This window comes from Staphylococcus sp. SA22 (assembly GCF_054165785.1).
Genome location: NZ_JBSZQY010000005.1, coordinates 57,672 through 115,342, shown reverse-complemented (window position 1 = coordinate 115,342; position 57,671 = coordinate 57,672). Strand labels below are relative to the sequence as shown.

Annotated in this window: 60 protein-coding genes and 1 pseudogene (2 of these 61 cut by a window edge); 45 read left to right on the top strand and 16 right to left on the bottom strand. The window is 32.2% G+C overall.

Going from position 1 to position 57,671, the window contains the following annotated elements:
• The 5 genes from auxA to ptsP form a co-directional block, all read left to right on the top strand.
• Nucleotides 1-17: the 3' end of a lipoteichoic acid stability factor AuxA gene (gene auxA / locus ACXQH5_RS06450; protein WP_458066887.1), read on the top strand. It extends 1,279 nt beyond the left edge of the window; only the last 17 of its 1,296 coding nucleotides appear in the window; its start codon lies beyond the left edge, outside the window; its stop codon occupies nucleotides 15-17.
• A gap of 424 nt (nucleotides 18-441) precedes the next feature.
• Complete coding sequence (locus ACXQH5_RS06445) at nucleotides 442-1,614, top strand: class I SAM-dependent rRNA methyltransferase (RefSeq protein WP_000685063.1); 1,173 nt, start codon at nucleotides 442-444, stop codon at nucleotides 1,612-1,614.
• A 53-nt stretch (nucleotides 1,615-1,667) separates the two neighbouring features.
• Complete coding sequence (locus ACXQH5_RS06440) at nucleotides 1,668-2,210, top strand: hypothetical protein (RefSeq protein ID WP_000505962.1); 543 nt, start codon at nucleotides 1,668-1,670, stop codon at nucleotides 2,208-2,210.
• Nucleotides 2,211-2,363: 153 nt separating this feature from the next.
• Nucleotides 2,364-2,630, top strand: a complete 267-nt coding sequence (locus ACXQH5_RS06435; protein WP_000437472.1) for a phosphocarrier protein HPr — start codon at nucleotides 2,364-2,366, stop codon at nucleotides 2,628-2,630.
• A 2-nt stretch (nucleotides 2,631-2,632) separates the two neighbouring features.
• Entirely contained in the window at nucleotides 2,633-4,351 is a 1,719-nt protein-coding gene (ptsP, locus tag ACXQH5_RS06430) for a phosphoenolpyruvate--protein phosphotransferase (RefSeq protein WP_000040057.1), read from the top strand.
• Between the two features lie 236 nt (nucleotides 4,352-4,587).
• Here ptsP and nrdH read toward each other — a convergent pair whose 3' ends face one another.
• Complete coding sequence (gene nrdH / locus ACXQH5_RS06425; protein ID WP_001289624.1) at nucleotides 4,588-4,821, bottom strand: glutaredoxin-like protein NrdH; 234 nt, start codon at nucleotides 4,819-4,821, stop codon at nucleotides 4,588-4,590.
• A 197-nt stretch (nucleotides 4,822-5,018) separates the two neighbouring features.
• On the opposite strand from nrdH, the gene ACXQH5_RS06420 reads away from it, so the two are divergent.
• The 3 genes from ACXQH5_RS06420 to ACXQH5_RS06410 all read left to right on the top strand — a co-directional run bounded on the left by ACXQH5_RS06420 (nucleotide 5,019) and on the right by ACXQH5_RS06410 (nucleotide 8,191).
• Nucleotides 5,019-6,380: a cytochrome ubiquinol oxidase subunit I gene (locus tag ACXQH5_RS06420; RefSeq protein WP_000381849.1), complete on the top strand. Its 1,362-nt coding sequence runs from the start codon at nucleotides 5,019-5,021 to the stop codon at nucleotides 6,378-6,380.
• Nucleotides 6,377-7,396: a cytochrome d ubiquinol oxidase subunit II gene (locus ACXQH5_RS06415; RefSeq protein ID WP_000638454.1), complete on the top strand. Its 1,020-nt coding sequence runs from the start codon at nucleotides 6,377-6,379 to the stop codon at nucleotides 7,394-7,396. The genes ACXQH5_RS06420 and ACXQH5_RS06415 overlap by 4 nt, the downstream gene beginning before the upstream one ends.
• Before the next feature lie 132 nt (nucleotides 7,397-7,528).
• Nucleotides 7,529-8,191, top strand: coding sequence for a potassium channel family protein (locus ACXQH5_RS06410; RefSeq protein WP_000514290.1), 663 nt, complete (start codon nucleotides 7,529-7,531; stop codon nucleotides 8,189-8,191).
• Nucleotides 8,192-8,304: 113 nt separating this feature from the next.
• Here the strand turns inward: ACXQH5_RS06410 and rnjA are convergent, their stop codons facing one another.
• The 4 genes from rnjA to def form a co-directional block, all read right to left on the bottom strand.
• Nucleotides 8,305-10,002, bottom strand: coding sequence for a ribonuclease J1 (gene rnjA, locus ACXQH5_RS06405; protein ID WP_000811375.1), 1,698 nt, complete (start codon nucleotides 10,000-10,002; stop codon nucleotides 8,305-8,307).
• The gene (locus ACXQH5_RS06400; RefSeq protein ID WP_000257888.1) at nucleotides 10,002-10,220 is read right to left on the bottom strand and encodes a DNA-dependent RNA polymerase subunit epsilon; all 219 of its coding nucleotides are present in this window, start codon (nucleotides 10,218-10,220) and stop codon (nucleotides 10,002-10,004) included. Before ACXQH5_RS06400 ends, rnjA begins: the two co-directional genes overlap by 1 nt.
• A gap of 28 nt (nucleotides 10,221-10,248) precedes the next feature.
• Complete coding sequence (locus ACXQH5_RS06395) at nucleotides 10,249-10,371, bottom strand: hypothetical protein (RefSeq protein ID WP_021758069.1); 123 nt, start codon at nucleotides 10,369-10,371, stop codon at nucleotides 10,249-10,251.
• Between the two features lie 331 nt (nucleotides 10,372-10,702).
• On the bottom strand, nucleotides 10,703-11,254 hold the full coding sequence (gene def / locus ACXQH5_RS06390) for a peptide deformylase (protein ID WP_000957036.1): 552 nt from the start codon (nucleotides 11,252-11,254) through the stop codon (nucleotides 10,703-10,705).
• 364 nt (nucleotides 11,255-11,618) lie between these two features.
• On the opposite strand from def, the gene ACXQH5_RS06385 reads away from it, so the two are divergent.
• From ACXQH5_RS06385 to ACXQH5_RS06325, 13 genes are all read left to right on the top strand, one after another.
• On the top strand, nucleotides 11,619-12,245 hold the full coding sequence (locus ACXQH5_RS06385) for a YkyA family protein (protein WP_000668338.1): 627 nt from the start codon (nucleotides 11,619-11,621) through the stop codon (nucleotides 12,243-12,245).
• Between the two features lie 170 nt (nucleotides 12,246-12,415).
• Nucleotides 12,416-13,528 carry a pyruvate dehydrogenase (acetyl-transferring) E1 component subunit alpha gene (gene pdhA / locus ACXQH5_RS06380; protein ID WP_000035320.1) on the top strand — a complete coding sequence of 371 codons (1,113 nt, stop codon included), beginning with the start codon at nucleotides 12,416-12,418 and terminating at the stop codon, nucleotides 13,526-13,528.
• A gap of 3 nt (nucleotides 13,529-13,531) precedes the next feature.
• Nucleotides 13,532-14,509 (top strand): alpha-ketoacid dehydrogenase subunit beta, encoded by a 978-nt coding sequence (locus ACXQH5_RS06375; protein WP_000068176.1) that lies wholly within the window; start codon nucleotides 13,532-13,534, stop codon nucleotides 14,507-14,509.
• 90 nt (nucleotides 14,510-14,599) lie between these two features.
• On the top strand, nucleotides 14,600-15,892 hold the full coding sequence (locus tag ACXQH5_RS06370; protein ID WP_000863437.1) for a dihydrolipoamide acetyltransferase family protein: 1,293 nt from the start codon (nucleotides 14,600-14,602) through the stop codon (nucleotides 15,890-15,892).
• 3 nt (nucleotides 15,893-15,895) lie between these two features.
• Nucleotides 15,896-17,302, top strand: a complete 1,407-nt coding sequence (gene lpdA / locus ACXQH5_RS06365) for a dihydrolipoyl dehydrogenase (protein ID WP_000260117.1) — start codon at nucleotides 15,896-15,898, stop codon at nucleotides 17,300-17,302.
• Between the two features lie 168 nt (nucleotides 17,303-17,470).
• The gene (locus ACXQH5_RS06360) at nucleotides 17,471-17,746 is read left to right on the top strand and encodes a UPF0223 family protein (RefSeq protein ID WP_000455590.1); all 276 of its coding nucleotides are present in this window, start codon (nucleotides 17,471-17,473) and stop codon (nucleotides 17,744-17,746) included.
• A gap of 143 nt (nucleotides 17,747-17,889) precedes the next feature.
• Entirely contained in the window at nucleotides 17,890-18,429 is a 540-nt protein-coding gene (locus ACXQH5_RS06355; protein WP_001020622.1) for a helix-turn-helix domain-containing protein, read from the top strand.
• A 12-nt stretch (nucleotides 18,430-18,441) separates the two neighbouring features.
• A complete protein-coding gene (locus ACXQH5_RS06350) occupies nucleotides 18,442-19,536 on the top strand; it encodes an ABC transporter ATP-binding protein (RefSeq protein ID WP_000433555.1) in 1,095 nt (364 codons plus the stop codon).
• Nucleotides 19,529-20,326 carry an ABC transporter permease gene (locus ACXQH5_RS06345; protein WP_001246555.1) on the top strand — a complete coding sequence of 266 codons (798 nt, stop codon included), beginning with the start codon at nucleotides 19,529-19,531 and terminating at the stop codon, nucleotides 20,324-20,326. The genes ACXQH5_RS06350 and ACXQH5_RS06345 overlap by 8 nt, the downstream gene beginning before the upstream one ends.
• A gap of 5 nt (nucleotides 20,327-20,331) precedes the next feature.
• Nucleotides 20,332-21,141 carry an ABC transporter permease gene (locus tag ACXQH5_RS06340; RefSeq protein WP_000872390.1) on the top strand — a complete coding sequence of 270 codons (810 nt, stop codon included), beginning with the start codon at nucleotides 20,332-20,334 and terminating at the stop codon, nucleotides 21,139-21,141.
• Nucleotides 21,141-22,214: an ABC transporter substrate-binding protein gene (locus ACXQH5_RS06335; RefSeq protein ID WP_000819679.1), complete on the top strand. Its 1,074-nt coding sequence runs from the start codon at nucleotides 21,141-21,143 to the stop codon at nucleotides 22,212-22,214. Before ACXQH5_RS06340 ends, ACXQH5_RS06335 begins: the two co-directional genes overlap by 1 nt.
• 73 nt (nucleotides 22,215-22,287) lie before the next feature.
• Nucleotides 22,288-23,307 carry a lipoteichoic acid stability factor AuxB gene (auxB, locus tag ACXQH5_RS06330; protein ID WP_000145499.1) on the top strand — a complete coding sequence of 340 codons (1,020 nt, stop codon included), beginning with the start codon at nucleotides 22,288-22,290 and terminating at the stop codon, nucleotides 23,305-23,307.
• A 282-nt stretch (nucleotides 23,308-23,589) separates the two neighbouring features.
• Nucleotides 23,590-24,009 carry a DUF4064 domain-containing protein gene (locus ACXQH5_RS06325; protein ID WP_001080458.1) on the top strand — a complete coding sequence of 140 codons (420 nt, stop codon included), beginning with the start codon at nucleotides 23,590-23,592 and terminating at the stop codon, nucleotides 24,007-24,009.
• A gap of 81 nt (nucleotides 24,010-24,090) precedes the next feature.
• Here ACXQH5_RS06325 and ACXQH5_RS06320 read toward each other — a convergent pair whose 3' ends face one another.
• Together ACXQH5_RS06320 and ACXQH5_RS06315 are read right to left on the bottom strand one after the other, a co-directional pair.
• The gene (locus tag ACXQH5_RS06320) at nucleotides 24,091-25,443 is read right to left on the bottom strand and encodes an Nramp family divalent metal transporter (protein WP_001060841.1); all 1,353 of its coding nucleotides are present in this window, start codon (nucleotides 25,441-25,443) and stop codon (nucleotides 24,091-24,093) included.
• A 183-nt stretch (nucleotides 25,444-25,626) separates the two neighbouring features.
• Entirely contained in the window at nucleotides 25,627-26,241 is a 615-nt protein-coding gene (locus ACXQH5_RS06315; RefSeq protein ID WP_000170598.1) for a YktB family protein, read from the bottom strand.
• 156 nt (nucleotides 26,242-26,397) lie between these two features.
• On the opposite strand from ACXQH5_RS06315, the gene ACXQH5_RS06310 reads away from it, so the two are divergent.
• On the top strand, nucleotides 26,398-27,225 hold the full coding sequence (locus ACXQH5_RS06310; RefSeq protein ID WP_001240322.1) for an inositol monophosphatase family protein: 828 nt from the start codon (nucleotides 26,398-26,400) through the stop codon (nucleotides 27,223-27,225).
• 153 nt (nucleotides 27,226-27,378) lie between these two features.
• On the opposite strand, the gene ACXQH5_RS06305 is transcribed toward ACXQH5_RS06310, so the two are convergent.
• A complete protein-coding gene (locus ACXQH5_RS06305) occupies nucleotides 27,379-27,570 on the bottom strand; it encodes a DUF5325 family protein (protein WP_000810617.1) in 192 nt (63 codons plus the stop codon).
• Between the two features lie 101 nt (nucleotides 27,571-27,671).
• Between ACXQH5_RS06305 and typA the strand changes: the two genes are divergently transcribed.
• A complete protein-coding gene (gene typA / locus ACXQH5_RS06300; RefSeq protein ID WP_057504513.1) occupies nucleotides 27,672-29,519 on the top strand; it encodes a translational GTPase TypA in 1,848 nt (615 codons plus the stop codon).
• Nucleotides 29,520-29,658: 139 nt separating this feature from the next.
• On the opposite strand, the gene ACXQH5_RS06295 is transcribed toward typA, so the two are convergent.
• Both ACXQH5_RS06295 and ACXQH5_RS06290 read right to left on the bottom strand, forming a co-directional pair.
• Nucleotides 29,659-29,826, bottom strand: a complete 168-nt coding sequence (locus ACXQH5_RS06295; RefSeq protein ID WP_001250275.1) for a YlaI family protein — start codon at nucleotides 29,824-29,826, stop codon at nucleotides 29,659-29,661.
• A 1-nt stretch (nucleotide 29,827) separates the two neighbouring features.
• Nucleotides 29,828-30,310: a hypothetical protein gene (locus ACXQH5_RS06290; RefSeq protein ID WP_000614711.1), complete on the bottom strand. Its 483-nt coding sequence runs from the start codon at nucleotides 30,308-30,310 to the stop codon at nucleotides 29,828-29,830.
• 140 nt (nucleotides 30,311-30,450) lie between these two features.
• Between ACXQH5_RS06290 and ACXQH5_RS06285 the strand changes: the two genes are divergently transcribed.
• The 3 genes from ACXQH5_RS06285 to ACXQH5_RS06275 all read left to right on the top strand — a co-directional run bounded on the left by ACXQH5_RS06285 (nucleotide 30,451) and on the right by ACXQH5_RS06275 (nucleotide 36,272).
• The gene (locus tag ACXQH5_RS06285; RefSeq protein ID WP_001118970.1) at nucleotides 30,451-30,726 is read left to right on the top strand and encodes a YlaN family protein; all 276 of its coding nucleotides are present in this window, start codon (nucleotides 30,451-30,453) and stop codon (nucleotides 30,724-30,726) included.
• Nucleotides 30,727-31,039: 313 nt separating this feature from the next.
• Nucleotides 31,040-32,266, top strand: a complete 1,227-nt coding sequence (ftsW, locus tag ACXQH5_RS06280; RefSeq protein WP_000787940.1) for a cell division peptidoglycan polymerase FtsW — start codon at nucleotides 31,040-31,042, stop codon at nucleotides 32,264-32,266.
• Nucleotides 32,267-32,819: 553 nt separating this feature from the next.
• A complete protein-coding gene (locus ACXQH5_RS06275; RefSeq protein WP_000809507.1) occupies nucleotides 32,820-36,272 on the top strand; it encodes a pyruvate carboxylase in 3,453 nt (1,150 codons plus the stop codon).
• Nucleotides 36,273-36,355: 83 nt separating this feature from the next.
• Here the strand turns inward: ACXQH5_RS06275 and ACXQH5_RS06270 are convergent, their stop codons facing one another.
• Nucleotides 36,356-37,267 (bottom strand): COX15/CtaA family protein, encoded by a 912-nt coding sequence (locus ACXQH5_RS06270; RefSeq protein ID WP_000467197.1) that lies wholly within the window; start codon nucleotides 37,265-37,267, stop codon nucleotides 36,356-36,358.
• A 439-nt stretch (nucleotides 37,268-37,706) separates the two neighbouring features.
• Between ACXQH5_RS06270 and cyoE the strand changes: the two genes are divergently transcribed.
• The 4 genes from cyoE to ACXQH5_RS06250 all read left to right on the top strand — a co-directional run bounded on the left by cyoE (nucleotide 37,707) and on the right by ACXQH5_RS06250 (nucleotide 40,913).
• The gene (cyoE, locus tag ACXQH5_RS06265; RefSeq protein WP_000031404.1) at nucleotides 37,707-38,618 is read left to right on the top strand and encodes a heme o synthase; all 912 of its coding nucleotides are present in this window, start codon (nucleotides 37,707-37,709) and stop codon (nucleotides 38,616-38,618) included.
• Between the two features lie 24 nt (nucleotides 38,619-38,642).
• Complete coding sequence (locus tag ACXQH5_RS06260) at nucleotides 38,643-39,104, top strand: DUF420 domain-containing protein (RefSeq protein WP_000538764.1); 462 nt, start codon at nucleotides 38,643-38,645, stop codon at nucleotides 39,102-39,104.
• A 321-nt stretch (nucleotides 39,105-39,425) separates the two neighbouring features.
• Nucleotides 39,426-40,463: a CAP-associated domain-containing protein gene (locus tag ACXQH5_RS06255; protein WP_000733412.1), complete on the top strand. Its 1,038-nt coding sequence runs from the start codon at nucleotides 39,426-39,428 to the stop codon at nucleotides 40,461-40,463.
• A gap of 15 nt (nucleotides 40,464-40,478) precedes the next feature.
• Nucleotides 40,479-40,913 (top strand): YlbF family regulator, encoded by a 435-nt coding sequence (locus ACXQH5_RS06250; protein ID WP_000606480.1) that lies wholly within the window; start codon nucleotides 40,479-40,481, stop codon nucleotides 40,911-40,913.
• A gap of 80 nt (nucleotides 40,914-40,993) precedes the next feature.
• On the opposite strand, the gene ACXQH5_RS06245 is transcribed toward ACXQH5_RS06250, so the two are convergent.
• Complete coding sequence (locus tag ACXQH5_RS06245; RefSeq protein ID WP_000757578.1) at nucleotides 40,994-41,923, bottom strand: glycerophosphodiester phosphodiesterase; 930 nt, start codon at nucleotides 41,921-41,923, stop codon at nucleotides 40,994-40,996.
• Between the two features lie 238 nt (nucleotides 41,924-42,161).
• Here ACXQH5_RS06245 and ACXQH5_RS06240 point away from each other — a divergent pair, with 238 nt between their 5' ends.
• Nucleotides 42,162-42,416, top strand: coding sequence for a YlbG family protein (locus tag ACXQH5_RS06240; RefSeq protein ID WP_001049150.1), 255 nt, complete (start codon nucleotides 42,162-42,164; stop codon nucleotides 42,414-42,416).
• A 2-nt stretch (nucleotides 42,417-42,418) separates the two neighbouring features.
• On the opposite strand, the gene ACXQH5_RS06235 is transcribed toward ACXQH5_RS06240, so the two are convergent.
• Nucleotides 42,419-42,808 (bottom strand): DUF7147 family protein, encoded by a 390-nt coding sequence (locus tag ACXQH5_RS06235; protein ID WP_000814565.1) that lies wholly within the window; start codon nucleotides 42,806-42,808, stop codon nucleotides 42,419-42,421.
• A gap of 69 nt (nucleotides 42,809-42,877) precedes the next feature.
• Between ACXQH5_RS06235 and rsmD the strand changes: the two genes are divergently transcribed.
• Complete coding sequence (gene rsmD, locus ACXQH5_RS06230; RefSeq protein ID WP_001263802.1) at nucleotides 42,878-43,420, top strand: 16S rRNA (guanine(966)-N(2))-methyltransferase RsmD; 543 nt, start codon at nucleotides 42,878-42,880, stop codon at nucleotides 43,418-43,420.
• A gap of 1 nt (nucleotide 43,421) precedes the next feature.
• Nucleotides 43,422-43,904 (top strand): pantetheine-phosphate adenylyltransferase, encoded by a 483-nt coding sequence (coaD, locus tag ACXQH5_RS06225; protein ID WP_000401377.1) that lies wholly within the window; start codon nucleotides 43,422-43,424, stop codon nucleotides 43,902-43,904.
• A 61-nt stretch (nucleotides 43,905-43,965) separates the two neighbouring features.
• Here coaD and ACXQH5_RS06220 read toward each other — a convergent pair whose 3' ends face one another.
• Nucleotides 43,966-45,105 carry a nucleotidyltransferase gene (locus ACXQH5_RS06220; protein WP_000843597.1) on the bottom strand — a complete coding sequence of 380 codons (1,140 nt, stop codon included), beginning with the start codon at nucleotides 45,103-45,105 and terminating at the stop codon, nucleotides 43,966-43,968.
• A 126-nt stretch (nucleotides 45,106-45,231) separates the two neighbouring features.
• On the opposite strand from ACXQH5_RS06220, the gene ACXQH5_RS06215 reads away from it, so the two are divergent.
• Both ACXQH5_RS06215 and rpmF read left to right on the top strand, forming a co-directional pair.
• Nucleotides 45,232-45,789: a YceD family protein gene (locus tag ACXQH5_RS06215; RefSeq protein WP_000872155.1), complete on the top strand. Its 558-nt coding sequence runs from the start codon at nucleotides 45,232-45,234 to the stop codon at nucleotides 45,787-45,789.
• Between the two features lie 79 nt (nucleotides 45,790-45,868).
• Nucleotides 45,869-46,042, top strand: a complete 174-nt coding sequence (rpmF, locus tag ACXQH5_RS06210) for a 50S ribosomal protein L32 (protein ID WP_000290472.1) — start codon at nucleotides 45,869-45,871, stop codon at nucleotides 46,040-46,042.
• 153 nt (nucleotides 46,043-46,195) lie between these two features.
• Here rpmF and isdB read toward each other — a convergent pair whose 3' ends face one another.
• Both isdB and isdA read right to left on the bottom strand, forming a co-directional pair.
• Nucleotides 46,196-48,121, bottom strand: a complete 1,926-nt coding sequence (isdB, locus tag ACXQH5_RS06205; RefSeq protein ID WP_001041562.1) for a heme uptake protein IsdB — start codon at nucleotides 48,119-48,121, stop codon at nucleotides 46,196-46,198.
• A 200-nt stretch (nucleotides 48,122-48,321) separates the two neighbouring features.
• Nucleotides 48,322-49,386, bottom strand: a complete 1,065-nt coding sequence (isdA, locus tag ACXQH5_RS06200) for an LPXTG-anchored heme-scavenging protein IsdA (RefSeq protein WP_000160840.1) — start codon at nucleotides 49,384-49,386, stop codon at nucleotides 48,322-48,324.
• 208 nt (nucleotides 49,387-49,594) lie between these two features.
• Between isdA and isdC the strand changes: the two genes are divergently transcribed.
• The 10 genes and pseudogenes from isdC to pheT all read left to right on the top strand — a co-directional run.
• Nucleotides 49,595-50,278, top strand: a complete 684-nt coding sequence (isdC, locus tag ACXQH5_RS06195; protein WP_000789815.1) for a heme uptake protein IsdC — start codon at nucleotides 49,595-49,597, stop codon at nucleotides 50,276-50,278.
• Nucleotides 50,278-51,354, top strand: coding sequence for an iron-regulated surface determinant protein IsdD (gene isdD, locus ACXQH5_RS06190; RefSeq protein ID WP_001823678.1), 1,077 nt, complete (start codon nucleotides 50,278-50,280; stop codon nucleotides 51,352-51,354). The genes isdC and isdD overlap by 1 nt, the downstream gene beginning before the upstream one ends.
• Complete coding sequence (gene isdE, locus ACXQH5_RS06185; protein WP_001220199.1) at nucleotides 51,351-52,229, top strand: heme ABC transporter substrate-binding protein IsdE; 879 nt, start codon at nucleotides 51,351-51,353, stop codon at nucleotides 52,227-52,229. The genes isdD and isdE overlap by 4 nt, the downstream gene beginning before the upstream one ends.
• A gap of 12 nt (nucleotides 52,230-52,241) precedes the next feature.
• Complete coding sequence (gene isdF, locus ACXQH5_RS06180) at nucleotides 52,242-53,207, top strand: hemin ABC transporter permease protein IsdF (RefSeq protein ID WP_000594547.1); 966 nt, start codon at nucleotides 52,242-52,244, stop codon at nucleotides 53,205-53,207.
• A gap of 61 nt (nucleotides 53,208-53,268) precedes the next feature.
• The gene (srtB, locus tag ACXQH5_RS06175) at nucleotides 53,269-54,003 is read left to right on the top strand and encodes a class B sortase (protein ID WP_001242406.1); all 735 of its coding nucleotides are present in this window, start codon (nucleotides 53,269-53,271) and stop codon (nucleotides 54,001-54,003) included.
• An 18-nt stretch (nucleotides 54,004-54,021) separates the two neighbouring features.
• Nucleotides 54,022-54,254: pseudogene (locus ACXQH5_RS06170) on the top strand (staphylobilin-forming heme oxygenase IsdG).
• 36 nt (nucleotides 54,255-54,290) lie between these two features.
• Entirely contained in the window at nucleotides 54,291-54,398 is a 108-nt protein-coding gene (locus ACXQH5_RS06165; RefSeq protein ID WP_001803551.1) for a hypothetical protein, read from the top strand.
• Between the two features lie 239 nt (nucleotides 54,399-54,637).
• Nucleotides 54,638-55,378 (top strand): TrmH family RNA methyltransferase, encoded by a 741-nt coding sequence (locus ACXQH5_RS06160; protein WP_000435378.1) that lies wholly within the window; start codon nucleotides 54,638-54,640, stop codon nucleotides 55,376-55,378.
• A 380-nt stretch (nucleotides 55,379-55,758) separates the two neighbouring features.
• Nucleotides 55,759-56,817 (top strand): phenylalanine--tRNA ligase subunit alpha, encoded by a 1,059-nt coding sequence (gene pheS / locus ACXQH5_RS06155; RefSeq protein WP_000003566.1) that lies wholly within the window; start codon nucleotides 55,759-55,761, stop codon nucleotides 56,815-56,817.
• Nucleotides 56,817-57,671: the beginning of a phenylalanine--tRNA ligase subunit beta gene (gene pheT, locus ACXQH5_RS06150; protein WP_000909008.1), read on the top strand. 1,548 nt of this gene lie beyond the right edge of the window; 855 of the gene's 2,403 nt are visible here — the first part of the coding sequence; its start codon is at nucleotides 56,817-56,819; the stop codon falls past the right edge of the window. Before pheS ends, pheT begins: the two co-directional genes overlap by 1 nt.

The following is a 57,671-nucleotide window of genomic DNA, read 5'->3' as shown; positions in this document are numbered from 1 at the left end:
TACGAGAGCGACCATAATTAAAAGCATTATAAAAGTACTATCTATTAAACATTTTGATGTGTACGCTATAAGTTAGATATATCTCTAACTTATTTAGATACAGGTCAATGAAGTTTATGGATAGTACTTTTTTTGTAACTAGATTTGATTGATTCAGGTGATGCGAATTAAGTATTGAAAATTGTATACAAAGTTTTAGTGCAAATAAAATAGTTGAAAAGTTATCCATTTGTAAAATCAAGAAAACTAGTAAATAGTTGAAGCGACATATGGAATTGGCGAAACGATATATAGTATTTCCTGTGTAGAAATTTAACATATATCATTCGAATTACTAATTTGTTAAAATCAACAGTAAGATTAGAAGTAGATGATATTGAAATTTGGCAAAAAATTTAATCTATATAAAACTACAACGAAACACAGAAAGGAAGTTGTCAGATGAAAATAGCAACTCTGAACAAAGGCAAAGAAACAAAATATTTTAATGGATATCCTTTAATTGAAGAAGAGGATATCTATTCACAAGATCATTTAAAAGAAGGAGATATTTTTCAAATTGTGACTGATAAATCACAATATGTTGCAACGGCTTATGTTGGTCGCCAACATAAAGGATTAGGTTGGGTTCTAACATACGATAAAGCTCAAGAAATCAACACAGCTTTCTTTGTGAAATTGTTTAATACTGCATTAGCAGAACGTGATTATTATTTTAATATAGATGGAACAAATGCTTTTAGATTATTTAATGCTGAAGGTGATGGTGTTGGGGGATTAACGATCGACAATTACGATGGCCATTTGTTGATTCAATGGTACTCAAAAGGTATTTATAAATTTAAATATGCCATTCTTGAAGCGGTTAGAAAAGTATTTGATTATAAATCTATTTACGAAAAAGTAAGATTTAAAGACAGCGAATATAGTGGTGGTTTTGTTGAAGGCGATGCACCTGAGTTTCCAATTGTTATCGAAGAAAACTTCACATTTTATAACGTAGACCTTGAAGATGGTTTGATGACAGGTATCTTTTTAGATCAAAAAGAAGTGCGCAAGAAATTAAGGGATCAATATGCCAAAGAACGCCATGTTTTAAACTTATTTAGTTATACAGGTGCTTTTTCTGTAATAGCAGCAAGTGAGGCATCTTCAACAACAAGTGTAGATTTGGCTAATCGTTCTCGTAGTTTAACTGAAGAAAATTTTGGATTAAATGCTATTGATCCTAAATCTCAATATATTTATGTCATGGACACTTTTGATTTCTATAAATATGCTGCACGTCATGGACATAGTTATGACACGATCGTGATTGATCCACCTAGCTTTGCACGCAACAAAAAACGTACATTTTCAGTGCAAAAAGATTATGACAAATTAATTAATGGCGCCTTAAATATCTTATCATCTGAAGGAACATTATTATTATGTACAAACGCAAGTGTATATCCATTAAAGCAATTTAAAAATACTATTAAAAAGACACTTGAAGAGAGTGGTGTTGATTATGAATTAACTGAAGTTATGGGATTACCAAAAGATTTTAAAACGCATCCACATTATAAGCCATCTAAATATTTAAAAGCTGTTTTTGTAAATATTAGACATTAATTTGATAAAAAGGGGTATAGTAACTTATTGAGAAAAAGAAGGGTGATAATATTATGGGATTCAAAAATAATTTAACGTCAAATTTAACTAATAAAATTGGTAATTCAGTTTTTAAAATAGAAAACATTAATGAAAAGGGTGCAATGCCTACGACAATTAAAGAATTAAATGAAAGACGACAACGCGCTGAAGCAATTGTAAAGAGAAAGTCTTTAATGTCATCAACAATGAGCGTTGTTCCAATTCCTGGATTAGATTTTGGTGTTGATTTAAAATTAATGAAAGATATTATCGAAGATGTTAATAAAATTTATGGTTTAGATCATAAGCAAGTTAATAGCCTTGGAGATGATGTGAAAGAAAGAGTTATGTCTGCAGCAGCAATTCAAGGTAGTCAATTTATTGGTAAAAGAATTTCAAGTGCATTTTTAAAAATAGTTATTAGAGATGTAGCTAAACGTACTGCTGCAAAACAAACGAAATGGTTCCCGGTAGTAGGACAAGCTGTATCTGCATCAATTAGTTATTATTTTATGAATAAAATTGGAAAAGATCACATTCAAAAATGCGAAAATGTTATTAAAAATGTCATGTAGGTGCTATAATAGTTTTGCAATTTGCAAATTTTACTGAAACCGGTTTTAAACGAATTGAATTTAAAGCATGGTTTTGGTAAAGTTAATGTATAAAACTAAGTTAGTATTGTAATAATATTGAAGATTCTAACTATACGAAGGAGAAATGTAATTATGGAACAAAATTCATATGTAATCATCGACGAGACTGGTATTCACGCTAGACCAGCAACAATGTTAGTACAAACAGCTTCAAAATTCGATTCTGATATTCAATTAGAATATAACGGTAAGAAAGTTAACTTAAAATCAATCATGGGTGTTATGAGCCTTGGTGTTGGTAAAGATGCTGAAATTACAATTTATGCAGACGGTAGTGATGAATCTGACGCCATTCAAGCAATCAGTGACGTCTTATCAAAAGAAGGATTGACTAAATAATCATGTCTAAATTAATTAAAGGTATTGCCGCATCTGATGGTGTCGCAATTGCTAAAGCTTATTTATTAGTTGAGCCAGACTTAACATTCGACAAAAATGAAAAAGTCACTGATGTTGAAGGAGAAGTTGCAAAGTTCAATAGCGCTATCGAAGCTTCTAAAGTTGAGTTAACTAAAATTAGAAATAATGCAGAGGTTCAACTAGGTGCTGATAAAGCTGCTATCTTTGATGCACATTTATTAGTTTTAGATGACCCTGAATTAATTCAACCAATCCAAGATAAGATTAAAAATGAAAACGCTAATGCTGCTACAGCATTAACGGATGTAACAACACAATTTGTTACAATTTTTGAATCTATGGATAACGAATACATGAAAGAACGTGCGGCTGATATTCGCGACGTTTCTAAACGTGTGTTATCACATATTTTAGGTGTAGAATTACCGAATCCGAGTATGATTGATGAAAGCGTTGTTATTGTAGGGAATGACTTAACGCCATCTGATACTGCTCAATTAAATAAAGAATTTGTACAAGGTTTTGCTACAAACATTGGCGGAAGAACAAGTCACTCTGCGATTATGAGTCGTTCTTTAGAAATTCCAGCAATTGTTGGTACAAAATCAATTACTCAAGAAGTTAAACAAGGCGACATGATTATCGTAGATGGATTAAATGGTGATGTAATCGTTAATCCAACTGAAGATGAGTTAATCGCTTATCAAGATAAACGTGAGCGTTATTTTGCTGACAAGAAAGAATTACAAAAACTACGTGATGCTGATACTGTTACAGTTGATGGTGTTCACGCAGAGCTTGCTGCAAATATTGGTACACCTAATGATTTGCCAGGTGTTATTGAAAATGGTGCACAAGGTATCGGTTTATATAGAACTGAGTTTTTATATATGGGTCGTGACCAAATGCCTACAGAAGAAGAGCAATTTGAAGCTTATAAAGAAGTATTAGAAGCAATGAACGGTAAACGTGTTGTTGTACGTACTTTAGATATAGGTGGAGATAAAGAATTATCATACTTAAACTTGCCTGAAGAAATGAATCCATTCTTAGGTTATCGTGCGATTCGCTTATGCCTTGCTCAACAAGATATTTTCAGACCACAACTACGTGCATTATTACGTGCATCGGTTTATGGTAAGTTAAATATCATGTTCCCAATGGTTGCAACAATTAACGAATTTAGAGAAGCTAAAGCTATATTATTAGAAGAAAAAGAAAACCTTAAAAATGAAGGTCATGACATTTCAGATGATATAGAATTAGGAATCATGGTAGAGATACCTGCAACAGCAGCATTAGCTGATGTCTTTGCCAAAGAAGTAGATTTCTTCAGTATCGGTACAAATGATTTAATTCAATACACATTAGCTGCTGATCGTATGTCAGAGCGTGTATCATATCTATACCAACCATATAACCCTTCAATCTTACGTTTAGTTAAACAAGTTATTGAAGCGTCACATAAAGAAGGTAAATGGACAGGTATGTGTGGTGAAATGGCTGGAGATGAAACAGCTATTCCATTATTACTTGGTTTAGGTTTAGATGAGTTCTCTATGAGTGCAACGTCTATTCTGAAAGCAAGAAGACAAATTAATGGTTTAAGTAAAAATGAAATGACTGAACTTGCTAACCGTGCAGTCGACTGTGCAACGCAAGAAGAAGTTATTGAATTAGTTAACAACTACGTAAAATAATTAATTCTTTCGAAAGACAGAATTATAAATAAACCCGAAGTATTCATTGTGAGTAATTATGAATACTTCGGGTTCTTTTTTATGATTTATGTTAATTTCAATGGAATGTTGTTGCTAACTAATTAAAAAACTATGTGTCATTAACAAAATGTTGTTCTTTAATTAATGTTAGTTAATTTAAAAATCGATATTTAATTTATGATAGCTAAAAATGATGAAGTTGATTTAGATGAAAATTAATCTTGGATATTTAATACTTTGTTGATTTCATCAAGATCAACATGGTACATTGGATTGCCATTCAACAAAATAAACGGAGTTGAAAAAGCATCAAAATCTATCATTTCGTTTCGATATTGTTGATTGTTGATATTTCTTTCTTCAAAAACAATTTGATGCTCAGTTAGATAATTTTTTACAAATGTACAAGGTGGACAATCATTCTGCGTATAAACGATTATTTCTGACATGTATCATGCTCCTTCGTGCTTTATTCTAATGTAATATACACAATTATACATTGAAATTCAAATTTGTGAACACATTGTGAACTGACATAAATTATACACAATTTCATAGCGCATAATGTTTTAAAAATACACATTATAGCAATTATAATTAAGTTCATTGTGTTGTCATCAAAAAAAGAAAAAGGTGATGTTTTTAAATGGATACAGTTGAAATCAGTCGGTTTTTGACAGCTATGACTTTAGCAGTTCATATCATTTTTGCAACGATTGGTGTTGGTATGCCTTTAATGTTCGCAATTGCAGAATTTTTAGGTATTCGCAAAAATGATCTTCAATATATAGCTATGGCCAAAAGATGGGCTAAAGCTTATACAATTACTGTAGCAGTGGGAGTTGTTACAGGTACAATTATAGGGCTTCAATTATCATTGATTTGGCCTACATTTATGGAAATGGGTGGACACGTTATTGCACTTCCATTATTTATGGAAACATTTGCATTCTTCTTTGAAGCTATTTTCTTAAGTATATATTTATATACTTGGGATCGTTTTAAAAATAAATGGACACATTTCTTAATTAGTATACCAGTAATTATTGGTGGCTCTTTCTCAGCATTCTTCATTACTTCAGTGAATTCATTTATGAATACGCCTGCAGGTTTTGAGTTGAAGAATGGAAAGATGGTCAATGTTCAACCTATAGAAGCGATGTTTAACCCATCGTTTATAGTTCGATCATTTCACGTAATTACTACAGCCGGTATGACGATGGCATTTGTTATTGCATCAATAGCAGCTTTTAAATTATTGCGTAATCGTCAACCTAAAGATACTGTCTACCATAAGAAAGCTTTGAAAATGTCTATGATTGTTGGATTCTTTTCAACTTTACTTTCTATGTTAGCAGGGGATTTATCTGCAAAATTTTTGCATAAATTCCAACCTGAAAAATTAGCAGCTTATGAATGGCATTTCGATACATCTTCCCATGCCAAATTATTATTATTTGGTGTGTTAGATGAAAAGACTCAGCAAGTTAAAGGTGCGATTGAATTACCTGGACTATTGAGTTTCTTAGCAGATAATAGTGTCAAAACTAAAGTGCAAGGGTTAAATGATTTTCCAAAAAGTTTACATCCGCCAATGATCGTCCATTATTTCTTTGATTTAATGGTAACGATGGGAATTTTATGTTTTGTCATTTCAGGTGTTTATGTCTTAACTTTAATGTTTAAAAAGCTTAGAAAGTTTTCTACTCATAAATGGATGCTTTACGGAATATTATTAACAGGACCAGCTTCAATGCTAGCTATAGAATTTGGATGGTTCTTAACAGAGATGGGTAGACAGCCTTGGATTGTTCGTGGTTATATGCGCGTGGCAGAAGCAGCAACACAAGCAGGCGGAATAACCTTCGTTACAATTTTATTTGGCATATTGTACATCATTTTAATGTATACATGTGCATACGTATTAATTCGTATGTTTAAAAATAAACCGGCGTATGAAGATGTAAATCGTTTAGCCAAGAAGCAAGGAGGAGAAATAGAAAAATGATTTATGCATTTATAGGTATAACAGTGTTATGGTTGTTTTTATTTTGCTATATCATTATTGCTTCTATAGATTTTGGGGCAGGTTTCTTCGCATTGCATTCAAAGTTAACTGGTGATGAAAAGAAAATTAATCACTTAATTTCACGTTATTTGAACCCAGTTTGGGAAGTTACGAATGTATTCTTTGTTTTCTTCTTCGTAGGATTCGTAGGTTTCTTTCCAGAGTCAATCAAATATTTAGGCACGGTATTGTTAATACCAGGTTCAATAGCACTGATTATGATATCGTTGAGAAACAGTTTTTATGCATTTGAAAATTATGGTCAAGATACAAAATTAGCATGGATGATCATGTATGGGGTAAGTGGATTATTAATTCCAGCTTCATTATCAACTGCTTTAACTATTACAGAAGGTGGTTATATTAATGTTCGAAACAATGTTATCGATCTAGATTGGGTGCAGTTACTATTAAGCCCATTTGCTTGGTCTGTAGTATTCTTGGCAATTATTTCAGTTTTATATATTTCATCAGGATTTTTGACATATTATGCTAAAAAAGCAAATGACGAACCTGCATATAATTTAACAAGACAATGGCACATATTTTTAGGGCCACCGATGATTATCATTTGTTTATTCGTATTTCTATCATTACGCATTCAAAATTCTGAACATTTTTATTCAGCTGTTTTTGACTACTGGTGGATGTTTGCTATAAGTTTCTTATTCTTTACATTAGCTTCATTGTTAACATTCTTTAAGAAAAAACATGGTTTGGCTTTTGTATTTGTTATTTTACAAATGATGTTCGCGTTCTTTGGCTATGGAATTAGTAAATTGCCATACCTTTTATATCCGTTTGTAAAAATTACAGATGCATATGTTAATCCAGAAATGGGCTGGACATTAGTGATTGTCTTTATTTTAGGTTTACTTTTATTACTTCCATCGTTAATATTATTATTAAGATTATTTGTTTTCGACAAAGAATATGTTGAAGGAAAGAAATCATAAGTTGAGACGATACCCCAACTTTCATTTACTTGCATTACTGCATTTAGATAATTTAGTTGGGGTACTCATTTATAATAATTTCAAATTTATATTTTCAATGAATTGATGAAAATCATTTAATGGAGGGCGAGTATGGGTAAAGAATATGTAGTCATCGGTCTAGGTCGTTTTGGAGGTAGTATCGTTCGTGAGTTGAATGCATTAGACATGGATGTAATGGCCATCGACCATGATGAAAATAGAGTGAATGAATATAGTGATATCGCTACTCATGCGGTTGTTGCAGACACTACAGATGAAGCAGTTATGAAAAGTTTAGGTATCCGTAACTTTGATCATGTCATTGTGGCAATTGGTGAAAATATTCAATCAAGTACGTTGACAACTTTGATTTTAAAAGAGTTAGGTGTAAAAAAAGTAACTGCTAAAGCACAAAATGATTATCATGCAAAGATTTTAAATAAAATTGGAGCAGATACGGTTGTGCACCCTGAGCGTGATATGGGTAGACGTATTGCGCATAATGTTGCGAGTGCAAGTGTACTTGATTATCTTGAGTTGGCAGACGAGCATTCTATTGTAGAATTGAAAGCAACTGAAAAGATGGCGGGGCAGTCTATCATTGATTTAGATATAAGAGCACAATATGGAATTAACATTATTGCAATTAAACGAGGCAAAGAGTTCATCATCTCACCAAATCCAAATATTAATTTAGAAATAGGTGATATTTTAATTATGATTGGACATGATAATGATTTAAATCGCTTTGAAAAAAATATTGCGACGAGATAATCGATAATCATTTGTTTGATATATTCAAATAAATATCATATATAAAGAAAAAGCTACTAACAATGTGTGGTGAGTTTAATTACAACTTCACTTCAAAGTTAGTAGCTTTTTGATTATTTATTGTTTGATTCTTTTTGTTCGTTTACCTTCATAATGACTGGTAAAATCATTGGTTTTCTAGCTGTTTTTTCAAATAAATAAGGTTGTAATGTTTCAATGATAGAAGATTTAATCTGATGCCATTGAATATCTTTATTTTGATTTAACTTACTAATAACATCAGTTTTGATTTTGCGTTGTGCATCATAAATTAATTGTCCTGATTCTCTCATATATACAAATCCTCGAGAAATAATGTCTGGACCAGAAAGTAATTTATTTGTATTAAAATCAATACTAACAACAACGATAACTAAACCTTCTTCAGATAATAGCTTACGGTCTCTTATTACAACATTACCGATATCACCGATACCGCTACCATCAACAAGTACATTACCAGATGGAATGCGACCAGCTTTACGTGCTGAATCGTGTGTTAAAGCTAAGACATCTCCGATATCAAAGATGAAGACATTATCTTCTTCAACGCCGCATTCAACACCAGTCTCACCGTGTGCTTTTAACATACGGTATTCACCATGAATAGGTAAGAAATATTTCGGCTTGATTAATCGAAGCATTAATTGTTGATCACCTTGAGAACCATGCCCTGAAGTATGGATATTAGAAATCTTGCTATGGATAACATCTGCACCAGCTTTATACAAGGAATTAATAGTTCTGTTAATACTTTTTGTATTACCTGGGATAGGTGATGAACTAAATACAACGGTATCTTCAGGTATAATTTTAATTTGCTTATGAGTACCATTAGCAATTCTAGATAATGCTGCCATTGGTTCACCTTGAGAACCAGTACATAGTATCAATAACTCATGCTTCGGTACGGTATTAATTTTATTAGGTTCAATAAATGTTTCAGGTGGTGCTTTAATATAACCAAGTTCCATACCGATTTTAATATTGTTTTCCATCGAACGACCGAACGTAACAATTTTACGGTTATTTTTGATAGCAGCTTCAACTGCTTGTTGAACTCGGTAAATATTAGAAGCGAAGGTAGCAAATATAATACGACCTTTACAATTACGGAAGATTTTATCTACGTTTTGACCAACTTCACGTTCGCTTAAAGTAAAATCAGGCACAAGTGAATTTGTTGAGTCTGAAAGTAAACATAGAACGCCTTCTTCGCCTAATTGAGCCATTTTAGCAATGTTTGCTGGTTTGCCTACAGGTGTAAAATCAAATTTAAAGTCACCGGTATGAACTACTTTTCCTTCAGGTGTATCTACGATGACGCCATAAGTTTCAGGAATACTATGCGTAGTTAAGTAGAAAGAAATCGTAAAGTGCTTAGATTTTATCACACTGTCCTCATTGATTTCATTTAGTTTAGCAGTACGTAATAAATGATGTTCTTCAAGTTTATTACGGATTAAACCTAATGCTAAAGGACCACCATAAATAGGTATATTAAGTTGTTTTAATAGGAAGGGCACACCGCCTATATGGTCTTCGTGACCATGTGTTATAAATAGGCCAACAATTTTATCTTGGTTTTGAACTAGATATGTGTAGTCAGGTATAACATAATCAATCCCTAATAAGTTATCATCAGGGAATTTGATACCTGCATCGATAATGACAATTTCGTCTTTATACTCAACTGCATAAGTATTTTTACCGATTTCACCTAGACCTCCAAGTGCATATACACCTACTTCATTTGGATGTAATTGTTTCATTATTTAGCAATCTCCACATTAAAGTGTTCTGAGTTTTCTTTTTCGTAATCTAAATGTGCGCCCTCTAATTTAGTGATAAATTCGATATTAAAATTACGATCTTTCAAGTAACGACGTACTTGTTCTTCTGTTTGAGCTTCAACATAAAGTGATTGTGTATTTTCACGCACAATTACCTCGTCTCTGTTATGTTGATAAAAAACTTTAAATACTGCCATGTTAAAAATTCCTCCTAAGAATGTTTGTTTAATTTATTGTTAACCCTAGTAAAATCGTATTGGAGTATATATCGATAAATTCAATCCAATCATCTCTATAATTTAACTTAATAACGATTTGGTTAATAACTAGGTTCATCATGTCGTTCATTTTAAAAAATTAGTGAAATAACACTAAAATTTCAGTTAAATCTTATTTTACATGATGAATGATAATAAATAAAGCAGTTTATCTCACTAGAAATCTAAGTATTTCGAATAAATGTGCAGTTCTATTTATTAAAAATAAATGTAGAGATTATAAATTAATGTTAAGAAAGAATTAAAGGATTTTATATGAAACGGTAAAATTTAAATGAGGGGATAAAAAGTTTGGTAGAAAGGTGAATATATTTTACTGTTATTTATTAGGAAAAGTTGTAAAAGAAAAAGCTTAGGACATCATATTTATCCTAAGCTTTGATAATTAGTAAAAATGTGTTTTAAACTTCTACAGCATCTGTATGTGGTTGTAATGGGTGATCTTTGTCAATGTGATCATAGAACATTACACCATTTAAATGGTCAATTTCATGTTGGAAAACAATTGCTGGATATCCTTTTAGTCGTAACTGTATATCATTACCTTCGATGTCTTTGGCTTTAATTGTAATTCTATTATGACGGTGAACTAGACCAGCAACATTATCATCGACGCTAAGGCAACCTTCACCAGTTGGTAAATAGGCTTCTTGAACGCTATGACTTACAATTTTGGGGTTCACAAGCATATAGTCATAAGATTTGCCACTGCCATCATCTGGTATTAAAACAGCAATCATACGTTTAGAAATATTAATTTGAGGTGCAGCCAAACCAACGCCTGAACGTAAACCGTATCGTTTCGCGATTTCCTCATCTTGACTATTTACTAAAAACTCTCTCATGGCGATTAATGTTTCTTTTTCTTCTTTAGTTAATGGTAATTCTAACTCAGCTGCTTTTTGACGCAAAGTTGGATGACCATCTCTAATGATGTCTTTCATTGTTAACATATATTGCACCTTCCTTATTTTAATTTGTTTTAGTTGAATGACAGTAAAAAGGTTGTTAAGATAATCATACATTTTTATGTGTAAATATGTACAAAGTTAACCAACTACTGCCAATGTTTATTTTAGATAGTATATGTAAATTTTCAGATATGCTAATTGCTTAAAAAATGATTAAAGTGTTGATTTTAAGCAATGATACTTTAGAAATTTATTTATCATCTTGACTTTAAAAATTATATTATAAATGACGTAACTGTCAACAGATATACTTAGCAATGAAGATGTGTAATGTAATTGTTTAAAATTGATTTCCAAGCAGATTTTATTTATCATTTAATTTAAATAGCAAGTGGAGGTACAAGTAATGAAATTTGGAAAAACAATCGCAGTAGTATTAGCATCTAGTGTCTTGCTTGCAGGATGTACTACGGATAAAAAAGAAATTAAGGCATATTTAAAGCAAGTGGATAAAATTAAAGACGATGAAGAACCAATTAAAACTGTTGGTAAGAAAATTGCTGAATTAGATGAGAAAAAGAAAAAATTAACTGAAGATGTTAATAGTAAAGATACAGCAGTTCGCGGTAAAGCAGTAAAAGATTTAATTAAAAATGCCGATGATCGTCTAAAGGAATTTGAAAAAGAAGAAGACGCAATTAAGAAGTCTGAACAAGACTTTAAGAAAGCAAAAAGTCACGTTGATAACATTGATAATGATGTTAAACGTAAAGAAGTAAAACAATTAGATGATGTATTAAAAGAAAAATACAAATTGCATGGTGAATACTCTAAAGCTTATAAAAATGCTGTCAATTCAGAAAAAACATTGTTTAAATATTTAAATCAAAATGATGCGACACAACAAGGTGTTAATGAAAAATCAAAAGCAATAGAACAGAACTATAAAAAGTTAAAAGAAGTATCTGAAAAATATACAAAAGTACTAAATAAGGTTGGTAAAGAAAAGCAAGACGTTGATCAATTTAAATAATTAATATGATACAGATGGTAGGGAACAACTAATACAGTTCCTATTATCTGTATCTTTTTTTATTAAAACAGAACTTTTTCAAATGGTTTAACAGGCCCATTTATTTGTGGTACAATTAGTAAGGATAAAATGAATTTCTATACAATTATGGGAAAGGTATGGTGAATTGAATGGCTCCTAAGTTACAAGCCCAATTCGATGCAGTAAAAGTTTTAAATGATACTCAATCGAAATTTGAAATGGTTCAAATTTTGGATGAGAATGGTAACGTCGTAAATGAAGACTTAGTACCTGATCTTACGGATGAACAATTAGTAGAATTAATGGAAAGAATGGTATGGACTCGTATCCTTGATCAACGTTCTATCTCATTAAACAGACAAGGACGTTTAGGTTTCTATGCACCAACTGCTGGTCAAGAAGCATCACAATTAGCGTCACAATACGCTTTAGAAAAAGAAGATTACATTTTACCGGGATACAGAGATGTTCCTCAAATTATTTGGCATGGTTTACCATTAACTGAAGCTTTCTTATTCTCAAGAGGTCACTTCAAAGGAAATCAATTCCCTGAAGGCGTTAATGCATTAAGCCCACAAATTATTATCGGTGCACAATACATTCAAGCTGCTGGTGTTGCATTTGCACTTAAAAAACGTGGTAAAAATGCAGTTGCAATCACTTACACTGGTGACGGTGGTTCTTCACAAGGTGATTTCTACGAAGGTATTAACTTTGCAGCAGCTTATAAAGCACCTGCAATTTTCGTTATTCAAAACAATAACTATGCAATTTCAACACCAAGAAGCAAGCAAACTGCTGCTGAAACATTAGCTCAAAAAGCAATTGCTGTAGGTATTCCTGGTATCCAAGTTGATGGTATGGATGCGTTAGCTGTATATCAAGCAACTAAAGAAGCACGTGACCGCGCAGTTGCAGGTGAAGGTCCAACATTAATTGAAACTATGACATATCGTTATGGTCCTCATACAATGGCTGGTGACGATCCAACTCGTTACAGAACTTCAGACGAAGATGCTGAATGGGAGAAAAAAGACCCATTAGTACGTTTCCGTAAATTCCTTGAAAACAAAGGTTTATGGAATGAAGACAAAGAAAATGAAGTTATTGAACGTGCAAAAGCTGATATTAAAGCAGCAATTAAAGAGGCTGATAACACTGAAAAACAAACTGTTACTTCTCTAATGGAAATTATGTATGAAGATATGCCTCAAAACTTAGCAGAACAATATGAAATTTACAAAGAGAAGGAGTCGAAGTAAGCCATGGCACAAATGACAATGGTTCAAGCGATTAATGATGCGCTTAAAACTGAACTTAAAAATGACCAAGATGTTTTAATTTTTGGTGAAGACGTTGGTGTTAACGGCGGTGTTTTCCGTGTTACTGAAGGACTACAAAAAGAATTTGGTGAAGATAGAGTATTCGATACACCTTTAGCTGAATCAGGTATTGGTGGTTTAGCAATGGGTCTTGCAGTTGAAGGATTCCGTCCGGTTATGGAAGTACAATTCTTAGGTTTCGTATTCGAAGTATTTGATGCGATTGCTGGACAAATTGCACGTACTCGTTTCCGTTCAGGCGGTACTAAAACTGCACCTGTAACAATTCGTAGCCCATTTGGTGGTGGCGTACACACACCTGAATTGCACGCAGATAACTTAGAAGGTATTTTAGCTCAATCTCCAGGTCTAAAGGTTGTTATTCCTTCAGGCCCATACGATGCGAAAGGTTTATTAATTTCTTCTATTAGAAGTAATGACCCAGTCGTATACTTAGAGCATATGAAATTGTATCGTTCATTCCGTGAAGAAGTACCTGAAGAAGAATATACAATTGACATTGGTAAGGCTAATGTAAAAAAAGAAGGTAATGACATTTCAATCATCACATACGGTGCAATGGTTCAAGAATCAATGAAAGCTGCAGAAGAACTTGAAAAAGATGGTTATTCTGTTGAAGTAATTGACTTACGTACTGTTCAACCAATCGATGTTGACACAATTGTAGCTTCAGTTGAAAAAACTGGTCGTGCAGTTGTAGTTCAAGAAGCACAACGTCAAGCAGGTGTTGGTGCAGCAGTTGTAGCTGAATTAAGTGAACGTGCAATCCTTTCATTAGAAGCACCTATTGGAAGAGTTGCAGCAGCAGATACAATTTATCCATTCACTCAAGCTGAAAATGTTTGGTTACCAAACAAAAATGACATCATCGAAAAAGCAAAAGAAACTTTAGAATTTTAATTCATTTTAAAAGTTAACGAAGTTAGCGTATTTTAGTCTCATTGATTAAAATGAAATGTTTAATTTACGAAATCTTAGGAGGGCAAAAACGTGGCATTTGAATTTAGATTACCCGATATCGGGGAAGGTATCCACGAAGGTGAAATTGTAAAATGGTTTGTTAAAGCTGGAGATACTATTGAAGAAGACGATGTTTTAGCTGAGGTACAAAACGATAAATCAGTAGTAGAAATCCCATCACCAGTATCTGGTACTGTAGAAGAAGTTATGGTAGAAGAAGGTACAGTAGCTGTAGTTGGTGACGTTATTGTTAAAATCGATGCACCTGATGCAGAAGATATGCAATTTAAAGGTCATGATGATGATTCATCATCTAAAGAAGAACCTGCGAAAGAGGAAGCGCCAGCAGAGCAAGCACCTGTAGCTACTCAAACTGAAGAAGTAGATGAAAACAGAACTGTTAAAGCAATGCCTTCAGTACGTAAATACGCACGTGAAAAAGGTGTTAACATTAAAGCAGTTTCTGGATCTGGTAAAAATGGTCGTATTACAAAAGAAGATGTAGATGCATACTTAAATGGTGGTGCACCAACAGCTTCAAATGAATCAGCTGCTTCAGCTACAAATGAAGAAGTTGCTGAAACTCCTGCAGCACCTGCAGCAGTATCATTAGAAGGCGACTTCCCAGAAACAACTGAAAAAATCCCTGCTATGCGAAGAGCAATTGCGAAAGCAATGGTTAACTCTAAGCATACTGCACCTCATGTAACATTAATGGATGAAATTGATGTTCAAGCATTATGGGATCACCGTAAGAAATTTAAAGAAATCGCAGCTGAACAAGGTACTAAGTTAACATTCTTACCATATGTTGTTAAAGCACTTGTTTCTGCATTGAAAAAATACCCAGCACTTAATACTTCATTCAATGAAGAAGCTGGTGAAATTGTGCATAAACATTACTGGAATATCGGTATTGCGGCGGACACTGATAGAGGTTTATTAGTACCTGTAGTGAAACATGCTGACCGTAAATCTATTTTCCAAATTTCTGATGAAATTAACGAATTAGCTGTTAAAGCACGTGATGGTAAATTAACAGCCGATGAAATGAAAGGTGCAACATGCACAATCAGTAATATCGGTTCAGCTGGTGGACAATGGTTCACTCCAGTTATCAATCACCCAGAAGTAGCAATCTTAGGAATTGGCCGTATTGCTCAAAAACCTATCGTTAAAGATGGAGAAATTGTTGCAGCACCAGTATTAGCATTATCATTAAGCTTTGACCACAGACAAATTGATGGTGCAACTGGCCAAAATGCAATGAATCACATTAAACGTTTATTAAATAATCCAGAATTATTATTAATGGAGGGGTAAAACATGGTAGTTGGAGATTTCCCAATTGAAACAGATACTATAGTAATCGGAGCAGGTCCTGGTGGATACGTTGCAGCAATTCGTGCAGCTCAATTAGGACAAAAAGTAACAATCGTTGAGAAAGGTAATCTTGGTGGTGTTTGCTTAAACGTAGGATGTATTCCTTCAAAAGCATTACTACATGCTTCTCACCGTTTTGTAGAAGCACAACATTCTGAAAACTTAGGTGTTATTGCTGAAAGTGTTTCTTTAAACTTCCAAAAAGTTCAAGAATTCAAATCATCAGTTGTTAATAAATTAACTGGTGGTGTTGAAGGCTTACTTAAAGGTAACAAAGTTAACATCGTTAAAGGTGAAGCATATTTCGTAGATAACAATAGCTTACGTGTTATGGACGAAAAGAGCGCACAAACATACAACTTTAAAAATGCAATCATTGCAACAGGTTCAAGACCAATTGAAATTCCTAATTTCAAATTCGGTAAACGTGTTATCGACTCAACAGGTGCTTTAAACTTACAAGAAGTACCAGGTAAATTAGTTGTAGTTGGTGGAGGATACATTGGATCAGAATTAGGTACAGCATTTGCTAACTTTGGTTCAGAAGTAACAATCCTTGAAGGTGCTAAAGATATCTTAGGTGGCTTCGAAAAACAAATGACACAACCTGTTAAAAAAGGTATGAAAGAAAAAGGTGTTGAAATCGTTACTGAAGCTATGGCTAAATCAGCTGAAGAAACAGATAACGGAGTTAAAGTTACTTATGAAGCTAAAGGCGAAGAGAAAACAATCGAAGCTGATTATGTATTAGTAACTGTAGGTCGTCGTCCAAACACAGACGAATTAGGCCTAGAAGAATTAGGTGTTAAATTCGCTGACCGTGGATTATTAGAAGTTGATAAACAAAGCCGTACGTCTATCAGCAATATCTATGCAATTGGTGATATCGTTCCAGGTTTACCACTTGCGCACAAAGCTAGCTATGAAGCTAAAGTTGCTGCTGAAGCAATTGATGGTCAAGCTGCTGAAGTTGATTACATTGGTATGCCAGCAGTATGCTTTACTGAACCAGAATTAGCTACAGTTGGTTATTCAGAAGCGCAAGCTAAAGAAGAAGGTTTAGCAATTAAAGCTTCTAAATTCCCATATGCAGCAAATGGTCGTGCATTATCATTAGATGATACTAACGGATTTGTTAAACTTATTACACTTAAAGAAGATGATACTTTAATCGGTGCCCAAGTAGTTGGTACTGGTGCATCAGATATTATCTCTGAATTAGGTTTAGCAATTGAAGCTGGTATGAATGCTGAAGATATCGCATTAACAATCCATGCACATCCAACATTAGGTGAGATGACTATGGAAGCAGCGGAAAAAGCTATCGGATACCCAATCCATACAATGTAATAACTGATTATCTATAAAGATTCAGTCTTTAAAAGCTGTAGCATATGCTACGGCTTTTTTTGTTTTAGGTAAAGTAGTGTAAGGAAATTGATTTGAGATATCGTTAACATGTGACATGCATGTTATACTAGCGATGCTAACAAAAGAATTGAAATGGAGGGTTCAACAATGGAATATGAGTATCCAATTGACTTAGACTGGAGTAATGAAGAGATGATTTCAGTGATAAATTTCTTTAATCATGTAGAGAAGTATTATGAATCCGGCGTGACGGCAGGCGACTTTATGGATGCATATAAAAGATTTAAAGAAATTGTGCCTGCTAAAGCAGAGGAAAAACAAATTTTTAATACTTTCGAAAAAAGTAGTGGCTATAATAGTTACAAAGCAGTTCAAGATGTAAAAACTCACTCTGAAGAACAAAGAGTAACAGGTAAAAAATAATTCGTTCGAAATTAACACAATTTAATAGGATTTTTTCTTTAAAACTATTGCTAATAAAGCTATATTTTGATACCTTTATCAAGTGTTAAACAAAATGTTTGATAAAAGTAAACTTAATATAGCTTTTTTAGGTGGAAAAATAAATGAACATAGGTAATAAAATTAAAAATCTTAGAAGAATTAAAAATTTAACGCAAGAAGAACTTGCTGAACGTACAGACTTATCAAAAGGCTACATTTCACAAATAGAAAGTGAACATGCCTCACCAAGTATGGAAACTTTCTTAAATATTATAGAGGTGTTAGGAACGACGCCAAGTGAATTTTTTAAAGACAGTGAAAATGAAAAAGTATTATACAAGAAGGAAGAACAAGTTATTTATGATGAGTATGATGAAGGTTATATATTAAATTGGTTAGTTTCAAAGTCAAATGAATATGATATGGAGCCATTAATATTAACTTTAAAGCCTGGCGCATCATATAAAAATTTTAATCCATCAGAGTCTGATACGTTTATTTATTGTATGTCAGGTCAGATAACACTTAATTTAGGCAAAGAGATATATCAAGCACATGAAGAAGACGTTTTGTATTTTAAAGCACGAGATAATCATCGTTTGTCAAATGAATCAAACAATGAAACACGAATACTTATTGTAGCGACAGCTTCATATTTATAGGGGGGATCTTATTTGGAACCATTATTATCATTAAAATCAGTTAGTAAAAGCTATGATGATCTTAATATCTTAGATGACATAGATATTGATATTGAATCAGGATACTTTTATACATTATTAGGTCCTTCAGGTTGTGGTAAAACAACAATTTTAAAATTAATTGCAGGGTTTGAATATCCTGACAGTGGTGAAGTGATTTATCAAAACAAACCAATTGGTAATTTACCACCAAATAAACGTAAAGTGAATACAGTCTTTCAAGATTATGCATTATTTCCACACTTAAACGTATATGATAATATCGCTTTCGGTTTGAAATTAAAAAAATTATCAAAAACCGAAATTGAGCAAAAAGTAACTGAGGCATTAAAATTAGTTAAGCTTTCAGGTTATGAAAAAAGGAATATTAATGAAATGAGTGGTGGACAAAAGCAACGTGTTGCAATTGCACGTGCTATCGTAAATGAACCAGAAATATTATTGTTAGATGAATCTTTATCCGCATTAGATTTGAAATTGCGTACTGAAATGCAATATGAATTACGAGAATTGCAATCTAGATTAGGTATTACATTTATATTTGTAACACATGATCAAGAAGAAGCGTTAGCACTAAGTGACTTTCTTTTTGTATTAAAAGATGGGAAAATTCAACAATTTGGTACACCAACAGATATATATGACGAACCAGTGAATCGATTTGTAGCTGATTTTATTGGAGAATCTAATATTGTTGAAGGGCGCATGGTTAGAGATTATGTCGTGAATATTTATGGGCAAGATTTCGAATGTGTCGATATGGGTATTCCTGAAAATAAAAAAGTAGAGGTCGTTATTCGACCAGAAGATATATCATTAATCAAAGCTGAAGAAGGATTATTTAAAGCAACTGTTGATTCTATGTTATTTAGAGGAGTCCACTATGAAATATGTTGTATAGACAATAAAGGTTATGAATGGGTAATACAAACAACTAAAAAAGCTGAAGTAGGCAGTGAAGTTGGTCTTTATTTTGATCCTGAAGCCATTCATATTATGGTTCCTGGAGAAACAGAAGAAGAGTTTGATAAACGTATTGAAAGCTATGAGGAAGTAGACAATGCGTAATACTAATAAATTTCTCTTAATCCCGTATTTATTATGGATGGTTATATTTATTATTGTACCAGTTGTATTACTCATTTATTTTTCATTTTTAGATATCAATGGACATTTTAGTTTCACGAATTATCAACAAATTTTTACTACAAAATATTTAAAAATGTTTGCATATTCAATTTTATATGCCGCTTTAATAACAATTATTACGTTGGCTATCAGTTATCCGGCTGCCTATTATATTACTCGCTCGAAATTTCAAAATATCTTATTAATGATAATGATTATTCCAACATGGATAAATTTATTGTTAAAGACATATGCTTTTATAGGTTTATTAAGTCACGATGGCGTGATTAATCAATTTTTCCACTTATTTAATTTACCATCATTTAATTTGTTATTTACAACTGGTGCGTTTTTAGTAGTGGCAAGTTATATTTATATACCATTTATGATTTTACCTATATTTAATAGCATGAAAGCAATTCCTAATAATTTATTGCAGGCCTCAAGTGATTTAGGTGCTAGTCCTTTCTATACTTTTAGAAAAGTAATCATGCCATTAACAAAAGAAGGTGTTATGACTGGGATTCAAGTAACCTTTATTCCATCACTTTCATTATTTATGATTACAAGATTAATTGCAGGTAATAAAGTCATAAATATAGGTACGGCAATAGAGGAACAATTTTTAACAATTCAAAATTATGGTATGGGATCAACTATAGCTATATTCTTAATTGTATTTATGGCATTCATTTTAATCATTACAAAATCATCTAATGGGAGAGGGTGAATCATATGAAATGGTATGGAAAGCTGTATATCGGGATACTTTTAGCGATTTTATACATCCCAATATTCTTTTTAATGTTCTATTCATTCAATTCGGCTGGTAATATGATTCACTTTGAACATTTTACATTAGAGCATTATCAATCATTATTTCAAAATGATCATTTAATGTCGGTCATTTTTAATACGATAGCTGTAGCACTTTTAGCAGCCTCAATTTCTACAGTTATTGGTACATTTGGTGCCATTGCTATTTATTATTTAAGAAATAAAAAGTTTAAAGTAACTTTACTAACATTGAATAATGTCTTGATGGTATCATCCGATGTTGTCATAGGTGCATCATTCTTAATTATGTTTACAACGATTGGCCATTTTACTGGTCTTGGTTTAGGATTTTGGACAGTTCTAATATCTCATATTGCATTTTGCATACCTATAGTTGTGATTATCGTCTTACCACAACTGTATGAAATGAATAATAATATGTTAAATGCTGCAAGAGATTTAGGAGCGACTGAACCACAATTATTAAGCAACATTATTATTCCTAATATTTTACCTTCTATTATAGGAGGATTCTTTATGGCTTTAACTTATTCACTAGACGATTTCACAGTAAGTTTCTTCGTTACTGGTAATGGCTTTAGTGTGTTATCAGTTGAAGTTTATGCTATGGCGAGAAAAGGAATTAGTATGGAAATTAATGCGATTTCAACATTATTGTTTGCTGTTATTGTATTAGGAATACTAGGATATTATTTGATTCAATACGTGATAAATAAGAAAAAACTAATCAAGCGAGGTGTAAAATAATGAAACGTTTTTTACAACTCATTATAGGTGCATTAGTTGTGGGTATGCTTTGTCTTACTTTAAGTCATTGGTTTAAATCTAAAGAACAAGTGCATACAAATCAAAAAATTTACGTATACAATTGGGGAGAATATATTGATCCAGAGTTAATTAAGAAATTTGAAAAAGAAACTGGCATTCAAGTCGTTTATGAAACTTTCGATTCAAATGAAGCGATGGAAGCCAAAATTCGCAATGGCGGTACACATTATGATGTTGCTTTTCCTAGTGAATATACAGTTCAAAAATTGAAAAGAGATCATTTATTGTTACCAATAGATCATAATAAGGTACCTAATATTAAAAATTTGGATTCAGATTATATGAATATGTCATTTGATAAAGGCAATAAATACTCTTTACCTTATTTCTTTGGAACTGTAGGTATTTTATATAATAAAGAAAAGTATCCAAATGAATCATTTGATAGTTGGAAGTCGTTGTATAATCCTAAATTTAAAAACCAAATTTTACTAGTTGACGGTGCTAGAGAGATTATAGGCATGAGTCTCAACAAACTTGGGTATAATCTTAATGACCGTAATTCGCACCATCTAAAAGAAGCAGAGCGAGATTTAACTAAATTAGCACCACAGGTAAGAGGTGTCGTAGGTGATGAAATTACCATGATGCTTGAACAAAATGAAGGTAACATTGCGGTTGTTTGGAGTGGTGTTGCAGCACCTCTAGTGCAAGAAGGGGATAAATATAACTATGTTATTCCTAAAGAAGGATCGAATTTATGGTTCGACAATATGGTAATTCCAAAAACGGCACAAAATAAAGAGGGTGCATATAAATTTATGAATTTTTTATTAGATGCTAAAAATAACAAGCAAAATACAGAATTCGTAGGCTATGCAACGCCGAACAAGGCTGCACGACAATTGTTGCCTAAAGAGATTAAAGATGACCATCGTTTCTATCCGACTAAGAAAGAGCAAGAACGCCTTGAAGTTTATAAAGATTTAGGACCTGAAGTTTTAAGTGAATACAATGAAAACTTTTTGAATTTCAAAATGTCATTAAAATAAAATCATAAATAGTAGTTATTTACTGTATATTTAGTTATAATAACGGGATAAGTACTATAAGGAGTTGTAACGAATGACTGGAGAACAATTTACTCAAATTAAACGTCCAGTAAGTAGATTAACTGAAAAAGTTCTAGGTTGGTTATGTTGGGTGATGTTATTAGTGCTTACTGTCATTACGATGTTTATAGCACTTGTTTCATTCAGTAATAACACATCGATTGCTAATCTTGAAAATACATTAAACAATAATGCATTTATCCAGCAATTATTAGCTGGAAATGGCTATAATACAACACAATTTGTAATATGGTTACAAAATGGTATATGGGCTATTATCGTTTACTTTATTGTTTGTTTGTTGATTTCATTTTTAGCTCTCATATCTATGAATATAAGAATCTTGTCAGGTTTCTTATTCTTAATATCAGCAATTGTAACGATTCCTTTAGTTTTACTTATCGTTACTTTAATCATTCCGATATTATTCTTTATTATTGCGATGATGCTATTTATAAGAAAAGATAAAGTTGAAATGGTTGCGCCACAATATTATGAAGAGTACAATGGACCGATTTATGATTATCGTGAACCTGTGTATGAGCGCCCACAACCGAAAGATGATTATTATGATGTGCCTAAATATGAAAAAGAATTGGATAAATCAAACACTGTATATGATCAAGAACAGGAAAGAGATAAATATGATCAATTTCCTAAACGTGCAGTTGAAAGTGAATATAATCATGATGAGCGCACTGAGGAAGAACCATCAGTATTATCCAGACAGGCTAAATACAAACAAAAAAGTACTGAAGAACTAGGTATTGAAGATGATGGTTATTATGCAGAACCTGAAGTTGATCCAAAAGAATTGAAAGCACAACAAAAGCGAGAAAAAGCTGAAATTAAAGCTAAGAAAAAAGAAAAACGTAAAGCTTATAACCAACGAATGAAAGAACGTAGGAAAAATCAACCTAGCGCAGTTAGTCAACGTCGAATGAATTTTGAAGAGCGACGTCAAATTTACAACAATGATATTTCTGAAGAACGCAATTCAAGTGAAGTTAAGGACAAAAAAGAGCAAGAATAAATATTGATGATACCCAGATTAGTAAGTAGAGGTCTTTTGCTTATTAATCTGGGTTTTTATATGAGGTTAATCATCGATAACGTTTAATTAAAGTGTTTAGGTGTCAAAATTTTAAATGACGATTTCTCATTACCATACACCTAAATTACCATCAATCTGAATTCAGATGCTTATTATAAAAATTAGATGAAAAATATGTTAATATACAAGTAAATTAATGTGCGTATATCTATAGGCTCGTAGTATACTTATTAAAATATTAAACAAAGAAAGGATTTTAAGATGAATAGAAAACCTGAATTAATCATGGCTTGGATTGCAAATAGTATTAGTATTATTTATTTATTAGTTATGGGGCTATCCTATTTTTCTTTAAAAAGTGGTAATGCATCACAACGTGAAGAATTAGCGAAGCAATTATCTCAGAACGGTGGCAAGGTTTCTTTAGATATGCTTCAGACAACAATTGGTGCATTAGCAATTATTTTATTAATTTCAACACTTTATGGTATATTTGCGACAATTTGTATTAAAGGGCGTAGAAAATTATCGATTATACTTTTTGTTATCGCGATAATTGTAAGTTTGATGGCTCTTAATTTAATTGCAATTGTCTTATGGATTATCGTGATGATTATGTTGATTTCTAAAAAAGAATCAAAAGAAACTACACATAAGGACGATGAGTATATTTATCATTAATATGTTCATAGCAAAAGAAAAACCATTAAAATGTTAAGTTGTTAATTATTAGATACAACCAACATTTTAATGGTTTTATTTTTAACCTTGTAGTTCTTGGAATGTTTGAACGATTAAATAGACATTTAAAATACTTAGAATAATAATAAGTGTCCATGAAATGATATTAACCCATGTTTTATTATAGAAAGGTCCCATCAAGTCTTTATTACTAGTTGCTAATTGTAATGGTATTAAACAGAACGGCAGAGCAATACTTAAGAATACTTGAGAGAATACAAGTAGCTGCTCAATTTTAGCTGCATTACCTTTAAAAATGATTAAACATACGATAACAGGAATGACAGCAAGGGAACGTGTAATTAAACGTCTTAACCAATTTGGTATGTGTAATCTTAAAAATCCTTCCATTACGATTTGTCCTGCTAAAGTACCAGTAATCGTTGAATTTTGACCTGACGCTAATAATGCAACTGCAAATAATGTACTCATGATTGCACCCATTGTTGCACCCAGTACAGGTTCAGTTTTTAAGGCATGATATAAATCATAGAAACCACCTAAATCGTCAGCGTTTGAGTTGAAAAATAGTGATGCTCCTAATACTAATAATAAGCAATTGACTACAAATGCGATTGATAACTGAATGTTCGAATCTATCGTAGCAAATTTAATCGCTTGCGCCTTTTCTTCATTGTTATGTCTTGAGTATGTTCTAGATTGTACAATTGATGAATGTAAGTACAAATTATGAGGCATAATTGTAGCTCCAATAATACCTAATGCAATATAGAGAATGCCGTTATTTGTAATGATTTCACTATGTGGTATAAATCCATTTAACACAGCGTTCAACTGTGGTGATGAAATATAGACTTCAAATATAAAGATGAATAACACTGTGAAAATTAATGTACCAACAATAGCTTCAATTTTTCTAAAACCATATTTCATTATAAATAGTAGTAAAAATACATCAAGTACAGTTATTAGTGCACCGACGATTAAAGGTATGTTAAATAGGAGATTGAGAGCAATAGCACTACCAATAACCTCAGCAATATCTGTGGCGATAATTGCTAGTTCTGCAATAATCCAAAAGATTATAGCAATAGGTCTTGATAAATAATGTCGTGTCATTTGAGCTAAGTCCATACCTGTTGCTATTCCTAATCTCACTGTCATGCTTTGAAGTAACATTGCTGATAAACTTGAAATAAGAATTACGAATAGCAAAGTATAGCCATATTGCGCGCCACCTTGCATTGATGTTATCCAGTTTCCGGGATCCATGTAACCAACAGCGACTAATAACCCAGGCCCAAGAAATGATAAAAATTTCTGTTTATTTGAACTGCGATGATCGAATTTAATTGTATTGTTTATTTCGTCTAAACTTAATTGTTCATTTGTTGAATGTCGTTTATTATTCATTTTGACTCACCTCTACTTCTTATGGACAATATAATAACCTAATAAAATGTTTAGGTCAACCTAAATTTATTTTAATTTTTTTAAAAGTATGAATTATTATGTTGAACGTTCGATTTAAAGGTAAGCGAAAAGAGCACGAAATCAGTGATGTGATTACGTGCTCTATTATTTAAACAAAGTTATTTATGCAGAATAAAATGGTAAGAACTGATCGAAGGTTTCTTCTAAAAATGCAATAAATGCTTTGTCACTTTTTAATCTTTTATCTTGTGGTGTGATTGCACGCGCTATAAAGAATTCACCTTTTTTTACATTGATGGCTCTTTGTATCGCTTCTTTTAAATCATCATCCGTTAAATCTTTAATAAATGGTTTATCAGGTTTCATATGATCTAAGCAAACACGATAATCATCAGGTAATTGTTGAATAGCTTTAAATTTTCTTTCAAAAACTTTTGCACGTGTTGCTTTATCTTTTGCTTCATGCATGATTCCAAACATAACAAACAGTTGATCTTCAAACATACCAATTTGGAAATGAGGTAACATTTTATAGCCTCTTTTGTTTGTTGCAAAAGCAACCCATGTATCTTTAGGAGGATTCACACTTCTTCTAGCATGCTTTGCTACGTGAGGATAAAATGTTTCACCAGTTTGACTTGTAAAGAAGTCACTAAAATATTCTCCTAATTCATGGAGTTGTGGTCGTATGTATTCGTTTAAAGCTTCCATTCGTGCGTCTAAGCCTTCTACGTTGAACGCTTTGAAATCTTTAGGTTTAAATGTGTATTTTGTCATAGAGTACCTCCTGTATAGTGTTTAAAAATATTGTAGCATATGTTTTATCAATAGTAGCTTAAGATGCTCTCATTAAAATTAGTATTTTCATTTTTATCATAAGAAGTTATTTTTATAAAATGTTGATGTATAATAAAGATGTTAGGAGATGATGTTATGGCACTTTATGGATTTGCCCAAGGACTTATTCAAGAAGCAGGAATTAGAATTAAACAATTGATGGAGCAAAATTTAACAATTGAAACAAAGTCAAATCCGAATGACCTTGTTACAAATGTAGATAAAGCAACAGAAGATTTTATTTTTGATACAATTTTAGAAACATATCCCAATCATCAAGTATTAGGTGAAGAAGGGCATGGTCATGACATCGATACTTCCAAAGGTACGGTATGGGTTGTTGACCCAATAGACGGTACATTGAATTTTGTTCATCAACAAGAAAATTTCGCGATTTCAATTGGTATTTATATCGATGGTAAACCTTATGCAGGTTTTGTATATGATGTTATGGCTGATGTCTTATATCATGCTAAAGTAGGGGAAGGTGCATATCGTGGTAGCCAACCCTTGAAACCATTGAATGATTCTAATCTAAGACAAAGCATTATTGGGATCAATCCGAACTGGTTGACGAAACCTGTGCTAGGAGAGATTTTTAAGGATGTCGTAAATATTTCAAGAAGTGCAAGGGCATATGGTAGTGCAGCGCTTGAAATTGTTTCTGTCGCTACCGGTAATTTAGAAGCATATATGACACCTAGACTCCAACCGTGGGATTTTGCTGGAGGACTAGTCATTTTAAATGAGTTGGACGGTCAAGCTTCTAATTTATTAGGTGAACCGCTAACAATTGGTGGTCCAAACTCAGTTTTAGTTGGTAATCGTGGTGTTCATAGAGAGATCCTCGATGTATATTTAGAGCCACATCGCGATGCGTTAATACAATTACATGAACAACGATTTAAAAGAAAATCAAAATAATTACCAAAAGCGTAATATGTAGTCCTAACAATTAGGTAACATATTACGCTTTTATATCTTAAATAATAAAAACACGCGCCAATATAAAACCATTTAAATGTTCATCATGAACATGTGTGGTCTTTAATCAACGCGTGTTATTGTCGATATAACTTATAGCCAATCGTTTTCTCGATATTTTTTCTTTGTAGTAAATCCAATTCCAAAGGTTGCAACGAGTAATATAAATGTTAAAATCATCATTGGTACATTTGATGCACCAACAGCAAAACTAAATAATATTAAGAAAATAACAGCTAATATAGAAAATACCCAAAAGATATTTTTAGATTTTTTTTGTTTCATCCTATCCCCACCTTTTGCTTATCTTTTCTCAATTATATGATATAATAAAAAAGTTGTAATTAAAAGTGGGATTTTACTTAAGAAAGAAGGAAACTATTTATATGACTAATAAAAGAGAAGATGTCCGCAATATAGCAATTATTGCTCACGTTGACCATGGTAAAACAACTTTAGTAGATGAGTTGTTAAAACAATCTGGTATATTCAGAAAAAATGAACATGTCGATGAACGTGCAATGGACTCTAACGATATCGAAAGAGAGCGTGGAATTACGATTCTAGCCAAAAATACGGCTGTTGATTATAAAGGTACACGTATCAATATTTTGGATACACCAGGACATGCAGACTTTGGTGGAGAAGTAGAACGTATTATGAAAATGGTTGATGGGGTTGTCTTAGTAGTAGATGCGTATGAAGGTACAATGCCTCAAACACGTTTTGTACTTAAAAAAGCGCTAGAACAAAACCTAAAACCTGTTGTTGTTGTTAATAAAATTGATAAACCATCAGCACGTCCAGAGGGTGTTGTAGATGAAGTTTTAGATTTATTTATTGAATTAGAAGCAAACGATGAACAATTAGAATTCCCTGTTGTTTATGCTTCAGCAGTAAATGGTACATCTAGCTTAGATCCTGAAAAACAAGATGATAATTTACAATCATTATATGAAACAATTATTGATTATGTACCAGCTCCAATTGATAACAGTGATGAGCCATTACAATTCCAAGTAGCATTGTTGGACTACAATGATTATGTTGGACGTATTGGTATTGGTCGTGTATTCAGAGGTAAAATGCGTGTCGGAGATAATGTATCACTAATTAAATTAGACGGTACAGTGAAAAACTTCCGTGTAACTAAAATCTTTGGTTACTTTGGATTAAAACGTTTAGAAATTGAAGAAGCGCAGGCTGGAGATTTAATTGCTGTTTCAGGTATGGAAGACATTAACGTTGGTGAAACTGTAACACCACATGACCATCAAGAAGCATTGCCAGTTCTACGTATTGATGAGCCTACTCTTGAAATGACATTTAAAGTTAACAATTCACCATTTGCTGGCCGTGAAGGTGACTTTGTAACAGCGCGTCAAATTCAAGAACGTTTAAACCAACAATTAGAAACAGATGTATCTTTGAAAGTTTCTAACACAGATTCTCCAGATACATGGGTAGTTGCTGGTCGAGGTGAATTGCATTTATCAATCCTTATTGAAAATATGCGTCGTGAAGGTTATGAATTACAAGTTTCAAAACCACAAGTAATTATTAAAGAAATTGATGGTGTAATGTGTGAACCATTTGAACGTGTGCAATGTGAAGTGCCACAAGAAAATGCAGGTGCAGTTATTGAATCATTAGGTGCACGTAAAGGTGAAATGGTTGATATGACTACAACTGATAATGGACTTACACGTTTGATCTTTAATGTGCCGGCTCGTGGTATGATTGGTTATACGACTGAATTTATGTCAATGACAAGAGGTTACGGTATTATTAACCATACATTTGAAGAATTTAGACCACGTATTAAAGCGCAAATTGGCGGTCGTCGTAATGGTGCATTAATTTCAATGGATCAAGGTTCTGCAAGTACTTATGCCATTTTAGGACTTGAAGATAGAGGTGTAAACTTCATGGAACCTGGTACTGAAGTTTATGAAGGTATGATTGTTGGTGAACATAATCGTGAAAATGATTTAACTGTTAACATCACTAAAACAAAACATCAAACTAACGTACGTTCTGCAACGAAAGACCAAACACAAACAATGAATAGACCGCGTATTCTAACATTGGAAGAAGCGTTACAATTCATTAATGATGATGAACTTGTTGAGGTTACACCAGAAAGCATACGTTTAAGAAAGAAAATTTTAAACAAAAATGTTCGTGAAAAAGAAGCAAAGCGTATCAAACAAATGATGCAAGAAAACGAATAATTTAACATAATAAAAGAGAAGCTGAGCGATGAAAGTTGCTTAGCTTCTCTTTTGGCATATAATATTTGAAAAAGTGTTTAAATGCTATCAGTTCCTGTTACTTTCACATTTTCAAATTTCTAACTTGTTTATTCAGATATTAATCGAGCGGATAGTGTTGCGCACGTTGTTTAGGGGTGTCTAATCGACTTTTACAATCATCGCACATAAATGTTCGAATAGGATTGTTTTTAAGTCGTTTAGACTCAGTTGTGCGCTCATCTATAAATACTTTTGCATCACAGATAATGCATTGCACTTGTCTCAAATTAAATCACCTCAATATGAGTTACATGGTTGATTCGATTTGAATAACCATCTTCTTGATTGTAAATAAAACTATCTACACCATTATCGCTGTAAAGTCGTTTACCGTCTTTTGCAAATTGGAAAAATAAATAGGGTAATAGATCTATCGGTATATCTAAATGATCATGCTCATTTGATAATCGAATAGTAGTTGCAGAGTCATGTGGTTCGGAATGTTTGAAAAATGGTGTCATATTAATGACAAATGAACCTTCTAACATGGCACGTTTTTTGTATTTTATTTCTGAATTTAAAGTAGGCGGATTAGTTTGTCCTTCTAGGATAGCACGATTCCATTCATGATTATCTTCAAAGTCGATTGGTTTTGAACCATCAAATACACCTTTTTCTAAATCTTCGATGCTAACTTTTCTATCATCGAAAATCCAAGTCGTACTATCTAATGTTATAGGAAACTTTACGGCTCCTTTAATTTGTATCATTTTCCCACTCCCTATCAATGTATATAGCATTATTTTAACACAAATTGCTAACGACACATTTTAAATCTACTTGCTTTTTAATATTTAGTAAGATAAACTTTTAGTAAGACTTGAGAATTTATATAGAGGGGGAGCGTGTCATGGCGAAACAAACAACAATGAAAAATGCAGCTTTGAAACAATTGACTAAAGATGCTGATGAAATCTTGCATCTGATTAAAGTTCAACTAGATAATTTAACATTACCTTCATGCCCATTATATGAAGAGGTACTAGATACACAAATGTTTGGACTTCAAAAAGAAGTTGATTTTGCTGTTAAATTAGGTTTAGTTGACCGCGAAGATGGCAAACAAATTATGTTACGTCTTGAGAAAGAACTTTCAAAATTACATGAAGCTTTTACACTTGTTTAAGGTTTAATATATAAGCATATTAAAACGGCGTGAGATATCGACAATTGAGCTGCGCCGATTTTATATTTATAGTTTAATTACTGATTAAAGTGGCTGTTATGTTGTCTTCTTGATGACATGTCAGTCACTTTTATTGGGTTTTAGCAATTCACGATATTAAGTAAACAAATATTCTATAAATTACCTCAAGATACCTGTTAATATTTGTGATTATGACGATGTCATGTATATAATAAGTAACATGGATTTTTAAAATTAAAGTATAAAACGAAATCATTTGAAGTATAAATTGTAGAATTGGATGACTGAATATATGAAGAATTTTAGAAGTATTTTACGGTATATTGGTAAAACCTCAAAGTTTATTGATTATCCGTTATTAGTTACATATATTGTATTGAGTTTAATTGGATTAGTGATGGTATATAGTGCCAGTATGGTTCCAGCAACTAAAGGTACATTGACTGGTGGTATCGATGTTCCAGGAACGTATTTTTACAACCGACAATTAGCATATGTCATAATGAGTTTTATAATTGTATTTTTTATTGCATTTTTAATGAATGTTAAATTACTGAGTAATATTAAAGTGCAAAAAGGTATGATTATAACTATCGTCTCGCTATTATTACTGACGTTAGTAATCGGTAAAGATATTAATGGTTCTAAAAGTTGGATAAACTTAGGGTTTATGAACTTACAGGCATCTGAGTTATTAAAAATTGCAATCATATTATATATCCCATTTATGATCAGTAAAAAAATGCCTAGAGTATTAAGTAAACCAAAATTAATTTTAAGTCCTATTGTATTAGCATTAGGTTGTACGTTTTTAGTTTTCTTACAAAAGGACGTAGGGCAAACATTACTAATATTAATTATTTTAGTTGCGATTATTTTTTATTCAGGAATTGGGGTAAACAAAGTCCTGAGATTTGGTATACCAGCAGTGCTAGGATTCTTAGTAGTATTTGTCATTGCATTAATGGCTGGTTGGTTACCAAGTTATTTAACTGCCAGATTTAGTACGCTAACAGATCCATTCCAATTCGAATCAGGAACTGGATACCATATTTCCAATTCATTGCTTGCGATAGGTAACGGTGGCGTATTTGGTAAAGGATTAGGAAATAGTGCAATGAAATTGGGCTATTTACCAGAACCACATACAGATTTTATTTTTGCAATTATTTGCGAAGAATTAGGTTTAATCGGAGGGTTGCTAGTTATTACTTTAGAGTTCTTTATTGTATATCGTGCCTTCCAGTTTGCAAATAAAACATCATCATATTTTTATAAACTTGTGTGTGTTGGGATTGCCACATACTTTGGAAGCCAAACGTTTGTAAACATTGGCGGTATTTCGGCAACAATTCCATTAACTGGTGTGCCATTGCCATTTATCAGCTTTGGTGGATCATCAATGATTAGTTTAAGTATTGCTATGGGATTACTTCTGATTGTAGGTAAACAAATCAAAGTAGACCAGCAACGAAAGAAACAACAGCAAAAAGTTGATATAAGAAGACAATTTAATTAAAAAAATACTAGCCAATATTTAGTACGAGATGACTTCTGTCATTAAGCAATGCTAAACATTGGCTATTTATATACTCTTTGTCAAATTGGACTGATGAGTTCAATAACGGAAGTTAGGCAACCAAACAACGCTTAACTTCCTTTTTGTTTTGTTATTACGAGATTACTCATGATTATCAAATTTTATAAACAAAACAACGTATAATTATAACTAAATTTTATGACTAAAAATCACTAAATGTGGTGGCGAAATTAGAATCATGATGATAAGATAAAGTTATCGCTATTGATAATAAATGTTGATGTTTTACAATTTTATTTTTAATTTTTTAGAGTTGTAGAAATCGAAAATGTTTCACAACAAAAACGTGAACTATCTGTTGTTGCATAATCATTTTTGAAATTATTATTTTTGAAGCGGAGGTTTTAATTGTCTCAAGAATGTTAAATTTTGAAAATTTGAAACATAACTATAGCAAAACAGAGCGCTTTAAGATAAAATTTTATTATCTAATTAGTTAGAAAATTCTAATAGTTTGAGGAGTGTATCGCTATTGAAACAAATAAAAAAGTTACTTGTTGCTAACCGTGGAGAAATTGCAATTCGTATATTCAGAGCGGCAGCAGAATTAGACATCAGCACAGTTGCAATTTATTCGAATGAAGACAAAAGTTCATTACATAGATATAAAGCAGATGAATCCTATTTAGTTGGAAGTGATTTAGGTCCTGCTGAAAGTTATTTAAATATTGAGCGTATCATTGATGTAGCAAAACAAGCGAATGTGGATGCGATTCATCCTGGCTATGGATTTTTAAGTGAAAATGAACAATTTGCGCGTCGTTGTGCAGAAGAAGGAATTAAATTTATTGGTCCTCATTTAGAACATTTAGATATGTTTGGAGATAAAGTTAAAGCTCGTACAACGGCTATCAAGGCAGATTTACCAGTTATTCCTGGTACAGACGGTCCAATTAAATCATATGAATTAGCAAAAGAATTTGCAGAAGAAGCTGGTTTCCCGCTAATGATTAAAGCCACAAGTGGTGGCGGCGGTAAAGGTATGAGAATCGTTCGTGAAGAAAGTGAATTAGAAGATGCTTTCCATAGAGCAAAATCAGAAGCAGAAAAATCATTTGGTAATAGTGAAGTTTACATAGAAAGATACATTGATAATCCAAAGCATATTGAAGTACAAGTCATAGGTGACGAACATGGAAATATCGTACATCTATTTGAACGTGATTGTTCAGTACAACGTCGTCATCAAAAAGTTGTAGAAGTTGCACCATCAGTTGGATTATCACCAACATTACGTCAACGTATTTGTGATGCTGCAATTCAATTGATGGAAAATATTAAATATGTCAATGCAGGTACTGTTGAGTTTCTAGTATCTGGTGACGAATTCTTCTTTATAGAAGTTAACCCTCGTGTACAAGTAGAGCATACAATTACAGAGATGGTAACAGGAATTGATATTGTTAAGACACAAATTTTAGTTGCAGCAGGTGCCGATTTATTTGGTGAAGAGATTAATATGCCGCAACAAAAAGATATTACAACATTGGGCTATGCCATCCAATGTCGTATTACAACAGAAGATCCGTTAAATGATTTCATGCCAGATACTGGAACAATCATTGCTTATCGTTCAAGCGGTGGCTTTGGTGTACGTCTTGATGCTGGAGATGGTTTCCAAGGTGCTGAGATATCACCTTATTATGATTCATTACTCGTAAAATTATCTACACATGCGATATCATTTAAACAAGCAGAAGAAAAAATGGTACGTTCATTACGAGAAATGCGTATTCGTGGTGTTAAAACTAATATTCCATTCTTAATTAATGTAATGAAGAATAAAAAGTTCACAAGTGGTGATTACACAACTAAATTTATTGAAGAAACACCAGAACTTTTCGACATTCAGCCGTCTCTAGATAGAGGTACTAAAACATTAGAATATATAGGTAATGTAACAATTAATGGTTTCCCAAATGTTGAGAAACGTCCGAAACCAGACTATGAATTAGCATCAATTCCAACTGTATCTTCAAGTAAAATCGCTTCATTTAGTGGTACGAAACAATTGCTTGATGAAGTAGGTCCAAAAGGTGTAGCTGAATGGGTTAAAAAGCAGGATGATGTCTTACTAACAGATACAACCTTTAGAGATGCACACCAATCATTATTAGCTACACGAGTTAGAACTAAGGATATGATTAATATCGCATCCAAAACAGCGGACGTATTTAAAGATGGTTTCTCACTAGAAATGTGGGGCGGTGCTACATTTGATGTGGCATATAATTTCTTGAAGGAAAACCCATGGGAACGACTTGAACGTCTACGTAAAGCTATTCCAAATGTATTATTCCAAATGTTGTTACGTGCTTCAAACGCAGTTGGTTATAAAAACTATCCTGATAATGTTATTCATAAATTCGTACAAGAAAGTGCTAAAGCAGGCATAGATGTCTTTAGAATTTTCGATTCATTAAACTGGGTAGATCAAATGAAAGTTGCCAATGAAGCAGTACAAGAAGCGGGCAAAATCTCAGAAGGTACTATTTGTTATACAGGTGACATTTTAAATCCTGAGCGATCAAACATTTATACTTTAGAGTATTATGTCAAACTAGCTAAAGAGTTAGAACGTGAAGGTTTCCATATTTTAGCGATTAAAGATATGGCAGGCTTATTAAAACCTAAAGCTGCTTACGAATTGATTGGTGAGTTAAAAGCAGCTGTAGATTTACCAATCCATCTTCACACTCATGATACAAGTGGTAATGGTTTATTAACGTACAAACAAGCAATAGATGCTGGTGTCGATATCATTGATACTGCTGTTGCTTCAATGAGTGGTTTAACAAGTCAGCCAAGCGCCAATTCGTTATATTATGCATTAAATGGCTTCCCACGTCACCTTAGAACTGATATTGAAGGTATGGAGTCACTTAGTCATTATTGGTCAACTGTACGTACTTATTATTCAGACTTTGAAAGTGATATCAAATCACCGAATACTGAAATTTATCAACATGAAATGCCTGGTGGACAGTATTCGAATTTAAGTCAACAAGCTAAAAGTTTAGGTTTAGGCGAAAGATTTGATGACGTCAAAGATATGTATCGCAGAGTGAACTTCTTATTTGGTGATATCGTAAAAGTAACGCCATCGTCTAAAGTAGTTGGTGATATGGCACTTTATATGGTACAAAATGATCTTGATGAACAATCCGTGATTACAGATGGCTATAAATTAGATTTCCCAGAATCAGTAGTGTCGTTCTTCAAAGGTGAAATAGGACAACCTGTAAATGGTTTTAATGAAGATTTACAAGCGGTTATTTTAAAAGGCCAAGAAGCATTAACAGCTCGTCCAGGTGAATATTTAGAGCCAGTTGATTTTGAAAAAGTCCGTGAGTTGCTTGAAGAAGAGCAACAAGGTCCTGTTACGGAGCAAGATATTATTAGTTATGTATTATATCCAAAAGTATATGAACAATATATTCAAACTAGAAATCAATATGGAAACTTATCGTTACTTGATACGCCTACATTCTTCTTTGGAATGCGTAATGGTGAAACAGTAGAAATCGAAATCGATAAAGGTAAACGATTAATTATTAAACTAGAAACGATTAGTGAACCAGATGAAAATGGTAATAGAACGATTTACTATGCGATGAATGGTCAAGCGAGACGTATTTATATTAAAGATGAAAATGTGCATACAAACGCGAACGTTAAGCCAAAAGCAGATAAAAGTAATCCAAGTCATATCGGTGCGCAAATGCCAGGTTCAGTAACTGAAGTCAAGGTTAGTGTAGGTGAAACAGTGAAAGCTAATCAGCCGTTGCTAATTACTGAAGCTATGAAAATGGAAACAACAATTCAAGCACCATTTGACGGTGTGATTAAACAAGTAACTGTAAATAATGGTGACACAATAGCGACAGGCGATTTATTGATCGAAATTGAAAAAGCAACTGACTAGAATGATTAAAATAAAACGAGATTACACAACAATTGACGTGTAATCTCGTTTTTACTTGTCTTAGGCTTAGGTTTGCTTTTTTGTTATTGCTTGTCACTTCTTACTGATCGTAACATTAGCATGATAAAGTATGTTGTCATACCAAATAAATAAGTGATAAATAATGCATGGAATAGTGCGATTATCAAGTTAACATTTGTCATAATAGACAATGCACCTGTGATAACTTGTAATATAACAAGTATAAATGCAGCTGTATAACCATAATGAACAGTACGGTTATTTGGATAATTTTTAATAGCGTGAATATAAGTAATCATAATAATCGTAAACACTATAAAAGCCATGATACGATGCGTGAGTTGAACCCAATCTTGTTCTGAATGTGGTACAAGATCGTGGAATGGCAATGGCCAACCACCATATGCTAAACTTGCATCCGCATGTCTCACTAGTGCACCAGTGTAAACACCACAATAAATGATGATTGCCATTAACCATGTTAAACGTCTTAATGGCTTTTTGATATATAATTCGTCAGCTTCATATTTTTGATCTATAGAGAAAATAATTAATGTTATTAAAAATACAGATGAGAAACTGATTAATGATATACCAAAGTGCAATGCTAAAACGTAATCGTTTTGTTGCCAAATAACAGCAGCAGCTCCGATTAATGCTTGCAATAATAAGAATCCAACACTAATGATTGATAAAGGTTTAATTTCTTTAATATAGCCTATATGTTTCCATGCAGTGATAACTAACCATAAGACCATTAATAAAGACAAAGCTGAAACGGCTCTATGACTTAACTCAATAATCGTATCAATAGGAAAGAATTCTGGAATCAACGCACCATGACATAGTGGCCAAGAAGAACCACAACCATCAGCTGATCCGGTTTTGGTAACTAAGGCACCACCAAGTTGTACAAATGTCATCATTAACGTTGCTACGACACCTAACCATTTTAAATTATTTTTGCCAAACAATTTATACACCCCATCATAAAAAAACGCATCACTGAGAATTAGAATTAATAGCCGGATTTGAGATGATACTATAAATTGACCTGATTGTAGGATATGAAAAGATGGGATCCAACGCAGGAAATATGATTTAATTTTACAAGTATTGTAAGTGGACGACATAAAAAGAACTTAATCGTAATGATTTTTTTATTGGGATAATTATGTAATCCACGTTTACTCAAATTTGAAGCTTAAATATTAATCTCTTTTAGATGCATGATTCTACTTATTAAAATTTTCTAACATATACATTATAGCAATAAATTAAATGTTATTTGTGTCACAAAATTGACATTTTCTCTTGTCGTTAATTTGTCACAATTTAATTTTATTAAACCTAGTCTTTTTATGCAATCTAAGATATCATAATCTTATATGAACAAATTTAAGGAGGGGGATTATGAGCAAAGAGCATACTTTGTCACAAAATATTAGCAGAGTTAACTTCAAAGAATTGCAACAGATAATTAAAATGGGACTTGTTCAAGGTAACTTAATTCCGGCTTTTGCGGGCGCATGGCTAGCAGTTGTAATGACAAATCATTCCTTCTTATCATCAATACCTCAAATTTTATTAATGCTATTAGGATCTACTTTAATTATGGGTGGCGCATGTGCGTTAAATAATTATTACGACCAAGATATTGATCGTATTATGCCTAGTAAACAAAATAGACCAACTGTAAATAATAGAATTACAGATCAAAATTTATTACTATTAAGTTTTGGTATGATGTTAGTTGGAGAAATTTGTTTGTTTTTATTGAATATACCATCAGGCGTACTTGGTCTTATGGGGATTGTAGGTTATGTGTCTTATTACTCAATATGGTCTAAAAGACATACAACATGGAACACAGTGATTGGGAGTTTTCCTGGAGCAGTACCACCACTAATTGGATGGGTTGCAATTGAAGGCCAAATTAGTTTAACAGCGATTGCGCTGTTTTTAGTTGTATTTTGTTGGCAACCAATTCATTTTTATGCCTTAGCTATTAAACGTAAAGATGAATATGCACTTGCAAATATTCCAATGTTACCATCAGTTAAGGGCTTTAAACGTACACGTGTCAGTATGTTTGTCTGGTTGATTATTTTATTGCCAGTACCTTTATTACTAATAAATTTAGGTATCGTATTCATAGTGTTAGCTACATTATTAAATTTAGGATGGATTGCATTAGGTTTAACAACATTTAAGAAAAATTCAGATCAAACAAAATGGGCAACACAAATGTTTATATATTCACTAAATTATTTAGTGATCTTTTTCGTGTTAGCTGTGATTGTTTCATTACTTACTTTGATCTAGATTAATTAAGTTAGGATGAAAAATATGGGCGTTCCAATTTTACCAACGATTAGTACGACATGTATTGTCATAAGTGCAATTTTAATTGCCATTGGTTGGAGACTTATTTGGAAAAGGGAAATAAATAAGCACAAAAATGTTATGTTAGCTGCAGCTATTTTTGCTTTAACTTTTTTCTTAATCTATGCAAGTAGAACGATTTTTATCGGTAATACAGCATTTGGCGGACCAGCATCAATTAAGAAATATTATACGATTTTCTTATTTTTCCACATTAATTTAGCAACAATTGGTGGTATTCTAGGTCTAGTTCAAATTATTACAGCATTTAAAGATAAATATAATGTACACCGCAAATTTGGGCCATTCGCTTCAGTTATATGGTTCTGTACTGCAATTACAGGTGTAGCAGTTTACTTATTATTATATGTATTATATCCAGGTGGAGAAACGACATCACTGATTAAAGCAACATTTGGTCATTAATACGCTTATACAAATGATACTAATCTGATAAGGCAATTTGTTTTATCAGGTTTTTTGTTGAAGAATAGTCGGACAGTTGATGGTATTCATTTGATACCTTAACTGTCCATTTTTTTATACATATTTTAATCCTAATAATGAAATTCAACCTGAAAACATAAAGATAGGTTATGATATAGAGTGTAGGGAAAATCTTTATGATGTTAACATTATGCCTGAAGATGATTTTGTTTCATCGAAATGACACAGTCAGTGTTGAAAACTTGCTAATTAATGTGTTGTTTTTTACAATAGTATTAATACTTTTTAGGTGGTTGATTGATGAAAAAGTTAATTATAAGAGTCGTCGGTGTATTATTTTTAGTTGGATTTTTAATATATCTTTTTTATTCACCGAGATTAAAATTTGATGTATTAGAGAACCCGAATAAAGGTAATAAAGTAAATAGATCTGAACAGGTGAATAAATCAAATAACCATGCTGAAAATCCAAAGCCTAAAGAAGGTGTTGGTACATGGGTAGGTAAAGATATTAAAGTGCTTACTTCTAAATTTGGACAAGCAGATCGTGTCTACCCTTTTAGAGATGGTTACAAAAATTATGTATTTAAAGACAAAAACAGTTATTACATTGTTTCAACTAAACGTGAAGAAATCGTTTCAGTGTATGCTACAGGTGAAAAAGTAAATGTTAGTCCGTTAAAAATAGGACAACATTCTGCAGAAATTTTTAATCATACAAGTATTAATCCAGAACCGTCCTTTAAAGTAGATGGTAAAAAATATGAATTTGAACTTTCAGATGAAGATTTAAAAACACAAACACTGATTAAATATGGCAACATATATGCACAAGTGTATTCTGATCAACAATCGAAAAAGGTGCTAAGTGTACGATTTTTAACAAAAGAAATGTTAGCAGATATTGAACCTTATCAATTAAATTCTAATTCTACGTCAGAAGAGCATAATAAGCGTCCAGCTGAGCAAAATCCAAATCAATTAATTTCTCTTTATGAAGTAACGAATGAAATGAGAAAATTAAAAGGATTAAAACCATTGAAAATCAATAGCGATTTAGCACATATTGCATCTAATAACTTATATGAAGCGACCTCTAATGGTTCTGATAGTGTTGAATTTACAGAGGACGCATTAAGAGGGCAATTAGATAAAAATCACGTTACTTATAAAACAACTGCTCAAAATGTTGGTTATGCGTTTAATGATGTACCAACATTAATCCATAGTTGGATGAATTCAGATATACATCGATCTCGTCTATTAAATTCAAAATACGATGAGATGGGTGGAGATGTAATGAGAGATTATTATTCACTAATTTTCTTAGAAAAATAACAATGAGGGGTATTTATGATTAATGAAGCTTCACTAGCGATATTAGATGATATTGATGAACTAGCTGATATGATAGTTGCATCAGATATTTATGCATCATTTGAGCAAGCTAAACAGGCGCTCGAAAACAATGACGAAGCACATTTACTTTATCAATCATTTTTAAAATCAAAAGAGAAATATGATGAAGTAATGCGTTTCGGGAAATATCATCCTGATTATAAGAAAGTCATGTTAGAGACAAGACAACGCAAAAGAGCATATGAGATGCTTGACGTTGTGATGCATTACAAAGCTAGGGAAATGGCACTTCAACATTTAATTGATGAAGTTGTTACGAAAATTGCGTACGCTGTTTCAGAACATGTCAAAATAGAAACAGGTAATCCATTCTTTCAAACATCACATAGTGGTTGTGCGACGGGCGGATCCTGTAATTGTTCATTATAAAAAACATCGAGTCAGAAAAAGATGGTTATTGAAACCATTAACTAGCATCTGACTCGATGTTTTTGTTTATTGTTTTTTGTTTATTGTTTTTTGTTTATTGTTTGTTTGAATTGTTGTGCTAAATCTGGTCGATCTGTCACAATCGTGTGTGCACCTTTTTGGTATAAATCATTCATCAGATCTATACTATTTACGCCATAATAGCCTGGAATGACATTCATATCATTTAACCATTTGATAAAACGAGATGAAGTCAAATCAATGCCTTTAAAATGAGTAGGCATTTGGAACGTTTGTGCTAATGGTTGGTAGTACCTACCACCTAATAAATGATATTTTAAAAATGCCTCTGTAACTTCCTGTTGGCTAGCACCAATTGCAACAGATCCTTGTGCAATTTTATTAAAACGTACGATTTGTTCTTTATAAAAACTTGTCACAAGAACACGGTCAAATGCTTGATTTTCTGCAATTGTATCAAACATAATTTGTGGTGCGATTGAGCCTTCATAGGATTCAGGAGCATCTTTTAAGTCTACGTTTATATACATATCAGGATATTGCTTCAGCAACTCATCGAAGGTTAGTATAGCTGTGTGTGCATGACCACGATATGGTGTTAGTCCATTTATATCTTTGAAGTGATAAGCTGCGTCTAATTTCTTTAATTCTGCTAATGTATGGGCACTAACTTTTCCAGAGCCGTTCGTCGTTCTATCGACAGTTGCGTCATGAAAAACGATAAGCTGTTGATCTTTTGTGAGTCTCACATCTGTTTCAAAGCCATCAACGCCTAATTGTTTAGCATAGTCAAATGCAAGTTGCGTTTGCTCTGGTCTTAAAGCCATACCACCGCGATGCGCAAATATATATGGTGCATTGCCTTTGAAAAAAGCAGGGATGGTTTGTTTTTTAGTAATCACTTTATTTTTATTTATCATAAACAAACTACTTACAAATCCAGCACCGACTAGTACCGCATTTAAAATGTTTCTGTTTACTTTTTTCATAAAAAATTCCTCCTCGTTTACTTTTATAGCTTAACAAATTCATAGTTCTGACTACAGCGAAATGTGTGGTTAATCATATAGTGATGCTTTTGAGAATTGAATTAATATAATGATGTTTAATATAATCTAAATACATTTATCGAGCAATTACATAAGACATAATTAAGGTAGCTTAATATTTTAAAATTAATAAAGACATGATATGATTAATGCTGAAAATAAATGGAGTGAGGTTTAAATGAATTTAATCCCAAGAACTAGTATTGTAGTTTATTTAAAACATATGAAACATGAACGACAAATCCGAAAATATGGACATATCGTTCATTCAAATAGAGATCGTAAATTTGTAATTATGTATGTGAATGAGCAAGATGTTGATCAAATTGTACATAAACTAATGCAACTTAAATACGTTAGACACATTGATGGCTCACCATATAAATACTTAAAGAAAACTTACGAAAAAGAGAAACACGAAATATATAATTAATATTATTGAAGTTCTGGTATCCATTTTTGGAGCCTTAACACACTAATTAAATAATTATAATATAACGATAAATCATGAAATGCTTGAGGGGGCTGTACATCGATACCTAAAATTGGTATGTCGAATTTTTCAGCACAATCATTAATCATTTGAAACTTTTTATTTGAATCTGGATATGGATATTTAATAGCGTTAATCATGATATAAAATGCTTGGAAATGATTGCCAGTTGTAGGGTTCATAATGATTGCTACAGATGACTTTTTATTTTCAGCTTGTGGTGAATGAAAATAGATAATTTTATCAATACGTTGATGGTTATATTCAATCATCGTCATGAATTCGAACAAATCTGTTAGACCTTCACCAAGTGTAATAAATGTTTGTTTCATTGGTTTATCATTCTCCTTTTTCTCAATAAATTATATTAAATAACTAAATGAATTGGAAGTGTGAACAACATGCGCGTCATTGCAGGTAAACATAAAAGTAAAGCTTTAGAAAGTATGGAAGGCCGTAATACGAGACCAACTATGGATAAAGTTAAAGAAGGTATCTTTAATAGTTTATATGATGTGTCAGGTATAGGTTTAGATTTATTTGCAGGAAGCGGGGCGCTTGGAATAGAAGCACTCTCTCGAGGTATGGATAAGGTTATCTTTGTTGATCAAAATTTTAAAGCTGTAAAAGTTATTAAATCAAATCTTTCGAATTTGGATTTAGAGGCACAATCTGAAGTTTATAAAAATAATGCAGATAGAGCTTTAAAAGCATTGTCAAAACGTGATATTCAATTTGATGTCATTTTCTTAGATCCACCTTATAATAAAGGTCTCATTGATAAAGCTTTAAAACTAATTTCAGAGTTTAATTTATTGAAAGAAAATGGTATCATCGTTTGTGAATTTAGCAATCATGAAGAAATAGACTATCAACCGTTTAATATGATTAAACGTTACCATTATGGGTTGACAGACACATTGTTATTAGAAAAGGGAGAATAGCATGGAACATACAATAGCGGTCATTCCGGGTAGTTTTGACCCCATTACTTATGGTCATTTAGACATTATTGAGAGAAGTACAGATAGATTTGATGAAATTCATGTCTGTGTTCTTAAAAATAGTAAAAAAGAAGGTACGTTTAGTTTAGAAGAGCGTATGGATTTAATTGAACAATCTGTTAAACATTTACCTAATGTCAAGGTTCATCAATTTAGTGGTTTACTAGTCGATTATTGTGAACAAGTAGGAGCTAAAACAATCATACGTGGTTTAAGAGCAGTCAGTGATTTTGAATATGAATTACGCTTAACTTCAATGAATAAAAAGTTGAACAATGAAATTGAAACGTTATATATGATGTCTAGTACTAATTATTCATTTATAAGTTCAAGTATTGTTAAAGAAGTTGCAGCTTATCGAGCAGATATTTCTGAATTCGTTCCACCTTATGTTGAAAAGGCATTGAAGAAGAAATTTAAGTAATAAAAATAACAGTATTTTAGGTTTATCATGGTTTACAATCCTAAAATACTGTTTTCATTTGTTAACGATATTGCTGTATGACAGGCGTGTTGAAATCTGTTTGTTGTTGCCCGCTTATTGCATTGTATATGTGTGTTGCTTTGATTTCATTTGTGAAGTAATGTGCATTGCTTTTGTTAATATTGGTTATATATTGTCTTTCTGGGAACGCTGTTTTTAAATGCTTTAAATATTGTCTGCCACGGTCGTTCATCGCTAATACTTTAACTGCGTGAATGTTTCTCGTAACATCTGTAGGTTTAATGTTTAATAATACATTCATTAACAGTCTTTGGATATGCGTATATGTATAACGCTTTGTTTTTAGTGATTTTACAAAATGATGAAAATCAGTTGCTTCATTAATGTTAGATTTTAAACGATTTTCAAAACCTTCAGTAACAGTATAAATATTCTTTAATGACTCTGTAGTCATAGCAATGATTTGATATTTCAAATATGGAAATATTTGATTTAATGTTATATGAGGTGTTACGTACAGGTGTTGAATATCTTTAGGTACCACATGATGCCAATGATCATCTTGACTAATGATTGATGTTCTAATAGATGTACCACTTGCAAACTGATGGTGTTGAATTAATGAATCATGATGTTGAGCATTTTCTCGTTTAATAGAAATTGCATTGATGTTTTTAGCATGTTTAGCAATTGCTTTCAGATAACTAATACCAAGTATGTTGTTAGGACTTGCTAGTGCTTCATGATGCTCTAATAATTCGCTAATGATACGAGGGTAGCTTTTACCTTCTTTTACTTTTTGTGAAAAGGATTCGGATTGTTCAATTTCATTAATGCTGTGAGCTAATTGCTTTAATGTTTTGATATCATTATTTTCACTACCAAATGCAATTGTATCGACACTCATATAATCTGCGACTTTAACTGCTAGTTCGGCAAAATGATCGCCAGATGATAAACTGGCAGTTGCTGGTAGTTCGATAACTAAATCAGCTGTTGATAATGCCATTTTTGCACGAGTAAACTTATTATAGATTGCTGGTTCGCCACGCATGACAAAGTTACCACTCATTATTGCAATAGTAATGTCAGCATTTGTAAGTTTTTTAGATTGATTAATATGATATTGATGCCCATTATGAAAGGGATTATATTCTGTGATTAAGCCAACGCTTTTCATTTGCAATTCGTCCTTTCGGTATTCATTATTAATATTGTAACAGAACATGATATGTTAAGAAAAAATCTTGACAACTTGTTCTTAGAAAGTTAAAATAAATTTTGTGCTTGTTAGAGGTGAAGCCATATGAAATGGTCAATTACGCAATTAAGGAAATATCAAGGTAAGCCATTTGAATTTGATCAAACGGTGAGTTTTGACAATTTAAAAGAATCATTAGATTTAATTGATTTATCTCCAATTACAATCCAAGGTCAGTTAACCATTAAGTCAACAGAAGTCGTTGCGGATATTCACATTACTGGTACGTATACAATGCCTTGTGCACGTACTCTTGTACCAGTTAAAGTCCCACTAGATGTAACTACTACAGAAGTATTTGATTTAGAAGGGTACAATCAGTATAACGATGATCAAGATGATGTAGATGAACACTATCACATTATTAAAGATGGTATGGTTAATCTTCATGATATTGTCGAGGATATAGTTATTATTGAGAAACCAATGAGAGCTTATTCAGAGCAAAGTGACCAAATGTTGACAGTAGGTAATGGTTGGGAAGTAATCGATGAGGATCAATTAGATGAGCTTGCTAAACAGCAAGAACAAGATGATTCAGAATCACGACAAGTTGATCCAAGGCTTCAAAAATTACAACAATTATATGATAAAGAGCAATAAGTAGTTTAATTAATGATATAATGTTGTTAATTAAACTAACATTTAGTATTTTTCGTTTATAATCTAAGGAGGATATATCATGGCAGTACCAAAAAGAAGAACTTCTAAAACTAGAAAAAACAAACGTCGTACGCATTTCAAAATTTCAGTACCAGGTATGACTGAATGCCCAAACTGTGGCGAATACAAATTATCACACCGTGTATGTAAAAACTGTGGTTCTTACAATGGCGAAGAAGTAGCAGCTAAATAATTTTAGTTACTCAATATAAAAAGTCCCGCTTAAAATGATTGTTTTAAGTGGGACTTTTTATATTGCAAAAAATAATTGGCGGACGAGGTAACAGGCTACCTCATCCACCAATTAAAATTTGTTAATTTAATAATTAAATATAAAGACGATTAATTAGTTTTTACGTTTTCTAGGTAATACGAATGCAACGATGCTACTTAAAGCTAATAATACCATTAATGGTAATGTCATATCTTTATTTGATTCTTCACCAGTTTGTGGTAATGATTTTGCTTTATTTTCTTGTGTATTTTTATTGTTTTGGCTTTGAGTGTGTCCATCATTTGTGTTTTTAATGTTTGCTTTTTGTAATGGAGCACTATCTTTTGCTTCGCTAGAACCTGCTGAAGTTTGAACAACATCTTTTGTTGTTTCTGATGAAGCAGTTGTTGGTTTTGCAACATTTTGAGTCGTAGATACTACCTTGGTTGGAGTTGTACTACTTGATTCTACTTCAGCTTTAGCTGGTTTTGTAGCAGGCGTTTTGTCTTTACCTGACTCACTAGATGAGTCATTTTCTTTTTCAACACTTGGTGATTGTGTATTGTCATCTTTTTGGCTGTCTTGTTTTTGTGATTCTTTTTCAACAGGTGATGGTGTTGGTTTGCTAGGCTTAGCTGGAGTAGTTTCCTTCTTAGCTGAGTTATCTTGTTGTTCTTTTTTGTTAGATTTATCGGCATTGGCTTTTGTAAATGCTTCTTTATCAACGATTCTTACATGGTATTGTCCATCATAATCAATAGTTTTTACATGAACTTTAACGATTGCATCATATAGAGTTTTACCTTCAACATATGGGAAAATAATCGTTCTAGTGTTATTTTTAGCATCTTTGCTAATTGTTCTAACACGTTGACCTTCAACCATGAAATCTTTCCAGTAATCGTCATTAGTAGTTTCCATTACCATATATTTTTTGCCGTTAAGCATACCTGTTTTAATAGGGTGTTTAACAAAAGTATCCATCATAGATTCGTTATTCTCAACACTTTCATAAACAACATATTTTGTATCTTGTAAATCAGTCATTTTTTCATTTGTTGGTTGTACATTTTGGAATTCAGTTATTGCGGATTTCACTTGTTCATCTAAAGCTTTTTTCGTCTCTTCTAATTTCTTCTTGTATTCAGCTTTCAATTTTTCAGGAAGTTTATCTTGAATTTTATTTAATTCATAAACTTGTCTTTCTAGTGTTTTCGCTTTTTTATATGGCGCTAATAATTTTTCAGCTTTATAATCTTCTTCAGTTTTGAATTTATCTGCACTGTTATAAATTGGTTGTGCGAATTCCATTAATGTGTAATCGTATTTTTCTTCTTTGTTATTGAAGTGAGTTGAACTTACAATTTTAACGGCTTTTGTTCCATTTGAAACAGAGAAGCGAATGTAAGCATAATCTTTAACAGTATCGTATGATACTAATTTAATTGGTAACTTTTTGTCACCTTCATAAACTTCAAATTTTCTCCAAAATTGACCTGATTGTAAACCTAATTCTATTTCTGGTTTTGAATCAGTGAAAATAACTCTAGCTGGTTTAACAGAGCTTGCATAATGATAAAATTGTTGCTCACCGTTTTCTTTTTTCATTTCAAAATCAATTGGACGAGAGTTTGGTGCGCTATGATCTTTATCTTTTATTGCAGGGTTTTTAATCGCTTCTCTTAGTTCCTGATTCAAAATAGGATATGTATTGTTATCGGCTTTTGCTGCTGGTTTAACTTCTTTTGTTTCCTTAGGGGCTTTAACTTCTTTAGCTTCTTTTGTTTCAGAAGTAGGGGCCTCAACTTCTTTATTAGATACTGAGACAGCATTGGCTACTGGTTTAGCTTCTGGAGCTTTTTCAGTTGTTGTTGATGGACTTGCAACTGCTTCAGTTTTTGGTTGTGCTTCTGTATTTGTACCACCTGTTTCTTCAGCTGCTTGTGCTTCGCCATTTGACATTAATAATAAAAGTGTACTAATCGCTACAGATGCAACGCCTATTGATGACTTTCTAATTGAATAAAATGATTTAAATTCTTTTTGCTGTTTGTTCATGTTGTAGAAACAACTCCTAATTGTATATTATCAACTGATAATCATTATCAATTGATTACTTGTATTGTACATTGAAATGGTAGTTAATTGCAACGTTATTTTATAAAAAAAACCTATGTTATAGAATATGGAATATCTATGACATAGGTTAAATAAAATTTAAAATAAAAAATATATTAAGTTATGAGTGTGACGATGATTTATTTAGATTCTTTTCTTTTGAAAAGTAACAAAGATAATGAACCTAAAAGGGCAAGTGTTGCGAAGGCAACTGTGCTAATAAAGTTATCAACTGAAGTTAAACCAGTTTTAGGTAATTCTTTAGCTTTAGAATCTTTTGAAGGTCCTTGTTTATGAACTTCGTTTTGTTTTGTAACTTTGTTAGTTTGTTGTGATTTATTGTCACTTACAGCTTGATTGTTGCTTTCAGATTTCGCTGTTGCAACATCTTTAACAGGTGTTTGAACTTTATTTTGTTCTTGAGCTGTTTGTGCTGTTTTAACTGTATGAGCAGTTTGTGTTTTAGTTTGATCTTTTGTTGTATCAGTACTTACAACTTTAGTAGAGTGATTGTCTTCAACTTTGCTTGTTGTAGTTACAGTAGGTTTAACTTTTTCAACTTTAGGTTGAACTGGTTTAGTTTGCTCAGTAGGTGTTTTAGGTTGAGCAGGTTTTGGTTGAACCGGTTTAACATTGTTTGGTTTTGCTGCGTCAGCTAATGTAGGAATTGCTTTTTCAAATTCTAAATGCGTAGTATATCTATGATTGTAATTAATTTGTGGCACGACAATATGTACTTTAGTAGTTAAACTCTTATACCCAGGTTCAACAGCAACATTGATTGTTCTAGTGTCAGCTTTTTTATCATCGTTAACAACAGTTGTTGCTAATTCTTGATTGTTTGCATTGTAAAATTTGTATTCTTTCCAGAATGATGCGTTGTTTAATACAGCTTGGAAATAATATTTATTATTTTGTTTAATTACTTTACCAGGGTGTTGCATATAGTCATCCATGTGTGACTTCTCTGAAGAGCCATCTTTTTGCACTTGGAAATTAATTGGTTGTGATGTTGCTTGAGAAACTTGTGCGTTTTGATTATTAGTTGCGTTCGTAGCTTCTGTTGCCGCATTTACTTGTTGGCTGTCTGCGCCTATGTATACAAGGGAACCTAAAATGATAGATGCTGTACCCATTGTAATCTTTTTCATAGCTGATGAACGTTGTTCTGATTGATACTTACTGTTTAAATAATGTTTTGTCATGTTGTTTTCCTCCTAAGGATACAAATTATGTGTTGTTATATGAGATGATTAACCATTGCAATTGATAATGGTTATCAATTATACTAGCACATCTATTTTCGTATAACAATAATAAATTGATTATAAAATAAATATTGACAATGATAATCATTATTATTTATGATTTCAGTAAAGACTTAAAAGCAATCATAAAAAGGAGGATTATGTTTTGAAAAATATTTTAAAAGTTTTTAATACAACGATTTTAGCATTAATTATCATCATCGCGACATTCAGTAATTCTGCAAATGCCGCGGATAGCGGCACTTTGAATTATGAGGTTTACAAATACAATACCAATGACACGTCGATTGCTAATGACTATTTTAATAAACCGGCAAAGTACATTAAGAAAAATGGTAAATTGTATGTTCAAATAACTGTAAACCACAGTCATTGGATTACAGGAATGAGTATAGAAGGGCATAAAGAAAAAATTATTAGTAAAAATACTGCCAAAGATGAACGAACTTCTGAATTTGAAGTAAGTAAGTTGAACGGTAAAATAGATGGAAAAATTGACGTTTATATCGATGAAAAAGTAAATGGTAAGCCATTCAAATATGACCATCATTACAATATTACATATAAATTTAATGGACCAACTGATGTAGCAGGTGCTAATGCACCAGGTAAAGATGATAAAAATTCTGCTTCAGGTAGTGACAAAGGATCTGATGGAGCGACTACTGGTCAAAGTGAATCTAACAGTTCGAATAAAGACAAAGTAGAAAATCCACAAACAAATGCTGGTACACCTGCATATATATATGCAATACCAGTTGCATCCTTAGCATTATTAATCGCAATCACATTGTTTGTTAGAAAAAAATCTAAAGGCAATGTGGAATAATGAGAAATGTTAAACAAATTGCTACAAAATCTATTATAGCTATTATTAGCTTAGGTATACTTACATATACAACAATGATTGGTAGCGTGTTGGCTGATGAGATAAAATATCCATCAGCCAAATTTAATCAACCTGAAGCAAAAGATAAAACAGAATTAACTTCATCAATTTTTAATGAAAAGATAAAAGAGAATAAAGCGTTAGAGTTACTAATTTTTAATCAAGAAAATAAAAATGTAACTGAGGAACAACAACTAGTTGATGAAAAGGCGCAATTGATTTCAGATATGACTGGTAAAATTTACTTACAAGTAAAGCTAAAAGGTCAAATTGATAAAGAACAACTTGTTTTTCAAAATGACAAAAATGAAGAATTTCCTTTTTTTATAAAAGATGAAAAGGATGACACAATAGTAAGAATTTTAATTGAACAGCATATGGATAAAATCAATATGCATGTTAAAACGTTGGCTGAAAAGAAAGATCTAGATAACAAAGAAATGGTGTATTCTATTCATTTTAAAGAGAAAAAAGTACAACATGATGATGCAAAAGAAGTGCCTTCAAAACATCAAAATCAAGAAAATAATCAAGATCAGCTTAAAAAAGATATTGATGACAAAAAAGATAGTCAAAAATCAGACATTAAGGAAAGACGTACTAGCCTTTTTACTGAAAAAGGATTAAATGATATTCCTGTACAAAAAGATAAAGTGCAACAAGACAGTAATAAAAAGATTGAAAATGAGCGACCTAAAGCATCAGGTACATTAAAAGTTGAAAATAGCCCTCCAACAGTAAAAAAGGTTGAAAATAATCACAAAGAGCAACCGAAACATAAAGATGAAAAATCAAAAAAGGAAAAGAAAAAAGTAGTTGAAAAAGAAAAAGCGTTACCAGCTTTTAATAGAGATGATGATAGCAAGAATAGTAGTCAATTATCTAGTGATATTAAAGAACTTGATGAACCAAATCATAAAAAGCAATATATGTTATTTGCAGCTGGCATTGTGTTAGCAACCATTTTACTTATTTCGGCACATTTATACAGCAGAAAGAGAGGTAACCAAGTTTGAGAATCATAAAGTATTTAACCATTTTAGTGATAAGCGTCGTTATCTTAACCAGCTGTCAATCTTCCAGTTCTCAAGAATCAACTAAATCCGGCGAATTCAGAATCGTACCAACAACTGTTGCATTGACAATGACATTGGACAAATTGGATTTACCAATTGTCGGCAAACCCACGTCATATAAGACATTGCCTAATCGTTATAAAGATGTACCGGAAATTGGTCAACCAATGGAGCCGAATGTTGAAGCTGTTAAAAAGTTAAAACCAACACATGTTTTGAGTGTGTCAACGATTAAAGATGAAATGCAACCATTTTACAAACAATTAAATATGAAAGGCTACTTTTATGATTTTGATAGTTTAAAAGGGATGCAAAAGTCGATTACACAATTAGGTGATCAATTTAATCGTAAAGCACAAGCAAAAGAATTAAATGACCATTTAAATTCTGTAAAGCAAAAAATTGAAAATAAAGCAGCTAAACAAAAGAAACATCCCAAAGTATTAATATTAATGGGTGTACCTGGTAGCTATTTAGTAGCAACTGATAAATCATATATTGGTGATTTAGTTAAAATAGCAGGTGGAGAAAATGTTATTAAAGTGAAAGATCGTCAATATATTTCGTCTAATACTGAAAATTTATTGAATATCAATCCAGATATTATTTTAAGATTACCACACGGAATGCCTGAAGAAGTTAAGAAAATGTTTCAAAAAGAATTTAAACAAAATGATATTTGGAAACATTTTAAAGCTGTGAAAAATAATCATGTTTATGACTTAGAGGAAGTGCCATTCGGTATTACAGCAAATGTTGATGCTGATAAGGCAATGACTCAATTGTATGATTTATTTTATAAGGATAAAAAATAGCGAGTTGATATGATGATAAAAAATAAAAAGAGACTACTATTTTTATGTTTGTTAGTCATTTTAATCGCAACGGCTTATATTTCGTTTGTAACCGGTACAATTAAATTGTCATTTAATGACCTAATTACAAAATTTACAACTGGTAGCAATGAAGCAGTGGATTCAATCATTGATTTGCGATTGCCACGTATATTAATTGCATTGATGGTTGGCGCAATGTTAGCAGTTTCTGGAGCATTATTACAAGCAGCACTACAAAATCCTTTGGCAGAGGCGAATATCATTGGCGTTTCATCAGGTGCACTTATAATGAGAGCACTTTGTATGTTGTTTATTCCACAATTGTACTTTTACTTACCATTATTAAGTTTTATTGGAGGTTTAATACCATTTTTAATAATTATATTGTTGCATTCTAAATTTAGATTCAATGCTGTAAGTATGATATTAGTAGGCGTTGCGTTATTCGTATTATTAAATGGTGTTTTAGAAATTTTAACTCAAAACCCTTTAATGAAAATTCCTCAAGGCTTAACAATGAAAATATGGAGCGACGTATACATATTAGCAGTATCAGCATTATTGGGATTAATATTAACATTACTATTGTCCCCTAAATTGAATTTACTAAATTTAGATGACGTACAAGCGCGAAGTATCGGTTTTAATATTGATCGTTACAGATGGTTAACTGGTTTATTAGCAGTATTTTTAGCAAGTGCAACTGTTGCGATTGTTGGACAACTAGCCTTTTTAGGTATTATTGTGCCACATGTGGTTAGAAAGCTAGTTGGGGGCAATTACAGAGTACTTATTCCGTTTTCTACAGTTATTGGTGCATGGCTATTGTTAGTGGCTGATTTATTAGGACGAGTGATACAGCCTCCTTTAGAAATTCCAGCCAATGCTATTTTGATGATTGTCGGTGGTCCAATGCTAATTTACTTAATTTGTCAAAGTCAACGAAATCGAATCTAAAACGGTACAACAACTGGTTTAGTGATGACTGAAGAAACGTCGTTAATAAAAGAGGATTTTTATGAGAATGAAGCGATTTTTAACTATTGTACAAATTTTATTGGTTATAATTATTATCATTTTTGGTTACAAAATTGTTCAAACATATATTGAAGACAAGCAAGAACGCGCAAATTATGAGAAATTACAACAAAAATTTCAAATGCTGATGAGCAAACATCAAGCACATGTGAGACCACAATTTGAATCACTTGAAAAAATAAATAAAGACATTGTTGGTTGGATAAAATTATCAGGAACATCATTAAATTATCCAGTACTACAAGGTAAGACAAATCACGATTATTTAAATTTAGATTTTGAGCGAGAACATCGACGTAAAGGTAGTATTTTTATGGATTTTAGAAATGAATTGAAGAATTTAAATCATAATACTATTTTATACGGGCACCATGTCGGTGATAATACGATGTTTGATGTGTTAGAAGATTATTTAAAGCAATCGTTTTATGAAAAACACAAGATAATTGAATTTGACAATAAATATGGTAAATATCAATTGCAAGTATTTAGTGCATATAAAACTACTACTAAAGATAATTACATACGTACAGATTTTGAAAATGATCAAGATTATCAACAATTTTTAGATGAGACAAAACGTAAATCTGTGATTAATTCAGATGTTAATGTAACGGTAAAAGATAAAATAATGACTTTATCAACGTGCGAAGATGCATATAGTGAAACAACGAAAAGAATTGTTGTTGTCGCAAAAATAATTAAGGTAAGTTAAAAAGAAAAGAGGATAATTATGAAATTTATGGCAGAAAATAGGCTGACGTTAACAAAAGGAACAGCAAAAGATATTATAGAACGATTTTACACGAGACATGGGATTGAAACATTAGAAGGTTTTGATGGCATGTTTGTTACACAAACTTTAGAACAAGAAGATTTTGATGAAGTAAAAATGAAGATGAAAGTAGCCCGATTATCAATAACAAAGTAATTACATATGATATAGGCTATAGTTACATGAAATAATTGAATTTAAAGAGGTTGCAGTACTTGTTATGACAATTGGTATTGTTAACTTTTGTAACGACCATACATGATACCGATGATGGTCGTTTTTTTAATGAACACAAACATGCTAACAACAAATTGCTAAAACGTAGTTTGATTTGAATGTGCTTTGAAAATAATCATCAAATATATGATTTTGATTTATTTTGAAGAAGAAAAGAATTAATAATGATATTTTGGGGCGTATGATTTATAGTAGTAGTATAGATAAAAGAAATTTATACAATTTGAAATAATATGAGTGATAAAATCGATTAATTAATATTAACTATACAATCAAATGTTTTCATCTTATTAATGATTAATATTTTTATTTTTAAAAATAAAGCGAGGAGCTATCTATGGAACAAATTACTTCTGCACAAAATAATAGAATTAAACAAGCGAACAAGCTAAAAAAGAAACGTGAGAGGGATAAAACTGGATTAGCTTTAATTGAAGGTGTGCATTTAATTGAAGAAGCTTATCAAAGTGGGATTGTAATTACACAATTATTTGCAATTGAACCGGCAAGATTAGATCAGCAAATTATCGCATACGCGCAAGAAGTTTTTGAAATAAACATGAAAGTTGCTGAATCTTTATCAGGTACAGTGACACCACAAGGGTTTTTCGCCATCATTGAGAAGCCACAATATGATATTTCTAAAGCACAACAAGTATTGCTTATCGATCGTGTTCAAGATCCTGGAAATTTAGGCACATTAATTAGAACTGCGGATGCTGCTGGAATGGATGCTGTAATAATGGAGAAGGGTACGACAGATCCTTATCAAGATAAAGTGTTGCGAGCGAGTCAAGGTAGTGTTTTCCATTTGCCAGTTATGACACAAGATCTCGATACGTTCATTACTCAATTTATTGGTCCTGTTTATGGTACAGCACTTGAAAACGCAGTGACATATAAAGAAGTTACTTCAAGTGATTCTTTTGCACTACTATTAGGTAATGAGGGAGAAGGTGTTAATCCTGAATTATTAGCACATACTACACAAAATTTAATCATACCTATTTATGGTAAAGCTGAAAGTTTAAATGTAGCGATTGCAGGTAGTATTTTAATTTATCATTTGAAAGGTTGACCGTGTTGAAAGTTTTCCGATATAATTATAATTAATTGTTTAACAGAACATTTCTACGTGATTGCATACACAATTGAATATAAACCAATAAAAAGGCATGGACATTTATATAAATAATTGTTTTAGGGAGAATAATCGTGACTGCAAGTTATTCCAATTATTTAAAGTCTTTTCACCTTTTTGGTTACTTAAAGAGATTTAAGTCGGAAAGACAATCCGTTATCAATATTAAACAAGTGTATGCTTAGGCATAAATTTGGGTGGTACCACGGAAATGACTTTCGTCCCTTATTTTTTAAGAGGATGAAAGTCATTTTTTAGTTAAACAACAAATATGATAAATAGAAAATGAATAGTTCGAATAGGGAGGTCAGTGACATATGTCTGAACAACAAACAATGTCAGAGTTAAAACAACAAGCGCTTGTAGATATTAATGAAGCAAATGATGAACGTGCACTGCAAGAAGTTAAAGTGAAATACTTAGGTAAAAAAGGGTCAGTTAGCGGACTAATGAAATTGATGAAGGATTTGCCGAATGAAGAGAAACCTGCGTTTGGTCAAAAAGTGAATGAATTGCGTCAAACAATTCAAAATGAATTAGATGAAAGACAACAGATGTTAGTTAAAGAAAAATTAAATAAGCAATTGGCTGAAGAAACAATTGATGTATCATTACCAGGTCGTCACATTGAAATCGGTTCAAAGCATCCATTAACACGAACAATAGAAGAAATTGAAGACTTATTCTTAGGTTTAGGTTATGAAATTGTGAATGGATATGAAGTTGAACAAGATCATTATAACTTCGAAATGCTGAATTTACCTAAATCACACCCTGCACGTGATATGCAAGATAGTTTCTATATTACGGATGAAATTTTATTACGTACGCATACATCACCAGTGCAAGCACGTACGATGGAATCACGTCATGGTCAAGGTCCAGTTAAAATTATTTGCCCTGGTAAAGTGTATCGTCGTGACTCTGATGATGCGACACATAGTCATCAATTTACACAAATTGAAGGATTAGTTGTTGATAAAAACGTTAAAATGAGTGATTTGAAAGGTACTTTAGAATTGTTAGCTAAGAAATTATTTGGTGCTGATCGTGAAATTCGTTTACGTCCAAGTTACTTCCCATTCACTGAACCTTCTGTAGAAGTTGATGTGTCATGTTTTAAATGTAAAGGAAAAGGTTGTAATGTTTGTAAACACACAGGATGGATTGAAATTTTAGGTGCTGGAATGGTACATCCTAATGTATTAGAAATGGCTGGTTTTGATTCTTCAGAGTACTCTGGATTTGCATTTGGTATGGGACCAGACCGTATTGCAATGTTGAAATATGGTATAGAAGATATTCGTCATTTCTATACTAATGATGTGAGATTTTTAGATCAATTTAAAGCGGTAGAAGATAGAGGTGACATGTAATGTTGATATCAAATGAATGGTTGAAAGAATATGTAACAAACGATGATTCTGTAAGTAATTTGGCAGAACGTATTACGCGCACTGGTATTGAAGTGGATGATTTAATTGACTACACAAAAGATATCAAAAATTTAGTTGTCGGTTTCGTTAAGTCAAAAGAGAAACATCCTGATGCTGATAAATTAAATGTTTGCCAAGTTGATATTGGAGAAGACGAACCTGTACAAATAGTATGTGGTGCACCGAACGTTGATGCAGGACAATATGTCATTGTTGCTAAAGTAGGTGGAAGATTGCCTGGTGGTATTAAAATTAAGCGTGCCAAATTACGCGGTGAACGTTCAGAAGGTATGATTTGTTCGTTACAAGAAATTGGTATTTCAAGTAATTATATACCGAAAAGTTTTGAATCAGGCATTTATGTATTTAGTGAATCCCAAGTTCCAGGAACAGATGCCTTACAAGCTTTATATTTAGATGATCAAGTAATGGAATTTGATTTAACGCCGAATCGTGCTGATGCTTTAAGTATGATAGGTACTGCTTATGAAGTTGCAGCATTATATAATACAAAAATGACTAAGCCAGAGACAACATCAAATGAGCTTGAGTTATCTGCAAATGATGAACTAACCGTGACAATTGAAAATGAAGATAAAGTACCATATTATAGTGCACGTGTTGTTCACGACGTGACAATTGAACCCTCACCAATTTGGATGCAAGCACGCTTAATAAAAGCAGGTATACGCCCTATTAATAACGTTGTCGACATTTCAAATTATGTGCTATTAGAATACGGTCAACCATTGCATATGTTTGATCAAGATGCGATTGGTTCACAACAAATTGTT

Bases quoted from the DNA above. Each gene is read 5' to 3' on its own strand.
- ACXQH5_RS06395 (WP_021758069.1), bottom strand. From the start codon at position 10,371: ATGAACGACATGATGAACCTAGTTATTAACCAAATCGTTATTAAGTTA.
- ACXQH5_RS06305 (WP_000810617.1), bottom strand. From the start codon at position 27,570: ATGAAACAAAAAAAATCTAAAAATATCTTTTGGGTATTTTCTATATTA.
- ACXQH5_RS06255 (WP_000733412.1), top strand. From the start codon at position 39,426: ATGAAAAAGTTAATTATAAGAGTCGTCGGTGTATTATTTTTAGTTGGA.
- ACXQH5_RS06215 (WP_000872155.1), top strand. From the start codon at position 45,232: ATGAAATGGTCAATTACGCAATTAAGGAAATATCAAGGTAAGCCATTT.
- ACXQH5_RS06385 (WP_000668338.1), top strand. From the start codon at position 11,619: ATGAAATTTGGAAAAACAATCGCAGTAGTATTAGCATCTAGTGTCTTG.
- lpdA (WP_000260117.1), top strand. From the start codon at position 15,896: ATGGTAGTTGGAGATTTCCCAATTGAAACAGATACTATAGTAATCGGA.
- nrdH (WP_001289624.1), bottom strand. From the start codon at position 4,821: ATGTCAGAAATAATCGTTTATACGCAGAATGATTGTCCACCTTGTACA.
- ACXQH5_RS06285 (WP_001118970.1), top strand. From the start codon at position 30,451: ATGGCGAAACAAACAACAATGAAAAATGCAGCTTTGAAACAATTGACT.
- ACXQH5_RS06415 (WP_000638454.1), top strand. From the start codon at position 6,377: ATGATTTATGCATTTATAGGTATAACAGTGTTATGGTTGTTTTTATTT.
- ACXQH5_RS06310 (WP_001240322.1), top strand. From the start codon at position 26,398: ATGGCACTTTATGGATTTGCCCAAGGACTTATTCAAGAAGCAGGAATT.
- ACXQH5_RS06375 (WP_000068176.1), top strand. From the start codon at position 13,532: ATGGCACAAATGACAATGGTTCAAGCGATTAATGATGCGCTTAAAACT.
- ACXQH5_RS06360 (WP_000455590.1), top strand. From the start codon at position 17,471: ATGGAATATGAGTATCCAATTGACTTAGACTGGAGTAATGAAGAGATG.
- ACXQH5_RS06245 (WP_000757578.1), bottom strand. From the start codon at position 41,923: ATGAAAAAAGTAAACAGAAACATTTTAAATGCGGTACTAGTCGGTGCT.
- ACXQH5_RS06420 (WP_000381849.1), top strand. From the start codon at position 5,019: ATGGATACAGTTGAAATCAGTCGGTTTTTGACAGCTATGACTTTAGCA.
- ACXQH5_RS06435 (WP_000437472.1), top strand. From the start codon at position 2,364: ATGGAACAAAATTCATATGTAATCATCGACGAGACTGGTATTCACGCT.
- cyoE (WP_000031404.1), top strand. From the start codon at position 37,707: ATGAGCAAAGAGCATACTTTGTCACAAAATATTAGCAGAGTTAACTTC.
- isdF (WP_000594547.1), top strand. From the start codon at position 52,242: ATGATAAAAAATAAAAAGAGACTACTATTTTTATGTTTGTTAGTCATT.
- ACXQH5_RS06240 (WP_001049150.1), top strand. From the start codon at position 42,162: ATGAATTTAATCCCAAGAACTAGTATTGTAGTTTATTTAAAACATATG.
- isdA (WP_000160840.1), bottom strand. From the start codon at position 49,386: ATGACAAAACATTATTTAAACAGTAAGTATCAATCAGAACAACGTTCA.
- pdhA (WP_000035320.1), top strand. From the start codon at position 12,416: ATGGCTCCTAAGTTACAAGCCCAATTCGATGCAGTAAAAGTTTTAAAT.
- ACXQH5_RS06260 (WP_000538764.1), top strand. From the start codon at position 38,643: ATGGGCGTTCCAATTTTACCAACGATTAGTACGACATGTATTGTCATA.
- pheS (WP_000003566.1), top strand. From the start codon at position 55,759: ATGTCTGAACAACAAACAATGTCAGAGTTAAAACAACAAGCGCTTGTA.
- ACXQH5_RS06340 (WP_000872390.1), top strand. From the start codon at position 20,332: ATGAAATGGTATGGAAAGCTGTATATCGGGATACTTTTAGCGATTTTA.
- ACXQH5_RS06345 (WP_001246555.1), top strand. From the start codon at position 19,529: ATGCGTAATACTAATAAATTTCTCTTAATCCCGTATTTATTATGGATG.
- ACXQH5_RS06250 (WP_000606480.1), top strand. From the start codon at position 40,479: ATGATTAATGAAGCTTCACTAGCGATATTAGATGATATTGATGAACTA.
- def (WP_000957036.1), bottom strand. From the start codon at position 11,254: ATGTTAACAATGAAAGACATCATTAGAGATGGTCATCCAACTTTGCGT.
- coaD (WP_000401377.1), top strand. From the start codon at position 43,422: ATGGAACATACAATAGCGGTCATTCCGGGTAGTTTTGACCCCATTACT.
- rnjA (WP_000811375.1), bottom strand. From the start codon at position 10,002: ATGAAACAATTACATCCAAATGAAGTAGGTGTATATGCACTTGGAGGT.
- isdD (WP_001823678.1), top strand. From the start codon at position 50,278: ATGAGAAATGTTAAACAAATTGCTACAAAATCTATTATAGCTATTATT.
- ACXQH5_RS06235 (WP_000814565.1), bottom strand. From the start codon at position 42,808: ATGAAACAAACATTTATTACACTTGGTGAAGGTCTAACAGATTTGTTC.
- auxB (WP_000145499.1), top strand. From the start codon at position 22,288: ATGACTGGAGAACAATTTACTCAAATTAAACGTCCAGTAAGTAGATTA.
- ptsP (WP_000040057.1), top strand. From the start codon at position 2,633: ATGTCTAAATTAATTAAAGGTATTGCCGCATCTGATGGTGTCGCAATT.
- ACXQH5_RS06320 (WP_001060841.1), bottom strand. From the start codon at position 25,443: ATGAATAATAAACGACATTCAACAAATGAACAATTAAGTTTAGACGAA.
- rsmD (WP_001263802.1), top strand. From the start codon at position 42,878: ATGCGCGTCATTGCAGGTAAACATAAAAGTAAAGCTTTAGAAAGTATG.
- ACXQH5_RS06400 (WP_000257888.1), bottom strand. From the start codon at position 10,220: ATGGCAGTATTTAAAGTTTTTTATCAACATAACAGAGACGAGGTAATT.
- ACXQH5_RS06290 (WP_000614711.1), bottom strand. From the start codon at position 30,310: ATGATACAAATTAAAGGAGCCGTAAAGTTTCCTATAACATTAGATAGT.
- typA (WP_057504513.1), top strand. From the start codon at position 27,672: ATGACTAATAAAAGAGAAGATGTCCGCAATATAGCAATTATTGCTCAC.
- ACXQH5_RS06355 (WP_001020622.1), top strand. From the start codon at position 17,890: ATGAACATAGGTAATAAAATTAAAAATCTTAGAAGAATTAAAAATTTA.
- isdB (WP_001041562.1), bottom strand. From the start codon at position 48,121: ATGAACAAACAGCAAAAAGAATTTAAATCATTTTATTCAATTAGAAAG.
- srtB (WP_001242406.1), top strand. From the start codon at position 53,269: ATGAGAATGAAGCGATTTTTAACTATTGTACAAATTTTATTGGTTATA.
- ftsW (WP_000787940.1), top strand. From the start codon at position 31,040: ATGAAGAATTTTAGAAGTATTTTACGGTATATTGGTAAAACCTCAAAG.
- ACXQH5_RS06160 (WP_000435378.1), top strand. From the start codon at position 54,638: ATGGAACAAATTACTTCTGCACAAAATAATAGAATTAAACAAGCGAAC.
- ACXQH5_RS06325 (WP_001080458.1), top strand. From the start codon at position 23,590: ATGAATAGAAAACCTGAATTAATCATGGCTTGGATTGCAAATAGTATT.
- ACXQH5_RS06335 (WP_000819679.1), top strand. From the start codon at position 21,141: ATGAAACGTTTTTTACAACTCATTATAGGTGCATTAGTTGTGGGTATG.
- ACXQH5_RS06440 (WP_000505962.1), top strand. From the start codon at position 1,668: ATGGGATTCAAAAATAATTTAACGTCAAATTTAACTAATAAAATTGGT.
- rpmF (WP_000290472.1), top strand. From the start codon at position 45,869: ATGGCAGTACCAAAAAGAAGAACTTCTAAAACTAGAAAAAACAAACGT.
- ACXQH5_RS06410 (WP_000514290.1), top strand. From the start codon at position 7,529: ATGGGTAAAGAATATGTAGTCATCGGTCTAGGTCGTTTTGGAGGTAGT.
- ACXQH5_RS06315 (WP_000170598.1), bottom strand. From the start codon at position 26,241: ATGACAAAATACACATTTAAACCTAAAGATTTCAAAGCGTTCAACGTA.
- ACXQH5_RS06220 (WP_000843597.1), bottom strand. From the start codon at position 45,105: ATGAAAAGCGTTGGCTTAATCACAGAATATAATCCCTTTCATAATGGG.
- ACXQH5_RS06445 (WP_000685063.1), top strand. From the start codon at position 442: ATGAAAATAGCAACTCTGAACAAAGGCAAAGAAACAAAATATTTTAAT.